The sequence below is a fragment of the Domibacillus indicus genome (assembly GCF_000970685.1).
GTDB lineage: Bacteria > Bacillota > Bacilli > Bacillales > Domibacillaceae > Domibacillus > Domibacillus indicus.
This window is the reverse complement of record NZ_LAJB01000009.1, coordinates 1-57,266: the sequence shown is the minus strand read 5'-3', so window position 1 is coordinate 57,266 and position 57,266 is coordinate 1. Positions and strand designations below refer to the sequence as shown.

General features: G+C 46.3%; 55 protein-coding genes and 1 riboswitch (1 of these 56 running past the window's edge). Of the genes, 45 read left to right on the top strand and 10 right to left on the bottom strand.

Going from position 1 to position 57,266, the window contains the following annotated elements; translation table 11 throughout:
- Positions 1–1,048, top strand: partial view of a Gfo/Idh/MocA family protein gene (locus VP98_RS12120; protein WP_046175687.1) — the 3' portion only. 92 nt of this gene lie to the left of the window's left edge; only the last 1,048 of its 1,140 coding nucleotides appear in the window; the start codon falls outside the window, past its left edge; the stop codon is at positions 1,046–1,048.
- A 137-nt stretch (positions 1,049–1,185) separates the two neighbouring features.
- Here the strand turns inward: VP98_RS12120 and VP98_RS12115 are convergent, their stop codons facing one another.
- A complete protein-coding gene (locus tag VP98_RS12115; RefSeq protein WP_046175686.1) occupies positions 1,186–2,331 on the bottom strand; it encodes an ROK family transcriptional regulator in 1,146 nt (381 codons plus the stop codon).
- 136 nt (positions 2,332–2,467) lie between these two features.
- Here VP98_RS12115 and xylA point away from each other — a divergent pair, with 136 nt between their 5' ends.
- The 6 genes from xylA (at position 2,468) to VP98_RS12085 (ending at position 8,895) form a co-directional block, all read left to right on the top strand.
- Entirely contained in the window at positions 2,468–3,781 is a 1,314-nt protein-coding gene (gene xylA / locus VP98_RS12110) for a xylose isomerase (RefSeq protein WP_046175653.1), read from the top strand.
- A gap of 76 nt (positions 3,782–3,857) precedes the next feature.
- On the top strand, positions 3,858–5,354 hold the full coding sequence (gene xylB, locus VP98_RS12105; RefSeq protein WP_046175652.1) for a xylulokinase: 1,497 nt from the start codon (positions 3,858–3,860) through the stop codon (positions 5,352–5,354).
- Positions 5,355–5,366: 12 nt separating this feature from the next.
- Complete coding sequence (locus tag VP98_RS12100; RefSeq protein WP_046175651.1) at positions 5,367–6,290, top strand: aldose 1-epimerase; 924 nt, start codon at positions 5,367–5,369, stop codon at positions 6,288–6,290.
- 54 nt (positions 6,291–6,344) lie between these two features.
- On the top strand, positions 6,345–6,566 hold the full coding sequence (locus VP98_RS12095; protein ID WP_046175650.1) for a hypothetical protein: 222 nt from the start codon (positions 6,345–6,347) through the stop codon (positions 6,564–6,566).
- A 12-nt stretch (positions 6,567–6,578) separates the two neighbouring features.
- Positions 6,579–7,802 carry an MFS transporter gene (locus VP98_RS12090; RefSeq protein ID WP_046175649.1) on the top strand — a complete coding sequence of 408 codons (1,224 nt, stop codon included), beginning with the start codon at positions 6,579–6,581 and terminating at the stop codon, positions 7,800–7,802.
- Positions 7,803–7,830: 28 nt separating this feature from the next.
- Positions 7,831–8,895 carry a M20 family metallopeptidase gene (locus tag VP98_RS12085; protein WP_046175648.1) on the top strand — a complete coding sequence of 355 codons (1,065 nt, stop codon included), beginning with the start codon at positions 7,831–7,833 and terminating at the stop codon, positions 8,893–8,895.
- 304 nt (positions 8,896–9,199) lie between these two features.
- On the opposite strand, the gene cls is transcribed toward VP98_RS12085, so the two are convergent.
- Positions 9,200–10,726 (bottom strand): cardiolipin synthase, encoded by a 1,527-nt coding sequence (gene cls / locus VP98_RS12080; protein ID WP_046175685.1) that lies wholly within the window; start codon positions 10,724–10,726, stop codon positions 9,200–9,202.
- Between the two features lie 182 nt (positions 10,727–10,908).
- Here cls and VP98_RS12075 point away from each other — a divergent pair, with 182 nt between their 5' ends.
- From VP98_RS12075 to sufB, 16 genes are all read left to right on the top strand, one after another.
- Positions 10,909–13,221 (top strand): 3-hydroxyacyl-CoA dehydrogenase/enoyl-CoA hydratase family protein, encoded by a 2,313-nt coding sequence (locus tag VP98_RS12075; RefSeq protein WP_156151385.1) that lies wholly within the window; start codon positions 10,909–10,911, stop codon positions 13,219–13,221.
- Positions 13,222–13,234: 13 nt separating this feature from the next.
- The gene (locus VP98_RS12070; protein WP_046175646.1) at positions 13,235–14,413 is read left to right on the top strand and encodes an acetyl-CoA C-acetyltransferase; all 1,179 of its coding nucleotides are present in this window, start codon (positions 13,235–13,237) and stop codon (positions 14,411–14,413) included.
- Positions 14,414–14,544: 131 nt separating this feature from the next.
- Entirely contained in the window at positions 14,545–16,317 is a 1,773-nt protein-coding gene (locus tag VP98_RS12065) for an acyl-CoA dehydrogenase family protein (RefSeq protein WP_456236254.1), read from the top strand.
- Between the two features lie 619 nt (positions 16,318–16,936).
- Complete coding sequence (locus VP98_RS12060) at positions 16,937–17,287, top strand: arsenate reductase family protein (RefSeq protein ID WP_046175645.1); 351 nt, start codon at positions 16,937–16,939, stop codon at positions 17,285–17,287.
- 71 nt (positions 17,288–17,358) lie between these two features.
- Positions 17,359–17,742: a glycine cleavage system protein GcvH gene (gene gcvH, locus VP98_RS12055; protein ID WP_046175644.1), complete on the top strand. Its 384-nt coding sequence runs from the start codon at positions 17,359–17,361 to the stop codon at positions 17,740–17,742.
- A gap of 165 nt (positions 17,743–17,907) precedes the next feature.
- A complete protein-coding gene (locus VP98_RS12050) occupies positions 17,908–18,267 on the top strand; it encodes a toprim domain-containing protein (RefSeq protein ID WP_046175643.1) in 360 nt (119 codons plus the stop codon).
- Entirely contained in the window at positions 18,267–18,566 is a 300-nt protein-coding gene (locus VP98_RS12045) for a thioredoxin family protein (RefSeq protein WP_046175642.1), read from the top strand. Before VP98_RS12050 ends, VP98_RS12045 begins: the two co-directional genes overlap by 1 nt.
- 90 nt (positions 18,567–18,656) lie before the next feature.
- A riboswitch (SAM riboswitch) is annotated at positions 18,657–18,762 on the top strand.
- A gap of 74 nt (positions 18,763–18,836) precedes the next feature.
- Positions 18,837–19,862 (top strand): methionine ABC transporter ATP-binding protein, encoded by a 1,026-nt coding sequence (locus tag VP98_RS12040; RefSeq protein ID WP_046175641.1) that lies wholly within the window; start codon positions 18,837–18,839, stop codon positions 19,860–19,862.
- Positions 19,855–20,523, top strand: coding sequence for a methionine ABC transporter permease (locus VP98_RS12035; protein WP_046175640.1), 669 nt, complete (start codon positions 19,855–19,857; stop codon positions 20,521–20,523). The genes VP98_RS12040 and VP98_RS12035 overlap by 8 nt, the downstream gene beginning before the upstream one ends.
- Before the next feature lie 31 nt (positions 20,524–20,554).
- Positions 20,555–21,409, top strand: coding sequence for a MetQ/NlpA family ABC transporter substrate-binding protein (locus VP98_RS12030; RefSeq protein WP_046175639.1), 855 nt, complete (start codon positions 20,555–20,557; stop codon positions 21,407–21,409).
- A gap of 283 nt (positions 21,410–21,692) precedes the next feature.
- Positions 21,693–21,851, top strand: coding sequence for a hypothetical protein (locus tag VP98_RS19115; protein WP_197076593.1), 159 nt, complete (start codon positions 21,693–21,695; stop codon positions 21,849–21,851).
- Positions 21,852–22,029: 178 nt separating this feature from the next.
- Positions 22,030–22,806, top strand: coding sequence for a Fe-S cluster assembly ATPase SufC (sufC, locus tag VP98_RS12025; RefSeq protein ID WP_046175638.1), 777 nt, complete (start codon positions 22,030–22,032; stop codon positions 22,804–22,806).
- Positions 22,807–22,822: 16 nt separating this feature from the next.
- On the top strand, positions 22,823–24,133 hold the full coding sequence (gene sufD / locus VP98_RS12020) for a Fe-S cluster assembly protein SufD (RefSeq protein WP_046175637.1): 1,311 nt from the start codon (positions 22,823–22,825) through the stop codon (positions 24,131–24,133).
- Positions 24,130–25,359, top strand: coding sequence for a cysteine desulfurase (locus VP98_RS12015; RefSeq protein WP_046175636.1), 1,230 nt, complete (start codon positions 24,130–24,132; stop codon positions 25,357–25,359). Before sufD ends, VP98_RS12015 begins: the two co-directional genes overlap by 4 nt.
- Positions 25,349–25,783: a Fe-S cluster assembly sulfur transfer protein SufU gene (sufU, locus tag VP98_RS12010; protein WP_046175635.1), complete on the top strand. Its 435-nt coding sequence runs from the start codon at positions 25,349–25,351 to the stop codon at positions 25,781–25,783. The genes VP98_RS12015 and sufU overlap by 11 nt, the downstream gene beginning before the upstream one ends.
- A gap of 71 nt (positions 25,784–25,854) precedes the next feature.
- The gene (sufB, locus tag VP98_RS12005; RefSeq protein ID WP_046175634.1) at positions 25,855–27,252 is read left to right on the top strand and encodes a Fe-S cluster assembly protein SufB; all 1,398 of its coding nucleotides are present in this window, start codon (positions 25,855–25,857) and stop codon (positions 27,250–27,252) included.
- A gap of 328 nt (positions 27,253–27,580) precedes the next feature.
- Here the strand turns inward: sufB and VP98_RS12000 are convergent, their stop codons facing one another.
- On the bottom strand, positions 27,581–28,735 hold the full coding sequence (locus VP98_RS12000; protein ID WP_046175683.1) for a GerAB/ArcD/ProY family transporter: 1,155 nt from the start codon (positions 28,733–28,735) through the stop codon (positions 27,581–27,583).
- A 178-nt stretch (positions 28,736–28,913) separates the two neighbouring features.
- On the opposite strand from VP98_RS12000, the gene VP98_RS11995 reads away from it, so the two are divergent.
- From VP98_RS11995 to VP98_RS11950, 11 genes are all read left to right on the top strand, one after another.
- Positions 28,914–29,759 carry a DUF72 domain-containing protein gene (locus VP98_RS11995; RefSeq protein WP_046175633.1) on the top strand — a complete coding sequence of 282 codons (846 nt, stop codon included), beginning with the start codon at positions 28,914–28,916 and terminating at the stop codon, positions 29,757–29,759.
- 14 nt (positions 29,760–29,773) lie between these two features.
- Entirely contained in the window at positions 29,774–30,583 is an 810-nt protein-coding gene (locus VP98_RS11990) for a sulfite exporter TauE/SafE family protein (RefSeq protein ID WP_046175632.1), read from the top strand.
- Between the two features lie 13 nt (positions 30,584–30,596).
- Entirely contained in the window at positions 30,597–31,955 is a 1,359-nt protein-coding gene (locus tag VP98_RS11985; protein WP_046175631.1) for a bifunctional metallophosphatase/5'-nucleotidase, read from the top strand.
- A gap of 40 nt (positions 31,956–31,995) precedes the next feature.
- Positions 31,996–32,727: a sporulation protein YunB gene (gene yunB, locus VP98_RS11980; protein ID WP_052712226.1), complete on the top strand. Its 732-nt coding sequence runs from the start codon at positions 31,996–31,998 to the stop codon at positions 32,725–32,727.
- Positions 32,728–32,844: 117 nt separating this feature from the next.
- Positions 32,845–34,422 (top strand): Na+/H+ antiporter NhaC family protein, encoded by a 1,578-nt coding sequence (locus tag VP98_RS11975; RefSeq protein ID WP_046175630.1) that lies wholly within the window; start codon positions 32,845–32,847, stop codon positions 34,420–34,422.
- A gap of 172 nt (positions 34,423–34,594) precedes the next feature.
- Complete coding sequence (locus tag VP98_RS11970; RefSeq protein ID WP_046175629.1) at positions 34,595–36,088, top strand: sodium-dependent transporter; 1,494 nt, start codon at positions 34,595–34,597, stop codon at positions 36,086–36,088.
- Positions 36,085–36,198: a methionine/alanine import family NSS transporter small subunit gene (locus VP98_RS18935; protein ID WP_156151384.1), complete on the top strand. Its 114-nt coding sequence runs from the start codon at positions 36,085–36,087 to the stop codon at positions 36,196–36,198. Before VP98_RS11970 ends, VP98_RS18935 begins: the two co-directional genes overlap by 4 nt.
- Before the next feature lie 109 nt (positions 36,199–36,307).
- Entirely contained in the window at positions 36,308–37,219 is a 912-nt protein-coding gene (locus tag VP98_RS11965; RefSeq protein WP_052712225.1) for a helix-turn-helix transcriptional regulator, read from the top strand.
- A gap of 63 nt (positions 37,220–37,282) precedes the next feature.
- Positions 37,283–37,669, top strand: coding sequence for a GyrI-like domain-containing protein (locus tag VP98_RS11960; RefSeq protein WP_046175628.1), 387 nt, complete (start codon positions 37,283–37,285; stop codon positions 37,667–37,669).
- Positions 37,670–37,780: 111 nt separating this feature from the next.
- Positions 37,781–38,695 (top strand): lipoyl synthase, encoded by a 915-nt coding sequence (gene lipA / locus VP98_RS11955; RefSeq protein WP_046175627.1) that lies wholly within the window; start codon positions 37,781–37,783, stop codon positions 38,693–38,695.
- On the top strand, positions 38,692–38,994 hold the full coding sequence (locus tag VP98_RS11950) for a YutD family protein (RefSeq protein ID WP_046175626.1): 303 nt from the start codon (positions 38,692–38,694) through the stop codon (positions 38,992–38,994). Before lipA ends, VP98_RS11950 begins: the two co-directional genes overlap by 4 nt.
- A gap of 323 nt (positions 38,995–39,317) precedes the next feature.
- Here the strand turns inward: VP98_RS11950 and VP98_RS11940 are convergent, their stop codons facing one another.
- On the bottom strand, positions 39,318–39,584 hold the full coding sequence (locus VP98_RS11940) for a DUF3055 domain-containing protein (protein ID WP_046175624.1): 267 nt from the start codon (positions 39,582–39,584) through the stop codon (positions 39,318–39,320).
- Positions 39,585–39,657: 73 nt separating this feature from the next.
- Here VP98_RS11940 and VP98_RS11935 point away from each other — a divergent pair, with 73 nt between their 5' ends.
- From VP98_RS11935 to VP98_RS11925, 3 genes are all read left to right on the top strand, one after another.
- Positions 39,658–40,113, top strand: a complete 456-nt coding sequence (locus VP98_RS11935; RefSeq protein WP_046175623.1) for a DUF86 domain-containing protein — start codon at positions 39,658–39,660, stop codon at positions 40,111–40,113.
- Positions 40,110–40,877, top strand: coding sequence for a TIGR01457 family HAD-type hydrolase (locus VP98_RS11930; RefSeq protein ID WP_046175622.1), 768 nt, complete (start codon positions 40,110–40,112; stop codon positions 40,875–40,877). Before VP98_RS11935 ends, VP98_RS11930 begins: the two co-directional genes overlap by 4 nt.
- Positions 40,878–40,964: 87 nt before the next feature.
- Positions 40,965–42,470 carry an FAD-dependent oxidoreductase gene (locus tag VP98_RS11925; protein WP_046175621.1) on the top strand — a complete coding sequence of 502 codons (1,506 nt, stop codon included), beginning with the start codon at positions 40,965–40,967 and terminating at the stop codon, positions 42,468–42,470.
- A gap of 179 nt (positions 42,471–42,649) precedes the next feature.
- On the opposite strand, the gene VP98_RS11920 is transcribed toward VP98_RS11925, so the two are convergent.
- Positions 42,650–43,156, bottom strand: coding sequence for a phosphatidylglycerophosphatase A family protein (locus VP98_RS11920; protein ID WP_046175620.1), 507 nt, complete (start codon positions 43,154–43,156; stop codon positions 42,650–42,652).
- Between the two features lie 122 nt (positions 43,157–43,278).
- Here VP98_RS11920 and VP98_RS11915 point away from each other — a divergent pair, with 122 nt between their 5' ends.
- Positions 43,279–44,259 carry a 2-hydroxyacid dehydrogenase gene (locus VP98_RS11915; RefSeq protein ID WP_046175619.1) on the top strand — a complete coding sequence of 327 codons (981 nt, stop codon included), beginning with the start codon at positions 43,279–43,281 and terminating at the stop codon, positions 44,257–44,259.
- Between the two features lie 46 nt (positions 44,260–44,305).
- On the opposite strand, the gene VP98_RS11910 is transcribed toward VP98_RS11915, so the two are convergent.
- Positions 44,306–44,548 (bottom strand): NifU family protein, encoded by a 243-nt coding sequence (locus VP98_RS11910; protein ID WP_046175618.1) that lies wholly within the window; start codon positions 44,546–44,548, stop codon positions 44,306–44,308.
- 207 nt (positions 44,549–44,755) lie between these two features.
- Here VP98_RS11910 and VP98_RS11905 point away from each other — a divergent pair, with 207 nt between their 5' ends.
- On the top strand, positions 44,756–46,153 hold the full coding sequence (locus VP98_RS11905) for an NAD-dependent succinate-semialdehyde dehydrogenase (RefSeq protein WP_046175680.1): 1,398 nt from the start codon (positions 44,756–44,758) through the stop codon (positions 46,151–46,153).
- A 153-nt stretch (positions 46,154–46,306) separates the two neighbouring features.
- Here VP98_RS11905 and VP98_RS11900 read toward each other — a convergent pair whose 3' ends face one another.
- Positions 46,307–47,374, bottom strand: coding sequence for an NAD(P)/FAD-dependent oxidoreductase (locus VP98_RS11900; protein ID WP_046175617.1), 1,068 nt, complete (start codon positions 47,372–47,374; stop codon positions 46,307–46,309).
- A gap of 160 nt (positions 47,375–47,534) precedes the next feature.
- Between VP98_RS11900 and VP98_RS11895 the strand changes: the two genes are divergently transcribed.
- A complete protein-coding gene (locus VP98_RS11895; RefSeq protein WP_046175616.1) occupies positions 47,535–47,771 on the top strand; it encodes a YuzB family protein in 237 nt (78 codons plus the stop codon).
- 38 nt (positions 47,772–47,809) lie between these two features.
- On the opposite strand, the gene VP98_RS11890 is transcribed toward VP98_RS11895, so the two are convergent.
- Positions 47,810–48,508, bottom strand: a complete 699-nt coding sequence (locus VP98_RS11890; protein WP_046175615.1) for a DUF2225 domain-containing protein — start codon at positions 48,506–48,508, stop codon at positions 47,810–47,812.
- Between the two features lie 163 nt (positions 48,509–48,671).
- On the opposite strand from VP98_RS11890, the gene VP98_RS11885 reads away from it, so the two are divergent.
- Positions 48,672–49,040, top strand: a complete 369-nt coding sequence (locus VP98_RS11885; protein ID WP_082087923.1) for a HesB/IscA family protein — start codon at positions 48,672–48,674, stop codon at positions 49,038–49,040.
- A gap of 417 nt (positions 49,041–49,457) precedes the next feature.
- The gene (locus VP98_RS11880; protein ID WP_046175614.1) at positions 49,458–52,694 is read left to right on the top strand and encodes a DUF6359 domain-containing protein; all 3,237 of its coding nucleotides are present in this window, start codon (positions 49,458–49,460) and stop codon (positions 52,692–52,694) included.
- A gap of 55 nt (positions 52,695–52,749) precedes the next feature.
- Here VP98_RS11880 and VP98_RS11875 read toward each other — a convergent pair whose 3' ends face one another.
- Positions 52,750–53,391 (bottom strand): SDR family oxidoreductase, encoded by a 642-nt coding sequence (locus VP98_RS11875; RefSeq protein WP_046175613.1) that lies wholly within the window; start codon positions 53,389–53,391, stop codon positions 52,750–52,752.
- A 44-nt stretch (positions 53,392–53,435) separates the two neighbouring features.
- Positions 53,436–54,389: an NAD(P)/FAD-dependent oxidoreductase gene (locus VP98_RS11870; RefSeq protein WP_156151383.1), complete on the bottom strand. Its 954-nt coding sequence runs from the start codon at positions 54,387–54,389 to the stop codon at positions 53,436–53,438.
- A gap of 283 nt (positions 54,390–54,672) precedes the next feature.
- On the opposite strand from VP98_RS11870, the gene VP98_RS11865 reads away from it, so the two are divergent.
- From VP98_RS11865 to VP98_RS11855, 3 genes are all read left to right on the top strand, one after another.
- Positions 54,673–55,890, top strand: a complete 1,218-nt coding sequence (locus VP98_RS11865; protein ID WP_046175678.1) for an NAD(P)/FAD-dependent oxidoreductase — start codon at positions 54,673–54,675, stop codon at positions 55,888–55,890.
- A 261-nt stretch (positions 55,891–56,151) separates the two neighbouring features.
- Positions 56,152–56,631: an NUDIX domain-containing protein gene (locus VP98_RS11860; protein WP_046175611.1), complete on the top strand. Its 480-nt coding sequence runs from the start codon at positions 56,152–56,154 to the stop codon at positions 56,629–56,631.
- Positions 56,632–56,874: 243 nt separating this feature from the next.
- On the top strand, positions 56,875–57,192 hold the full coding sequence (locus VP98_RS11855; protein ID WP_046175610.1) for a YuiB family protein: 318 nt from the start codon (positions 56,875–56,877) through the stop codon (positions 57,190–57,192).
- Positions 57,193–57,266: the final 74 nt, after the last annotated feature.

The window sequence follows — 57,266 nt, the reverse complement described above, 5'->3', positions numbered from 1 at the left end:
GGCGATTTGCGGCCGGAATGCGGAAGGGGTGAAAGAAGCCGCTGATAAAATGGGCTGGAAAAGCTATGAAACCGACTGGCGAACATTAATAAATCGTGAAGATATCGATTTAATTGATATTGTAACACCGAACAATAACCATGCGGAAATTGCCATTGCGGCCGCAGAAGCGGGAAAGCATGTTTACTGTGAAAAGCCCCTAGCATTAACGATTGAAGAATCGGCTCAAATGCTGGAAGCAGTACAAAAAAACAATGTGATTCATATGGTGAATTTCAATTACCGGTTCGCTCCGGCCATACAGTTTGCGAAAAAGCTGATCAGTGAAGGGAAAATAGGCCGCATTTATCATATGCGTGCTCTTTATTTACAGGACTGGATTATGGACCCGGATTTCCCTTTAGTCTGGCGTCTGGAAAAATCAATCAGCGGTTCAGGAGCCCACGGGGATCTTGCTGCGCACAGCATTGACCTTGCCCGTTTTTTAGTGGGGGAAATTGATGAGGTTTCCGGCATGATGAAAACATTTATTAAAAAACGGCCGGCAGTGGCGGATAGCTCGGGGTTAAGCGGAAAAGCTTCCGCAACAGAATTTCGCGATGTGGAAGTGGACGATGCCAGCATTTTTATCGCTTCCTTTCAAAACGGGGCAGCCGGAACGTTTGAAGCAACAAGATTTGCCGGCGGAAACCGGAATTCAAACCAATTTGAGATTAACGGAGAAAAAGGGTCTATCAAGTGGAATGCTGAGAGTATGAACGAATTAGAGGTTTACTTTGCGGATGACGATCCTTCTCTTCAGGGGTTTAAAAAAATTAATGTAACAGAAGAAGTTCACCCATACGGAGGAGTATACTGGCCCTCCGCCCATATTATTGGCTACGAGCACACTTTTCATAATTTAATTGCAGAGCTTATGAAAGGAATTGAGCAGGGAGTTTCGCTTTCTCCTACTTTTTACGATGGGCATGCAGCCCAGGCGATTTTAACAGCAGTTGAGAAATCAGCCCGGTCACGCCGGTGGGAAAAAGTAGATACTTATTTATAAAAGCAGCTTATAAATCCCGCAGGTTTCAGGTCGGTATCGTTTTGGGCGGGGCGGTATGCCGGGCTGCCGGGGCGGAAAAAGAGTCTTTCCGTCCCTGAACATTCTGTTTCCGCCCTTTTTTTCATAAACCGCCCCTGTTAGGCGGTAATTCCGTTAATAAACTGTTTAATCATCATAGAGCACGCGCCAAGTGCGGGTGCATTTTTGCCGAGGGAAGAAGGCAGGAAGGCGCATTCTGCCTCAAACCGGTTGTTCATTCGGGAAGAAAGCGTATTTTTCACAGCATTCAGCACAAAAGGGTTTGATTCAATCAGCGGGTTTCGCAAAATAATGGCTTCCGGGTCGAATGTATTGGCAATGGTAACAAGGCCGATTCCTAAATAATGGCCGAAGTTTTCAAGTGCTCCCAGCAAACGGGTGTCATTTTGCTGAAAACGGGCATGGATTTCTTCATGATCCCAGTCGGCAGGCAGTGACTGGCGGAAGGCTTTTTCAGACGCGTAAAGCTCCCAGCAGCCGCGGTTGCCGCAGTTGCATTTCGGGCCGTTAAAATCAATCGTCATATGTCCCATTTCACCGGAAAAACCATGGATGCCCCGGTATAATTCATTTCCAAGGACAAGCCCAAGACCGATCCCCGTGCTTATGCTTACATAAATAAAATTATCGTACGCTTTTGCAGCTCCGTATATGTTTTCGCCATAAGCGCCGGCATTTGCTTCATTTTCAATCGTAACAGGCACACCAAATTTATCTTCAATCTGTTTCTTTAAATTAACTCCGTTCCAGTGGGTATTGGGTGTCAGAATGATTTGCCCTGAGCAGTCCACGAGGCCGGGCACACAAATGCCAATTCCAATCAGTCCATAGGGAGAGCCGGGCATCGTATCGATCATATGCTGAATGGTTTCTAAAAGCAGGGCAGTTGTTTCCTCTAATGAAGACTGGTGCAGCTCAAAATACTTTTCGCTTATAATAGAGCCATCAAGATCTGTCATAAGGATCGTCAGGTCATCAACGCCAATATCGATCCCAATGGCGTAGGCGGCCTGCTTATTAAACATCAGCATAACAGGCCGTCGTCCGCCGCTTGACTGGCCCTGTCCGATTTCAAAAATAAATTTCTCATCAACCAGGTCCTGAATTTGTGCGGACACCGTAGACTTATTTAATCCGGTAGTTTTTGATAAGCTGGCCCTTGAGATCGGAGAATGATGAATGACTTCCTGCAAAAGCCGCCTTCTGTTCATTTTTTTCACGAGGTTTTGATCGGCAATCATAATTTTATCCACTCACTTTGTTGTATTTTTAAATAAAGTTTAAGTTTATTATAACGAAACACTTGAAAAATGAAAACGAATTCTGTATTATTTGCATTAAGTTAGTTTATTCAAACAACAAACATTAGGGGGAAAAACAATGACATATTTTGAAAGCGTCAACAAGATCCAATTTGAAGGTGCAGCTTCTAAAAACCCATTCGCATTTAAACACTACAATCCAGAAGAAGTAGTTGGCGGCAAAACGATGGAAGAACAGCTTCGCTTTTCAATTGCCTACTGGCACACATTCACAGCAGACGGCAGTGATCCATTTGGCGCCGGCACAATGCAGCGCCCATGGAACAAATATTCAGAGATGGATCTGGCAAAAGCTCGGGTTGAAGCTTCATTTGAACTGTATGAAAAACTTGGTGCACCGTTCTTTGCTTTCCATGACAGAGATATCGCGCCTGAAGGCAGTACTTTAAAAGAAACAAACGAAAATCTGGATGTTATTATCTCGATGATCCAGGATTATATGAAAACAAGCAATGTAAAACTGCTTTGGAATACGGCGAACATGTTTACAAATCCGCGCTTTGTTCACGGGGCAGCGACAAGCAGCAATGCGGATGTATTCGCTTACGCAGCTGCACAGGTGAAAAAAGGATTGGAAACAGCCAAGCTGCTTGGTTCAGAAAACTATGTATTCTGGGGCGGACGAGAAGGCTACGATACGCTGTTAAATACAGACCTGAAGCTTGAGCTTGATAACCTGGCACGCTTCCTGCAAATGGCTGTTGATTACGCAAAAGAGATCGGCTACGATGGACAGTTTTTAATTGAGCCGAAGCCGAAAGAGCCGACGACTCACCAGTACGATACAGATGCGGCAACAACACTGTCCTTCCTGCGCCAGTATGGACTTGACAGCCATTTTAAATTGAACCTGGAAGCAAACCATGCGACGCTTGCCGGACACACGTTTGAACATGAACTGCGCACGGCACGCATTAACGGCATGCTTGGTTCGGTTGACGCCAACCAGGGTGATCCGCTTCTTGGCTGGGATACAGATGAATTCCCAACTGACCTTTATTCAACAACACTTGCTATGTATGAAATTCTGCAAAACGGCGGGCTTGGCAGAGGCGGCTTAAACTTCGATGCGAAAGTACGCCGCGCTTCCTTTGAAGCGGACGATTTATTCCTGTCACACATCGCGGGAATGGATGCATTTGCTGTCGGCTTGAAAACAGCTCAACGGTTAATTGAAGATAAAGTATTTGAAAATGCCATTGCAGACCGTTACAGCAGCTATGCGTCAGGCATCGGCCTTGATATTGTGGAAGGGCGTGCTGATTTCCGTTCACTTGAAAAATATGCCCTTGAAAACAGCAAGATTCAAAACCGTTCAGGCCGCCAGGAAGCACTGAAAGCTGTCTTGAACCAGTACTTAATCGGAAACTAAACTAAGGAAAAAAAAAGCGGACCGGCAAATCACCCAGGAGGGAGAGGCCGGTCCCTTTTTCAAAGGAGAGGAAAAAATGAAGTACGTAATCGGAATTGATCTGGGTACAAGTGCAGTTAAAACGATTTTAGTAGATGAGTCAGGCACTATTTGTGCAGAAGCGTCCAAAAGCTATCCGCTGTTTCATGAACGGGCAGGCTGGAGTGAGCAAAATCCGGACGACTGGGTACAGGGAACCATTGAAGCGCTGAAAGAAATGATGAGCGAGGCCGGGGTGCCCGCAGAAAATGTTACCGGCATCAGCTATTCGGGGCAGATGCACGGGCTTGTTCTTGTAGACGAGCAGCAGGAAGTGCTCCGGAGAGCGATTTTGTGGAATGATACCCGGACCACGCAGCAGTGCGAGGAAATGACAGCTGCGCTTGGAGAGCAAATGCTTTCTATTACAAGAAACCGTGTGCTGGAAGGCTTTACACTGCCGAAAATCCGCTGGGTACAGCAAAATGAGCCGGAGCTTTTTCAAAAAGCGGCCCTCTTTTTACTCCCAAAAGATTATGTCCGCTTAAAAATGACCGGACAGGCACATATGGATTATTCGGATGCGGCGGGGACACTGCTGCTCGACGTGGCAGAGAAAAAATGGAGCGAAGCCATTTGTGAAGCGTTTGAAATTCCGCTTTCTCTTTGTCCGCCGCTTGTCGAGTCAACGGCACAAACAGGAACGCTTCTGCCGGAAATTGCGGAACAAACCGGCCTGAGAGCGGAAACACCGGTTTTTGCGGGCGGTGCGGATAATGCATGCGGAGCGATTGGAGCTGGGATTTTAACATCAGGAAAAACGATGTGCAGCATCGGGACATCCGGGGTTATTTTGGCGCATGAGGAAGATTCAACCCGCGATTTTGCAGGGAAGGTTCACTTTTTTAATCATGGCAAGGAAAACGCGTTCTACACGATGGGAGTTACGCTTTCCGCGGGGCACAGCCTGCAGTGGTTCAAAGAAACCTTCGCGGAAAAGGAAACATTTGAAGAGATGCTTGAAGAGGTTGGCAGTATTCCGGCAGGATCGGGCGGACTGCTATACACGCCGTATTTAGTAGGGGAGCGGACACCTCATGCTGATTCTGTTATTCGGGCGAGCTTCATTGGCATTGATGGCAGCCATACGCGGTCCCATTTTGCGCGCGCTGTTATGGAAGGGATTACTTTTTCGTTAAACGAATCTATTGAGCTGTTCCGGAATGAAGGAAAACGTGTTGATACCGTGATCTCAATCGGCGGTGGAGCGAAAAATGACGTCTGGCTGCAAATGCAGGCGGATATTTTCAATACAGAAGTGGTCAAGCTGCAGAACGAGCAGGGTCCGGCGATGGGAGCCGCGATGATTGCAGCGGCCGGAAGCGGCATGTTTGAATCTCTTGAACAATGTGCCTCCCTTTTCATTAAAGAAGGCGAGAGGTTTTCACCTGATAAAGAACGGGCAAAGCGATATAAAGAGCTGTTTTCGATTTATCAAACAGTGTATGATCAAACAAAGTCGATAAACCAGCAGCTGCAGTCATTTCGCGTGTAAAGGGGTTTTAACATGATAAAACGAGTGTTATTTGACGGGAAAGAAGCGATTCGGGCATCGAATGGCGAGCTGGAAATCCTGCTTATTCCCGGCTTCGGCAGCAATGTAATTTCACTGATGGACCTGAAAACAGGCCAGGAGCTGCTTGTTAGGCCGGATTCTTTCGCGGCTCTCAAGGAAAGCCCGATTCTGCATGGTATTCCGGTCCTGTTTCCGCCGAACCGGATTGAAGGGGGAGCCTTTACCTTTAACGGCGAAACGCACCAATTCCCAATTAATGAAATAGGCAAACACCATATCCATGGTTTTGTATACAACCAGCCATGGGAGGTCGTCAGCCAAAAAGAGGAAAACGGGATCGTTGCCATTGAAACAGCCATTCAGCTCCAGGAGCCGGCCATTTATAAAGATGCATCTATTCATCTAACATACGAACTTGAAGGAACGGTTTTACGCCAGAAGGCCGTTGTAAAAAACAATGGCAGCCATGCTTTCCCATGGGGATTAGGCTATCACACTGCTTTTCAATTTGATGAAAAGGTGTCTCACTTTTCTTTAACAGCAGAAAGCCAGTGGACATTAAGTGAGGAAGCGATTCCGACAGGCGAGCAGGTGCCCGTTGAGCCGGTGAAGCAAAAAAATCTGCAGGGCACCCCGCTGGATGACGCGTTTGCCGCTGCCGGGCAGGGAAATGAAGCAGTGCTGCACAATCAGGAAACGGGCTGTACAGTTGCATACCGGACCGATTCGGCATTTAAGCACTGGGTCGTTTACAACGGAAGCGGACGTGAAGGCTTTCTTTGTCCGGAGCCGTATACCGCTATTACCAATGCTTTTAACCTTGACCTGCCAGATGAGGTGACCGGCCTCCGGATATTGCAGCCTGGCGAAGAGGATACCGTAAAGGCGCATATCGAAGTAGCTCATCCACAGTGAAATCACTGTGGATTTTTTGGTATAATAAGAAAAAAGCGGAAAGAAGAGGAGTCAATGAAACGATCACTCATCGATATGCTTTTACATGAAACGCCGCCGGAGGATTATTTAAAAAGGGAAGCGGACGAGCTGCGAAATAATCAACAAGATAACAGCACGCCAGCCGGCCGCAGGAACGGGACCGGGAAGCGAATGAGACCCGAGCTTGAACTGCTGCTTACCATGGCCGGTTTAATCGCTGGAATAATGAGTGTCGGATACGTACTGATCTTTTAAGGGGATAAAAACATGAAATGGAATTACTTTTTTATGCTGGCGACAGTGTTCGTCGGCTTTCTTATTTTTGGATTTTCAGAAAATGTAAAAGGGCCGGCCATGCCGCGCATTCAAGCGGATTTTGAGCTGGACGCGTTTCAAATCGGCACCTTGCTTTCGTTTAATTCCATTGCTTATTTGCTTGCCTGTACATTTACAGCATATTTAACAAGAAAATTTGGCATCAAAATAATGAGTGCCGCCTCATTTGGGTTTATGGCACTGTCAGGCGTGTTTATTTATTTATCTACTACATACAGCGGCCTTGCCGGAGCGTATTTTTTTATGTATGTTGGCAACGGCATGCTCGAAATTGTGCTGGCGATTTTAAGTGCGCGCCTTTTTGTGAAAAACACTGGCATGATGATGAATCTGGCTCACTTTTTCTATGGGCTCAGCTCGATTGCGGCCCCCATGCTGGCGTCAGGCTTGATGAATTTGTCAGTTGGTGGGATTCTGCTGGACTGGCGCGGCATGTATTTAATTATCATGCTGCTTTCGCTTGTCCCGATGATTCCAGCCCTCGCAAGCCGTTTTCCGGCGTACGATCATCAGGCTGAAAACCGGCTGCCGCTCCGGACACTTATGCGTGATCCGGTTATCTGGCTGATTGTTCTTATTTTGTCATTCGGTGTTATATCAGAAATGTCGGTCGGCGGCTGGCTTGTTAACTTTTTGGAAAAAGCATATGGCTGGAGCAATGCAGATGCGTCTCAAATGCTGTCTGTTTTCTTTTTGTTTTTTACGTTTTCACGGCTGTTTCTAGGACCGGTGACAGACCGGATTGGTTTTACCATGTCACTCATTATCTTTGGCGGTTTATCTGCTGCTTTGACATTCATCGCACTCTTAATTGGCGAGTCCGGTGCGATTTTGCTTGCAGCAGCCGGAATTGGAATTGCGCCTGTCTACCCGACTGTCATGGCGATGATTGCCCGCCGCTACAAGGAAAATAGTGATATCGCTATCACATTTGTAGTGACGCTGATGGGAGTTGGCACAGTGGCAGGCAATTTTATCATCGGTGCCATTATTGCCGGCATCAGCCGAATGGTGGTACAGCAGGCGGGAGCAGAAACCGGAATTGTGCGGGGCATGCAGGCAGGATATGCGTTTATTGGTTTCTGTGCACTCGTGTGTGCGCTGTTCAGCTTTGTTCTGTATGTTTATTTGCGTAGACAAAAGGAAGTAATATAACATACGCAAAAGGAGTTGGTTGGCAGCAATGAAAGAAGCAATTGTGTCTTTAACACGGAAGTTAATTGAATTTCGGACGGTAGAAAAAGGCCGGATTAACGCAGCCGCCGACTATTGTGCAGAATGGCTCGCGGCCAATGGCGTTCATGCAAGAGTCATTGATAACGAAGGATTGAAAAGCGTTGTCGCCCTGATCGGAACAGAAGGGCCGACGGTCATTTTAAATGGCCATTTGGATGTAGTCCCGGCTGGCCCGGATCAATTCATTCCTTATGTAGCGGAAGGAAGGCTGTACGGACGCGGCAGCTTTGACATGCTTGGCTCAGTTGCGGTCATGATGCATGTGATGGCGGAGCTTGCACAGGAGGAAATCCCATGCAGAGTAATGCTCGCTCTTGTGCCGGATGAAGAAAAAGGCGGACAAAAAGGAACAAAATATTTAGTCGAGCATGGGTTAGTGGGGGATGTGGTTATATGCGGAGAAACAACAAACCTTGATATTGCGGTCCAGGCAAAAGGCATATTGCAGCTGGAAATCGAAATTGAAGGTGTTTCCGCCCACGGCAGCCGGCCCTGGCTTGGGGATAATGCCATTTTAAATGCAGTGGAAACATATAAAAAAATCGAAGCGCTGCCTATTTTTAGTGTAAGCACTCCGTATTTTGAGCATCCATCGCTTAATCTCGCCCGCATCCAGGCCGGACAGGCGATTAACCAGGTGCCGGACCGCTGCATTATGGATCTTGATATCCGTTATTTGCCGGGGCAGAACCCGGCGGTGCTGCTCAATGAAATAAAAGCCGTGGTCAATGGGACGGTCCGGGTTTTAAGTGAAGGAGAGCCGGTTCAGACAAATCCGGATCATCCGTTAATTGTCCGGCTTCAAAAAGCAGCTGAGCGCGTAAGCGGCCGCAGCGTCCAGCTGTTTGGCCAGCACGGCACAGCCGATACCCGCTTTTATGCGGCCCGCGGCATTCCGGCGGTTGAATTCGGCCCGTGCGGCGCTAACCACCACGGAAAAAATGAGTACGTCGAAACAGCGTCACTCGTTGCTTTTAAAGAAATTTTAACCGAATATATTTATGAATTTTAATTGAACAGAAGGACATGCTTGGGAGTATAAAAAACTAATGATCCGCTGGAATACCTGTTTATCTCTTTTATGCGCAAGCAATACGGGCAGTATCTATGAGACGGGGCACCGATGAACCTCGCTTCATCGCTTTGCGGCTTCTACCGGCATGCCGCAGCCCCTGACCCTGCTTTTAAAAAGAAAATAGCTCATTTCTAGCCCATAAAGAGAAGACGATTTTATCTTGAAAAACAGCATATCTTCTTGACGGCTCTATTTTTTTCAACAGAATGAAAGCGGACACTTCGCGAAAGTGTCCGCTTTTTTAAAGGATCGGCGACAGAAGCCGGGCAAGGGACTCGCCTATGCGCTTTAGAAAAGTACGATGTTCATAGCGCTCGCGGCTGACTGGAACCGACTCGGCGAAATCCTGCAGAAAATCAATTTCTATTTTTTCAACAGCAGGCGTCCGGTTGTATAAAAAAGTCATCAGTTCGTGGTTAAGCCGAAAACTGCGGACGTCAAAGTTGGCAGTGCCGACAATGGCATGGACATTGTCGATTAATAAAACTTTGGCATGGATAAATGAATCATTGCGGTATGCAAACACTTTTACGCCTGCGCTGAGCAGGTCCTGGAAATAAGAATTGGTTCCATAAAAAGAAATCGACCGGTCGCCTTTGCCGGGAACGATTACCCGTACATCTTTGCCGCTCCGGGCCGCGACTCTGATGGCAGCGAGCGCTTCATCATCCGGTACAAAATAAGGCGACGCAATCCAAATAGACTTTTCCGCTGACTGAATCATTTCGAGCATCGCATCCCGCACATCACGCTCTTCATTATAAGGACCGCCGTAAACGGTTTGTACCATCTGATCCGCTTCATGTGCCCTGGAAGGAAAATACAAACCGAAGCGGAACGGTTCCTTTAGTTCATCCAGCAGGGACGTTTTTGCCCCTGTGGCATGAATCCAATCCGTAACAAATGCTTCCTGCAGCTGCCGGACGGCCGGTCCTTCTACCCGGATATGCGTATCGCGCCAGATTTTAAAGTGCGGTGTATTGCTTAAATACTCTTCTCCAACATTCAAGCCCCCGGTAAAGCCAGTGTGGCCATCAACGACAACCATTTTTCGGTGATTGCGCAAATTGGCTGTGCGTGTCAGCCAGGGAGAAACAATCGAATCAAACGCATACGCCTCGCCGCCTGCTTCACGGAGCGGCTTTAAAAACGATGCAGGGAGGCTGGAGCAGCCGAGACCGTCCACTAAAAAGCGGACGTGCACATTGGCTTTGGCCCGTTCAATCAGCGCATCCCGGATTTGAGTGGAAATTTCATCATCCCTGAAAATATAGTATTGAATGTGAATATGATGCTCGGCATGGCGGATGGCTTCCAATATAGCAGGAAAGGTTTCTTCTCCATTGGTTAACACATCCACTTTGTTTCCGCCGATTGCTTCAAAGCCGGTCATATTCCGAATGTTTTTTGCTTCTGAAAGCTGGTCGGAGATATCGAACTCTTTACCAAGGTGGCGCATGGTCGTAATAAACTTAATCGTTTCCGATACGACCTGTTTTGGCAGCAGCCGTCTTCGCGGATCGCGGCCGAATACAGCGTATACAAAAGCTCCTGCAAGAGGGAATGCAAGAATGACTGCGCTCCAGGCCACTTTTGAATTGGTCCCTCGTGAGTCAAATAGAAGCAAATTCAAGACAACCAGCACGGAAATAGCACCGGCCAAATACGTAAATACTATTGATAATTGATTAGAATAAAAACGAATAGAGAAATAAACAAGGCTCACAACTATGATCAGTGTAAATAATTGTACAATTTTTTCCCGCATGGCCGACACACCCTTTCCCAGCGCTTGTCCCCGGCCAGCAGGCAGAAGAACAGGCGCTTTCACGACTTTTCATTAGTTTACCCAATAATTTCATTCATGTGACAGTTGAAATTTAAAAAAAGGTGCGGTATATTGAAAGTATAGTAAATGAATGAGTATTCATTCAAGAGGGGGACATGAACGTGGCTCAGCCTATTCGCAAAGCAGCCGTTATTGGATCAGGAGTGATGGGCTCCGGCATTGCAGCGCATCTGGCCAATATTGGCATCCCGTCTATTTTGCTCGATATTGTTTTAGAAGGGGAAGAAAACCGCAGCCGCCTTTCTGAAAATGCTGTTCAAAAGCTGTTTAAGCAAAAGCCGGCACCGCTTGCGGCCAAGCAAAACGCGGCGCTTATTACACCTGGAAACCTTGAAGACGATCTGGATCAATTAGCGCAGGCAGACTGGATCATTGAAGCAGTTGTTGAGCAGCTTGATGTGAAAAAGTCCATTTTTGAACTTATTGATGTTCATCGCAAAAAGAGCAGTATTGTGTCATCCAACACATCCGGTATTTCCATCTGTGCCATGAAGGAAGGGAGAAGCGAGGATTTTAAGCGCCATTTTTTAGGAACGCATTTTTTTAATCCGCCCCGCTATTTAAAGCTGCTGGAAATCATTCCGACCAATGAAACGGATCCGGCCGTTACGGCATATATGCAGTCATTTGGGGAGAATGTGCTCGGCAAAGGAGTTGTGCGGGCAAAAGACACGCCGAATTTTATTGCCAACCGGGTTGGTACGTTCGGGCTGCTGAAAACAATGCATGTGATGAAAGAGATGAATTTGTCGCCTGGAGAAGCAGACTCTGTTACCGGTCCGCTGATTGGCCGGCCGAAAAGCGCTACTTTTCGAACGCTCGATGTGGTAGGGCTTGATACATTTATTCATGTGGCCGGCAATGTATACGGCCAGACAACCGGTGAGGAGCGGGAGGTCTTCCGTATTCCAGAGGAATTAAAGCAGATGAAGGAAAAGGGCTGGATCGGCGCAAAAGCAGGCCAGGGGTTCTTCAAAAAAGAAGGAAAAACCATTTTGGAGTTAAATCTTAAAACAATGGAATATGAAGAGCGTAAAAAAATGAAAGCGGCTTCAATAGAGGCGGCAAAGCAGCAAAAAGGTGCAGCCAGGTGGCAGGCCCTTCTGTACGCAGATGATAAAGCAGGCCGGTTTTTATGGAATATTATAGCGCCTGTACTCCTTTATTCAGCCGAGCTTGCCGGTGAAATTGCCGATGATATTGTTTCCATTGATCAGGCGATGAAGTGGGGCTTTGGCTGGAAAGAAGGCCCTTTTGAAATATGGGATAAAATCGGAGTGAAACGATCAATTGAGAGAATGGAGGCGGAAGGACGGGCGGTGCCGGGCTGGGTGAAGCAGCTGGACGGCGCATTTTATCAGGATGGGCGCTGCTATGACCGGTTATCGGAATCTTATAAGCCGCTACCCCAAAGGGAAAAAGTGATTGAACTGAATAAACACACTTCCATCATTAAAGAAAACAGCGGTGCCCGGCTGCACGATATGGGAGACGGAGTGGCCCTGCTTGAATTTGCATCGCCCAACAATGCGATTGGACTCGATATTATTCAAATGATTACGGCTTCTATTGACGAAGTAGAAAAAAACTACAAAGCTCTTGTGATTGGAAACCGGGGCAAAAACTTCTGCGTCGGTGCAAATTTAGCCATGATCTTAATGGCGGCGCAGGATGATGATCTGTGGGAAATTGATATGACCGTCAAGCAGTTTCAGCAGGCGATGATGAAAATCAAATACAGTTCAAAGCCCGTGGTGGCGGCGCCGTTTGGAATGACGCTTGGGGGCGGAACCGAGGTATGCCTGCCGGCAGCGCATATTCAGGCGGCCCATGAAACGTATATGGGCCTTGTAGAAACCGGCGTTGGGCTTATTCCAGGCGGCGGCGGGAACAAAGAGCTTTATATCCGCTATTTAAATCAAATGGCAGATGGCGTGAATTATGATTTGCAGGCGGTCGCCAATAAAGTATTCGAGACAATTGCGATGGCAAAGGTATCAGCCTCCGCCGCGGAAGCCAGGGGCAGCCACTTTTTATACCAGTCAGACGGCATTAGTGTAAATGAAGACCATCTTTTGTATGACGCGAAACAGGCGGCTCTTTATTTAGCCGAAGCCGGCTACACGGCGCCAATCCGCAGAAAAATTCCGGTCACGGGAGAAACCGGCTATGCGGCATTGCTTGTAGGCGCACAGTCAATGCACGCCTCGGGTTTTATCTCCGAACATGATCTGGCCATTGCTAAAAAGCTGGCCTGGGTGATTGCCGGCGGAAATGTGCCATTTGGAACGGAGGTTGAGGAAGAGTATTTGTTAGAGCTTGAGCGGGAAGCATTTCTGCAGCTTGCGTCCATGCCGAAAACACAGCAGCGTATGCAGTATATGCTTATGAAAGGAAAACCACTTCGCAATTAAAGGGGAGAGAAAAATGAAAGAAGCGGTTATTGTCACGGGGGCACGGACACCGGTCGGCAAGGCGAAAAAAGGGACACTTCGTTATACGCGCCCCGATGATCTTGGTGCACTCGTTATCAAAGAAACACTCAGGCGGGCGGGAAGCTACGACGGAGAAATTGACGATGTCATTATTGGCTGTGCGATGCCGGAAGCGGAACAGGGGTTAAACGTTGCGCGGAATATTGGCGCGCTTGCCGGGCTGTCCCATGACGTGCCGGCCATTACGATCAACCGGTACTGCTCTTCAGGCCTTCAGTCAATCGCCAGTGCAGCGGAGCGGATTATGCTCGGCCATGCCAGTACTGTGATCGCAGGCGGAGTGGAATCGATGAGCCTGGTGCCGATGATGGGCCATGTTGCCCGGCCGAATGTCAAAATTGCAGAGGAGATGCCGGGCTATTATATGTCAATGGGCCATACCGCAGAAGAAGTAGCCAAAAAGTATGGAATTTTACGCGAGGACCAGGATGCATTTGCCGTTCAAAGCCACAGAAAAGCAGCCCGCGCCATTTCAGAAGGAAAGTTTACGGACGAAATTGTGCCGGTGGATGTTACATTCCGGCAAGTGGGTGATGACTTTAAAATACAGGAAGAACACATAACCTTTTCAATGGATGAAGGAGTGCGCCATGAAACATCGATGGAAGGGCTGGCGAAGCTTCGGCCTGCTTTTTCGGCAGAAGGGTCTGTTACTGCCGGAAATGCGTCACAGACATCGGATGGAGCAGCAGCAGTGCTCGTAATGGAACGGGAGCAGGCGGAAGCGCTTGGCCTGCAGCCGCTCGCCAGGTTCCGTTCCTTTGCGGTGGCAGGGGTACCGCCGGAAATTATGGGAATCGGGCCGGTCGCCGCTGTGCCAAAAGCACTTAAGCTCGCGGGGCTGGAACTGGCGGATATTGATTTATTTGAATTGAATGAAGCATTTGCTTCTCAGGCAATCCAGGTTATTAGGGAACTGGGACTCGATGAAGAGAAAGTAAATGTAAACGGCGGCGCCATCGCGCTCGGCCATCCTCTTGGCTGTACGGGAACGAAGCTGACTTTGACGCTTCTTCATGAATTAAAACGCCGCGGCCAGCAATTTGGGGTAGTCACCATGTGCATTGGAGGCGGAATGGGAGCCGCCGGAGTATTCGAGCTGATCAACTGATTTGAACCTTTCATCAGCGGCGTGTTAAGGCTTTGCAGGCAGCAGGATCTTCCGCCGGTCCTTTCTGCTCTTCCGATGAGCCAGGGCGGAAAATCTATGCCCGTCACTATATGGCGGAATACAAGGGGGAAATGATCATGGCAGCAAAAGGCGGTTCCTTTTTAATTGAAGATGTAGAGGCAGGTGCTGTTTTTACACCGGAAGACTTTACGGATGAACAAAAAATGATTGCCAGAACAACCGAAGAGTATGTAATGGGCAGTGTGATGCCGGAAGTGCCTTATCTTGAAAAGCATGAATTTGACCGCTCCGTCAGGCTGCTGCAGGAAGCGGGTGAGCTTGGCCTTTTGGCGGCTGATGTGCCGGAAGAGTACGGGGGGCTGAGTCTTGATAAAATCAGCTCGGCACTGATTGCAGAAAAAATGGCGGCCGCCGGGGGATTTTCAATTTCACATGGAGCTCATGTAGGGATTGGCTCACTTCCCATTGTCCTGTTTGGCAATGAAGGACAGAAAAAAGCGTACCTGCCGGACCTTGCCGCCGGCACACGTTTTGCAGCCTATGCTTTAACGGAGCCGGGGTCCGGTTCGGATGCTCTTGGCGCCAAAACAACTGCCCGGCTGAATGATGCGGGAACCCATTATATTTTAAACGGAGAAAAACAGTGGATTACCAATTCCGCTTTCGCGGATATATTTATTGTTTATGCAAAGATTGATGGTGAGCAGTTTTCAGCATTTATCGTGGAAAAAGGCTATCCAGGGGTGTCAACTGGTGCCGAAGAAGAAAAGATGGGCATTAAAAGCTCTTCTACACGCACTCTTATTTTATCCGATGCGGAGGTGCCGGCAGAAAACCTGCTCGGTGAAGCGGGGCGCGGCCACGTGATTGCATTCAATATACTGAATATCGGCCGTTATAAGCTTGGAGTCGGCGCGGTCGGCAGCGCCAAACGGGCACTGGATATTTCACTCAAATATGCGGCGGACCGCAAGCAGTTTCAAACATCCATCGCTAATTTTAACTTGATTAAAGAAAAATTCGGCACGATGTCTTCCAAATTATATGCAGCGGAAAGCGCCATTTACCGGACAGTCGGCTGCTTTGAAGAACGGATGGGCGCCCTGTCGGAAGAAGAACAAAAAGACGGCAAAGCCATTGCCGCCTCTATTGCCGAATACGCTATTGAATGCTCGCTCGGCAAGTTTTTCGGCTCGGAAGTGCTTGATTATGTGGTTGATGAAGGAGTTCAGATCCACGGCGGCTATGGTTTTATGGAAGAGTACGAAATCGCCCGCATGTACCGCGACTCCCGAATTAACCGGATTTTTGAAGGCACCAATGAAATTAACCGGCTGCTTGTGCCGGGTACATTTGTGAAAAAAGCGATAAAGGGCGAGCTGCCGTTATTTGAGAAAGCAAAAGAGCTGCAGAACGAGCTGATGACACTGATGCCGGAAGAACCCGGGGATGCGGCGCTGGCACAGGAGAAAATGCTGGTGAAAAATGCAAAGAAAATTACACTCCTCGCCGCAGGTCTTGCCGTGCAGAAATACGGTAAAGCGCTTCAGGAAGAACAGGAGGTGCTGGCGAACATTGCTGACCTCGTAAATCTCGTGTATGCAATGGAATCAGCTGTGCTGCGAACTCAAAAAGCGATTGATGCGGCGGGTGAAGAAAAACATAAGCAGAAAGTGCTGTATACACAAATTTTCTGCCAGGAAGCATTTAATGAAATGGAGCAGCATGCCAGAGAAACACTCGTGGCGATTGAATCAGGCGATACTTTGCGTATGATGATGTCCGTGCTCCGCAAGCTCAGCCGCCATACGCCGACAAATGTGATTGCCAAAAAACGCGAAGCTGCCGAGCGGTTGAACACATCCTTGAAATATGTTGTGTAAACCCGTGCGTTCCTTTAAGAAGGATGTACGTCACAATGTTGAGAAACAAGCTTATCAAGAGCGCCGTTTCATTCGTTTTTGGATGATTTCTGTCCGGAAAACTCATAAATGGATTATTTAATAAAAAGTGGAACAGGCGATGTTGTATATTCTTTTAAAAATAGCGCAGAAGAACAGCGCTTAGTCCAGGCAGGAAAACAGCAGGATTTGTTTCCTTCTCTTTTTAAAAGAAAGACAGCCTGATTATTCATTTATAGCTGTTTTTTTCTGAAATGGACGGGCGGAGGGCTGGCGGCGAAAACTCCCGCAGGACGAGCGGACGGGCTGGTTCAGCGTTCGCCCTGCAGGAAAGCGCAGCTGCCAGCCCGGAGCCCATTGTGCATGGCTGTATGAATCGGAAACGGCGGAGGAAAAGCGTTATGCCTCTTCTGTCATTCAGAGAATAGTGGTGTTTGCCGGTCTATTGTTACGTTCTTAAGGCCGACGTGTTTTTTTTATCAGCATGCCGTCCTCTTAAAATGGGCGGTTTTTTTCGCGAATAAAGCAGAAATTCCGCCGTCAATTTAAAAAAGGATTTTTAAGGGTTGTGTCGAACTGCTTGTGTATGAGGTGATAAGAAATGAAGTTTTACTGGTATCCAAAGTGCGGGACGTGCCGCAATGCAAAAAAGTGGCTGGATGAGCATAATATATCATATGAACCCATCCATATTGTCGAGTCTCCGCCATCAAAGGCCGAGTTGAAGGAAGCGTATGAAAAAAGCGGCCTGCCGCTGAAAAAGTTCTTTAACACAAGCGGGCAAAAATACCGCGAGCTTGGGTTGAAAGATAAAGTGGCCACAGCTTCAGAAGATGAATTGCTTGAGCTTCTTTCATCAGACGGCATGCTGATCAAGCGGCCGCTTGCCATTCAGGACAATACAGTTGCTGTCGGCTTTAAAGAGGAAGAGTACAGCCAGAAGTGGCAGTGATTTTCTTGCTTTCTGTTTCAATAATCAGTAAAGTGTAAAGTGTAATTATTCCAATCTGGAGGTACATACACATGAACTTGCCTAAAGAGCTTCGCTATTCTGAAGAACACGAATGGGTAAAACAAGAAGGCGGGAAAGTACGTATCGGCATCACTGATTTTGCTCAGGCAGAACTTGGCGACATTGTATTCGTCGAGCTTCCATCTGTTGGTGATACTGTAACAGCAGACGAGCCATTTGGCAGTGTTGAGTCTGTTAAAACCGTTTCTGAATTGTATGCGCCGGTCAGTGGGACTGTTGTGGAAATCAATGAAGAATTGGATGACAGCCCTGAATTCGTTAATGAATCTCCATATGAAAAAGCATGGATGATTGTGGTGGAGCCTTCTGACGCTTCACAAATTGATGACTTGATGACAGCGGAGCAATATGCAGAAATGACAAAAGAAGATTAAACAGGAGACCGGCTTTTTGCCGGTCTTTTTTCCTTTTTTAAGAAAGCAGGATGCCTGCCAGGCCTGCCAGGTGTTAAACCACTGTGCTGTTTGAAGGCTGTGCCTTGCGCTTTTCATAATAACCACGTAACATAAAAGACATAACGTGCAGCGGGGTGATTGGTGATGATGGTAGAAAAAACGATTATCGTCGAAGGGTCATCTGATCGGAAACGGGTGGCTGAAATTGTCAAGGAGCCGGTAGACATCATTTGTACGAATGGAACAATTGGCGTATCGCGCCTTGATGAACTAGTCGAGGAATTGTTTGAGCGCGACGTTTACATTTTGGTTGATGCGGATGCATCAGGCGAAAAGCTGCGCCGCCAGTTTAAGCGCGAGCTTCCTCATGCCTGCCACCTTTATATCGACCGCGGCTACAAAGAAGTAGCATCAGCGCCGCATCGGCATTTAGCCGGAATTCTAATGAGTGCCAATATCGATGTGCGCGGTGAGTTTTTGCAAAAAGAAGGGATTCAGGGGTAATGAAAACAGCGCAAGCAATCGAAAAATTAATGGCAATGCCAAAAGCTGCCCTTTACTTGTATACACCAATGTGCGGGACTTGCCAGGTAGCGGGAAAAATGCTGGATGTAGTTGAGGCAACGGATTTACATATTCCGCTTCAGCGAATCAATTTAAATTATCATGAAGAGCTGTCCCGCCAATTTGAAGTGGAAAGTGTCCCATGTTTACTTTTTCTTCAAAAAGGGAAGCTTAAAAAGAAAATTTACGCTTTTCAGTCAGTTCCATATATATATGAAGAAATGCGGTCGTTTTTGTAGGCCGATCGAGTTTTGTCAGGATTAAACATTGAAATGTTGACACGGCTGTTATGGCGGTGGTAAAATCCATTTCGTACGTAAATAAAGAAACTCTTATCAAGAGCGGCAGAGGGAATGTGCCCGATGAAGCCCGGCAACCGTCTTTTCAAGAAAAGGTGCCAAATCACACGAAGCAGTATGCTACGGGAGATGAGAGAAAGGAATTTTGAACGCAAAGCCTTTCTGTCGCTATGGGCAGACAGGCTTTTTTCGTGGAAAGGAAGTGATCCCGTGATTTTTATTGAGCAGGCAAAAAAAGTATTTCAAACAAAAAACGGCCCGGTGAAGGCTGTTGACAATATAAATCTTTCCGTGCAGGAAGGCGAAATTTTTGGCATGATCGGCTACAGCGGCGCCGGAAAAAGTACACTGATCCGCATGCTGAATGGGCTTGAAACGCCAACTGAAGGATCCGTAACCGTTGCGGGACGGAAAATCTCAACCATTAAAGGGACGGAACTTCGGAAAGCGCGCCAGGAGATCGGCATGATCTTCCAGCATTTTAATTTGTTATGGTCGCGGACAGTACGTGAAAATATCGCATTTCCGCTTGAAATTGCCGGTGTAGCAAAAGCGGAACGGGATAAGCGCGTAGCGGAATTGATCGAGCTTGTCGGCCTTGAAGGGCGGGGTGACTCTTATCCTTCACAGCTTTCCGGCGGCCAGAAGCAGCGTGTCGGCATTGCCCGGGCGCTTGCAAACAATCCAAAGGTGCTGCTTTGCGATGAAGCGACATCTGCCCTCGATCCGCAGACAACGGATTCTATTTTAGATCTGCTTGTCGATATTAATGAGCGGCTCGGATTGACGATTGTCCTTATTACGCACGAAATGCACGTAATCCGGAAAATCTGCCATCGGGTAGCGGTAATGGAAAACGGCCAGATTGTGGAGCTTGGCCCGGTTCTTGATGTATTCCGCCGTCCAGAGCAGCCGATTACCAAGCGGTTTGTACAGCAGGTGACCGAGCCGGAAGAGTCAAAAGAAACGATTCAGCATCTTCTGACTGAACATCCAGATGGGAAAATTGTCAAATTGACCTTTGTTGGTGTATCAGCTGAACAGCCGGTTGTGACAGAATTGATTCGGTCGTTTCAAGTGGGAGTAAATATTCTCCAGGGGAAAATTTCGCAAACGCAAAACGGCGCGTATGGGACACTATTTGTGCAAATAACAGGTGATCCTGCTGAAGTAGCCAGAGCCGTAGCGTTTTTAGATGCCCAGCAAGTCGATTCGGAGGTGATTACCTATGAGTGAGCAGTGGTTCCCGAACGTCGACTGGGAGAAAATGTGGGAAGCAACCTATGAAACACTTTATATGACAGGTATTTCAGTGGTCATTACCTTTATTATCGGTATGCTCCTTGGTCTTCTGCTGTTTTTAACATCCAAAGGCCAGCTCTGGCAAAATAGGGCGGTATACAGCGTGACAGCTATTATTGTGAACGTGTTCCGGTCTATTCCTTTTATTATTTTAATTGTTTTATTAATTCCATTTACAAAAACAATTATGGGTACCATTATCGGTGAAAATGCAGCCTTGCCGGCGCTTATTATTGGAGCAGCGCCATTTTATGCGCGCATGGTGGAAATTGCCCTCCGCGAAATTGATAAAGGCGTTGTTGAAGCGGCCCGGGCAATGGGAGCTTCTACATGGACGATTATCCGAAAAGTGCTCATTCCGGAATCCATGCCGGCTCTTGTTTCAGGCTTAACGGTTACGGCTATTGCGCTTGTCGGCTATACGGCAATGGCCGGTGTTATCGGGGCTGGAGGTCTTGGAAACCTGGCTTTCTTAGACGGGTTCCAGCGCAGCCGTAACGATGTTACCGTGATGGCGACGATTGTCATACTCATTATTGTGTTTATTATCCAGTTTATCGGCGATACGGCTGTCCGCAAGCTTGATAAACGTTAATAAAAATATAACTTCAAGGAGGATTATCAGCATGAAAAAATGGCTTTTAGGCTTTTTAACAGCCGCTATTGTACTTGTTCTTGCAGCATGCGGCGGCGGAGAGGAAGCGTCAGATACAGGAGCTGATTCAGATTCAGGCTCGTCAAAAGAGGATAAAACAATTGTGGTCGGTGCATCGAATACACCGCACGCAGTCATTTTGGAAGAAGCAAAACCGCTATTGGAAGAAAAAGGATATGATTTGCAAATTGAAACATTCCAGGATTATGTTTTGCCAAATACCGCGCTTGAAGAAGGGGATCTGGACGCAAACTACTTCCAGCACCTTCCGTATCTTGAGCTTCAAGAAAAAGAGCAGGGCTACGATTTTGAAAGCGCAGGAGCTATCCACATTGAACCAATGGCTGTTTACTCAAAAGAATACAAAAGCCTTGATGAGCTTCCGGACGGCGCAACAATTATTTTAAGCAACTCGGTTGCCGAGCATGGCCGTATTTTGATGATTTTGGAAAAAGAAGGGCTGATTACAATCAAGGAGGGAGTCGAAAAAACGCAGGCTACTCTTGATGATATTGGCGAAAATCCGAAAAACATCAAGTTTGACTATGATTATGAGCCGGCTTTGCTTCCGCAAATCTATAATAACGGTGAAGGCGATGCAGTCGTCATCAATTCAAACTATGCAATTGACGCGGGCATCAGCCCGACAGAAGATTCTATTGCCATTGAAAGCACAGATTCACCGTATGCGAACTTGATCGTCACACGTGCCGGCGATGAAGATTCCGAAAAAATCAAGGCACTGGTTGATGTGCTGAAATCGCAAGAAGTTCAAGACTTTATTACAAATGAATGGGACGGAGCAGTCGTTCCGGTAACTGAATAAACATAGAGAGCGCCTGGGCCTGTACCAGGCGTTTTTCTTTCCGGGTATTTTTCGGACAATTGCGAATTCGGGAGAATAAGGTTTATATTTTGAGGCAGCGGCTATATATAAGAGTAGATTGGAGCTCACCCGGTGTGAGAGGGCCTGAAGAAGCTATACTGCTTTTGCACGTCCTGCCTGAATCCTGCTATCATAAACAGCGGAAGACAGGTCTTCCAAAAAAAAAAACGAAAAGGATTGATTCCCCATTAGTAACTCACTGAATATGAAGCACACAGAAGGTATGGAAAAAGCGATGCATGCTAATTACGGCATCGGCTATGCAGAGTACAGCCAGAAGCATGAAGTGAGAATGGAAGTTGAGCAGCAGCGTGAGAAGGACCACCAGCAGTCAATGCGCATGGTTGCTGACATGAATCGTAATTTTACAAACCATTTATAATAAAAACAGTAAGAAAAAACCGGCTTAAAAGCCGGTTTTTTCTCTTTTATTTGAGAATGCTTAATGTAATCGGTTTCCGCGGTTGAATATAAATTTCATTTGTTATAAGATTGTAATGAGAATAAACTGAGAATAGACACAATCGGCCGTCTCAGCCGATGAATACGGAGGGTAAAACATGTCACAATCTACGTTAACAATTAAAGATCTCCACGTCTCTATTGACGGGAAGGAAATTTTAAAAGGAGTCAACCTTGAAATTAAAGGCGGCGAGTTCCATGCGATCATGGGACCGAACGGAACAGGTAAATCTACTCTTTCTTCCGCTATTATGGGGCACCCTAAATATGAAGTTACACAAGGTTCTATTACACTCGACGGAGAAGACGTGCTTGAAATGGAAGTAGACGAACGCGCACGCGCCGGTCTTTTCCTTGCTATGCAGTATCCAAGTGAAATTACTGGAGTAACAAACGCTGAATTCCTTCGTTCAGCTGTGAATTCCCGCCGTGAAGAAGGCGATGAGATCTCACTAATGAAATTTATCCGCCAGATGGACAATAATATGGACCTTCTTGAAATGGATCAGGATATGGCCCAGCGTTACTTAAACGAAGGTTTCTCGGGCGGTGAGAAAAAACGGAATGAAATCTTGCAATTGATGACCATTGAACCGAAAATTGCTATTTTGGATGAAATTGACTCCGGTCTTGATATCGACGCCCTAAAGGTCGTTTCAAAAGGAATCAACAAAATGCGCAGTGAGGATTTCGGCTGCCTGATGATTACTCACTACCAGCGTCTATTGAATTACATTACGCCTGACTTTGTCCATGTTATGATGCAGGGCAAAATCGTCAAGTCCGGCGGTGCGGAACTGGCGGAACGCCTGGAAGCGGAAGGCTACGACTGGATCAAGCAGGAACTTGGCATCGAAGACGAAACGGTACAGTAATCGAGGAGGAACAAACATGACGGAAACAAAATGGTCAGTTGATGAAGCGGCGATCCGCGAATTTTCAGCTGCAAATAATGAACCAGCATGGCTGTTGAACGCTCGTCTGGATGCGTTCAGCAAAGCGGAAGATCTGCCGCTGCCAAAACCGGATAAAACAAAGATCGATAAATGGAACTTCACGGAATTTGGAGCACATCATGTTCAAAGTGCACCATTTAAATCATTTTCTGAGCTTCCTGAAGCTGCGCAGGCAGTAATTGGTGAAGAAAGCAGTACACAAAACGTATATGTACAGCGTAACAATACACCGTCTATTTTAAATATATCAGACGAATTAAAAGAAGCAGGCGTCATTTTCACTGATTTTGCGACAGCCGCAAAAGAGCACAGCGAAGTATTTCAAAAATTCTTTATGCAGCAAGTTGTAAAAGCAGATGAGCATAAATTAACGGCTCTTCATGCGGCACTTGTAAACGGAGGCGTTTTCCTTTACGTGCCGAAAAATGTTGAAATTACAGAGCCGATTCAAGCGGTATTTATTCATGATGATGCACAGGCAGCGCTGTTTAACCATGTTGTTGTAGCGGCTGACGCAAACAGCAAAATTACGTATGTGGAAAACTACATTTCTACAGTGAAAACAGAGCAGGGTGTAGCGAATATCGTGACCGAAGTGATCGCCGGGGATAATGCCCAGGTGTCATACGGAGCGGTTGACACGCTTGCCGAAAACGTGACAACATACGTAAACCGCCGCGGCATTACCTCGCCAAATGCGCGGATTGACTGGTCACTTGGCATTATGAACGATGGCAACACCGTTTCTGAAAACGTCACTAACTTAATCGGCGACGGTTCTTTTGCAGATACGAAAATGGTGGTTGTCGGCCGCGGCAAGCAGTCGATGAACTTTACAACAAAAGTGGTTCATTTTGGCAAACACACAGAAGGCTACATTTTAAAACACGGCGTTATGAAGGACGAAGCAAAGTCAATCTTTAATGGAATCGGCAAAATCGAACACGGTGCTTCAAAATCAAATGCGGAGCAGGAATCCCGGGTTCTTATGCTGAGTGAAAAAGCGCGCGGCGACGCGAATCCGATTCTTCTTATTGACGAAGATGATGTAACAGCCGGCCACGCAGCTTCTGTCGGCCGTGTTGATCCGCTTCAGCTTTATTACTTAATGAGCCGCGGAATCACAAAGCAGGAAGCAGAACGCCTCGTTATCCACGGATTCCTGGCGCCTGTTGTAAACAACCTGCCGATTGAAAACGTGAAAAAACAATTAACAGGGGTTATTGAAAGGAAAGTTCGCCAATGAACGCGAAAGAACTGAAAAAGTACTTTCCGATTCTCGACCAGGAAGTGAACGGCCATCCGCTTGTTTACCTTGACAGTGCGGCAACTTCCCAAAAACCTGTTCAGGTGATTGAAGCACTTAATGATTATTACCGCCTTTCAAACTCAAACGTGCACCGCGGCGTTCACACACTGGGCAACCGCGCAACCGATTTATATGAAGGAGCGCGCGACAAAGTGCGCAAGTTCATCAATGCAGCGTCTACAAAGGAAATTGTATTTGTCCGCGGTACAACGACCGCGCTGAATCTTGTAGCGCAAAGCTATGGGCGTGCAAATGTAAAAGAAGGCGATGAAATTGTTATTACGCTGATGGAGCATCACTCGAATATTATTCCGTGGCAGCAGCTTGCCAAAGCAACAGGTGCCACATTAAAATATGTTCCTTTGCAGGAAGACGGAACTCTTTCGTTGGAAGATGTGCGTAAAACCGTTACACCGAACACCAAAATTGTTTCCGTGATGATGGTGTCAAATGTACTAGGCACCATCAATCCGATTGCCGACATAACGAAAATTGCCCATGAAAACGGAGCCGTAATGGTAGTCGATGCTGCACAGGCGGCTCCTCATATGAAAGTAGATGTACAGCAGCTTGATTGCGATTTTCTCGCTTTCTCAGGTCATAAAATGTGCGGGCCTACCGGCATTGGCGTTCTGTACGGAAAGCAGCATTTACTTGAAGACATGGAGCCGGTTGAATTCGGCGGGGAAATGATTGACTTTGTTGATTTATATGACTCAACGTGGAAAGAGCTTCCCTGGAAATTTGAAGGCGGCACGCCGATTATCGCCGGAGCGGTTGGGCTTGGCGCTGCAATCGACTTTTTAACGGAAATCGGTATGGACGCCATCGAACAGCATGAACACAAGCTCGCTGCGTATGCGATGGATACAGTGACTGAGATTCCTGGCATTTCCGTTTTCGGGCCGAAAAGAGGAAAAGATCGGGCAAGTGTGGTAACATTTAATTTGGAGGATGTGCATCCTCATGATGTGGCAACGGTGCTCGATGCAGATGGAATTGCTGTTCGTGCCGGACATCACTGTGCCCAGACACTGATGAAATGGTGCCAGGTGTCCGCTACAGCACGTGCAAGCTTTTATTTGTATAACACAGAAGAAGATATCGACAGACTTGCCGCCAGTTTGTTAAAAACAAAGGAGTATTTCTCAGATGTCTTTTAATAATTTAGACCAGCTGTACCGTCAGGTCATTATGGACCATTATAAAAACCCGCGCAATAAAGGCGCGATTGAAGATGGCAGCGTGACAGTCGATATGAATAACCCGACCTGCGGCGACCGCATTCACTTAACTATGAAGGTGGAAGACGGCCTTGTCACAGATGCGAAGTTCGACGGTGAAGGCTGTTCGATTTCTATGGCTTCCGCTTCGATGATGACGCAGGCGATTAAAGGAAAAAACATGGATGACGCACTGAAGCTGTCACAGGCTTTTTCCGAAATGATGCTTGGCAATGATTATCCGGACGATTTAGACCTTGATGATATTGAAGCGCTGCAGGGTGTCGCCAAATTCCCGGCCCGCATTAAATGTGCGACGCTGTCGTGGAAAGCGATGGAAAAAGGACTGCAGAGCGAGAAGTAAAATTTACAAAGCAGGCTGGGGAAAAATGTTTCGCTTTTCGTGCCAGCCTGCCACAACAGGAGGAATGCAACATGGCCAAAAAAGCCCCTGAAATTGGCGATTACAAATATGGCTTCCATGACCGCGACGTTTCGATTTTCCGTTCTGAACGCGGATTGACGCCTGACATTGTAAAAGAAATTTCAAAAATGAAGGAAGAACCGCAATGGATGCTTGACTTCCGTTTAAAATCATTGGAGCATTTTTATAAAATGCCAATGCCGCAATGGGGAGGCGATATGTCGTCTCTTAACTTTGATGAAATTACGTATTACGTAAAGCCATCCGAGCGTTCTGAGAAATCCTGGGACGAGGTGCCGGAGGAAATCAAGCAGACGTTTGATAAGCTTGGTATCCCGGAAGCGGAGCAAAAGTATCTGGCCGGCGTATCTGCGCAGTACGAATCTGAAGTTGTTTACCACAACATGAAAGAAGATTTGGAAGAGCTCGGTATCGTCTTTAAAGACACGGATTCTGCATTGAAAGAAAACGAAGAAATTTTCAAAAAGCACTGGGCGACTGTGATTCCGCCGACAGACAACAAGTTTGCGGCACTTAACTCGGCTGTATGGTCCGGCGGATCGTTTATCTACGTGCCGCCAGGTGTGAAAGTGGATACGCCGCTTCAAGCGTATTTCCGTATCAACTCGGAAAACATGGGACAATTTGAGCGTACACTGATCATCGTGGACAAGGATGCAAGTGTCCACTATGTAGAAGGCTGCACAGCGCCTGTTTACACAACAAATTCCCTTCACTCTGCGGTTGTTGAAATTTACATTGCAGAAGGTGCGTATTGCCGTTACACAACCATCCAAAACTGGGCGAACAACGTCTTTAACCTGGTTACAAAGCGTGCTGTGTGTGAAGCAAACGCTACGATGGAATGGGTCGATGGCAACATCGGTTCGAAGCTGACAATGAAATATCCAGCTGTTATTTTAAAAGGCGAAGGCGCGCGCGGCATGACACTGTCAATCGCTCTTGCCGGCAAAGGACAGCATCAGGATGCAGGGGCAAAAATGATTCACCTTGCACCAAACACATCATCAACGATTGTATCAAAATCGATTTCAAAACAGGGCGGAAAAGTAACATACCGCGGTATCGTTCATTTTGGACGCAAAGCGGAAGGCGCCCGTTCTAATATTGAGTGCGATACACTCATTATGGACAACAAATCAACATCAGATACGATTCCATACAACGAAATTCTAAATGACAATATCTCTCTTGAGCACGAAGCAAAAGTATCAAAAGTGTCTGAAGAGCAATTGTTCTACTTGATGAGCCGCGGTATTTCAGAAGAAGAAGCAACTGAAATGATCGTTATGGGCTTTATCGAGCCATTTACAAAAGAACTGCCAATGGAATATGCCGTTGAAATGAACCGTTTAATCAAGTTCGAAATGGAAGGTTCAATTGGCTAATCCATAAAAGCATGCTTGTTTAAAAAACCCGGGCCACCGATTGGTCCGGGTTTTTTACGTGTTGAAATTTATCTCTTTTTCGTGGTATTCAGCGTGCCAGGACCGGATGAACTTTTCAATTAGGGCGGTATTTCGTCATTCGGGGCGATATATCCTATGCCAGGGGCGGAAAAGTAGCTTACCGCCCCTAAGGAAAACCACCCCGAATTTTGTCATACCGCCCCAAATAAAATATAAAAATGGGATTGAACGGATGAAACCTGTAAATATACTTCAAGAAGAAACCGATGAAAGAGATACAGGAGAAAGTCAAGGAAATGCTGGATCGCTACTTTAACTTGCTTGATGCGGAACTGGTGGATTTTCCGGAACCTTCCTTTTTTGCTTTCTTCTGCTTTCGGTTTTTCCAGATGGCTATCATCAGAAGAAGGATCGGGATAACAAATTGCAGTGGAACCTGAATGAATAAGGGAGCCACTTTATGTCCTTCTTGTATATGCTCGGAAAAGTTGCTGGCAATCGCGATCGACAGAATCAAAGCAACAACGCCGACTGGATAGGCAATTTTTGAGGGCTTTCTTATGTTAAATAAGCTGGAAATGCCAATAACGGCTGCATAAAAATAAATACATAGCTTAAAAAAGCCGCCAATGATCAGAAAAAGAATAAAGTAAATATCGAGCCGCTCAAAAAAATCAGCAAGCTGAATGCTTTGAATAGTGGACAGCAGCGGAAAAGGAGCCCGGGCTGCCAGCTGGGGACCAAGGACGCTGATATTGATCATCATGGTAAGCGCAAGCATGATTCCGCTTGCGATAATGGCGTAAAGAACAGCGCGTCCGGCTTTTTTTACATTTTTTACGTATGGAAGAATCATGGCAACAGCAAAAATTTCTCCAAAAGGAATAAACAACGTTTCTGTATAGAAGGTACGAAAAACAGGGCGGAAGCCGTCTGGCAAAACAGGCTTTAAATTATTAACGTCGATCAAGCCGGAGAAAGCAATCAGCAGAAACCCGCTTACACTGATGGCTAAAAATATGTAAAAGAGTACTTCCGCTGAACGGGCAAGAACTTCAATGCCTTTCGACAGTCCATAAATGGCGGTTAAAATAAACAAAGCATTTAACACAAAAAGGGGTGTTTCTACGTAAAAAGTGGAAGTAAGAATTTCTCCAAAATCGCGAAGGTTTCTTGATGTCCGGTAAATAAAATCTAAAATGTATATAAAGCCTATTATTTTTCCTGCTGTGCTTCCTAAAAGAACCTGCATATATTCAACAGGAAGCATGCGGGGATAAAAACGATATAACAGATAATAAATAAAAAACAGGACAATCCCGGCTGACGCACCCATCAAAATCGATATCCAGGCGGCCTGCTTTGCGCCTCCAATTGAAAGGGCGACAAGGAGCGAGCTTCCGATCTCGAATAAAAAAGCCAGAATAAATAATTGAAACGCACTGATTGAAGCTTTTTCCATCAAACCGACACATCCATTCTCCGCAAAGTTTTCATGAATCATCAATAAGTTTCTTACATAGCTTTGCCAGATTTAACGGGAGATACACATAAAAAAGCTCCTTGCGTCAGCGTGCCTCCTCTCATCTTTCACAACAAATTAAAAAGTGTGCTACACTCTTACTACGAGGTGATGCGAAATGATTTACACAGGTGTTACTGGATGGGGAGATCACGATACACTCTACAGGCAGGGAATAGCGTCACGTGATAAATTAAAAGAGTATGCCGCACACTTCCCAACCGTGGAAGTAGATTCGAGCTTTTACGCGGTACAGCCCGAGCGGAATATGCGCAAGTGGACGGATGAGACGCCGGAAGGCTTCCGGTTCGTCGTCAAAGCGTACCAGGGCATGACCGGACATGAGCGCGGCGAAATTCCGTTTCAATCAAAGGAAGAGATGTTTCACGCTTTTAACTTATCATTGACGCCGATGATGGAAGCCGGAAAGCTTGCGATGGTGCTGTTTCAATTTCCACCCTGGTTTGACTGTACGCGTGAAAACGTGACCTATATCCGTTATTGCCGTGAGATGATGGGAGCGGTGCCGCTCGCTATTGAATTTCGAAACCAATCGTGGTACGAAGCGAAATACTTTGATAAAACCATTGCTTTTCTAGAACATGAAAACTGGATTCATACGGTGTGTGACGAACCGCAGGCGGGTGAAGGGTCTATTCCGATTGTTCTTCAGGCAACGAATAAAGAAAAAACACTGGTCCGGCTGCACGGACGCAATCGGGCGGGCTGGCGAAAAAACGGGCAGAAAAACTGGCGTGAAGTCCGCTACCTGTACCGCTACAATGCAAACGAACTGCGTCAATGGGCAGACTTTACAGCTGAACTGCATCAGCAGTCAAAAGATGTCTACGTTTTATTTAATAACAATTCCGGCGGAGATGCGGCGGATAACGCCAAACAGTATTTGGATTTAGCCGGCATTCATTATGAGAATTTAGCTTCACGCCAGCTGGATTTATTTTAGGAGGCTTTGGCGGGATGGAATGGATCATTTTGCTTGGAGTGGGCCTGATTGCGGCTGTTACCGGATCACTTGTCGGTCTCGGCGGCGGTATCATTATTGTGCCGTCCCTGCTTTTTTTGGGCGGAACGGGAATGGTAAACGAAGTTTCGCCGCAGGCGGTGGTCGGCACATCATCATTGATTTTGATTGTAACCGGATTGTCGTCCACTCTTGCATATATGAAGCAGAAAAAGGTTGATTATAAACTGGGCCTTATTTTATTTATCGGAAGTGCGCCCGGGAGCGTCCTGGGCGCCTGGGCCAATAAAGGATTAAACGCAGAACAGTTCAGCTTGTATTTCGGTTTGTTTATGATAGGAATGTCCGTTGTCCTGATGTTTAAAAATCGTGCAAAACCGCTGTTTGGAGCACGTGGTATAAAGCGGGAGTTTAAGGACAATGAAGGGCTGCACACCTATTCGATAGAGCCGGTTACCGGAACCGCTGCTTCTTTTATTGTCGGCTTTTTTGGAGGCCTGTTCGGTATCGGAGGAGGCTCGCTTATGGTGCCGGCTATGATTATGCTGTTTGCGGTGCCGCCGCATGTGGCGGTTGCAACGTCCATGCTGCTGATTTTTTTATCTGCCTGTGTCTCAAGCACAGCACATATAACACTGGGGAATGTAAACTGGCTTTATGCGGCGGCACTTGTGCCCGGCGCCTGGTTCGGAGCAAAGATCGGCGCCTGGCTGAATGCGCGGATTGCCTCTAAAACGGTTGTAATGCTGCTCCGTCTCGTATTGATTTTGGTCGGTGTCCGCCTGATCTGGCAGGGCATTTATTAAAGGTGGAGTGAACATGAAAAAAACGATACATATTTATCACACAAATGATTTGCACAGCCATTTTGAAAATTGGCCGAGAATTGCCCGGTTTTTGGAAGAACGCCGTGCGTTACATGAACAGGCGGGCGAGTATTCGTTTGCTTTTGACATTGGGGACCATGTGGACCGTGCTCATCCGCTTACCGAAGGCACACTCGGCACTTTTAATATTGAACTGCTGAACAAATCGCGGTTCGATGCAGCAGCGATCGGGAATAATGAAGGAATTACACTGCCGAGAGAAGCGTTAAATAATTTATACGAGCAGGCTGCTTTTCCGGTTGTATGTGCAAATTTATTCGAAAAAAATGGGGAAACCCGTCCCGACTGGCTTGTGCCGCATGCTTTTTTTCAAGCTGGCGGCATCACCATTGCAGTTACATCGGCAACAGCCCAGTATACGGCATTTTATGAGCTGCTGGACTGGTGTGTAACCCTGCCGATTGATGAGCTGAAAAAACAAATTGCCATGCTGAGAAAACGGGCAGACATTGTGATTGTTTTGTCACACCTTGGCATGTACGATGATGAAAAGTTAGCTGAAGAAACAGAAGCAGACGTGATTCTCGGCGGGCATACCCACCATGTGTTTCATGAAGGGAAGATGGTAAACGGAACGCTTCTTGCAGCGGCCGGAAAATATGGATATTTTGCCGGACACGTAGAAATTGAAGTGGATTCAGAAAGCGGCCAAATCACGGCCAAGCGTGCTTATGCGGCAGAAACAAACCGGGAGCTGAAACCGCCTTCTGATGAGCGGGAGCAGCAGGCCGCCTTTGAGGAATGGGGGAAAAAAGCGCTGTCTGTTCCGGCAGTCCATCTTGACAGGGAGCTTTCCGGTGACTGGTTTCAACCGTCTATTTTGCCGCAGCTGCTTGCAGAAGCGCTGACCGAATGGTGCCACGCAGACTGCTCGTTTTTAAACGCGGGAGTTGTGCTGGGAAGCCTGCCGGCGGGAGAGATAACAAAGTATGATCTTCATAAACTGCTGCCGCATCCAATAAACCCCTGCTTGATTGAACTGACCGGTGCGGAGCTCGCAGAAGTGCTGCGCCAGACCTGCGATGAAAAGTGGCCGCACCTGCAAATAAAAGGGCTTGGCTTTCGCGGCAGTGTCATGGGGAGGTTTATATATGACCGGATTGAAATCAGGGAGCCGTATTTTTTGATTAACGGGCAGCCAATTGAAATGAAAAAAACGTACAAAGTTGCAACACTGGATATGTTTACGTATGGCCATTATTTTGTGGAGCTTCATAGAGCACCGTCGAAGCGGTACTTTATGCCGGAGTTTTTACGCGACATTATGGAATGGAAGCTTTTGCAACTATAAGCCTTCTTTCCCGCATACAATGCGGAAAGGAGGTTTTTTCATGCGCAGGCGCAGAAAATGGAGAAATGGTTCTGCTTTTTCCGCACGCCGCCGTTTTATGACTGCGGTATTCCTCTTTTTGGCGGGAGTCCTTTTTGTTCTATGGTTTATTAACCGGAATATTCAGCCGGTGCTTTTGAACTTTGCCGATGCCCAGACAAACAAAATCGCTTCTATGGTTTTGCAAAAAGCAATCAGCGAGGAAATTACCAAAAATCTTCAAATAAAAGATATTATGATTACCGAAGAAGGAGAAGGAGGAGCCACCGTTTTTAATGCAGAAGTAATCAATAAAGTGCTTGCGGAAGTAACGGATCTTGCCGAGGAAAATTTAAATGAAGCAGAAGCAGGGAACTTAAAGGAACTGGAAGGATTCACAGGCGTAGATATTGACGAAGAGGCGACAGAGCAGGCAGAAGGAATTGCTTATACTATCCCGCTCGGACAAATTACCAATAACGTTATTCTGGGGAATTTGGGACCGCGGGTGCCCATTCGTTTTCACGCGATCGGGGATGTATCTTCCAATGTTGAAACAAAGGTGGAGCCGTTCGGAATAAACTCCGCTTATGTAGAAGTATTTGTTGAACTTGAAGTACAGGTGCAGGTCATTGTACCATTTGCCACTGATACAACCGTTGTGAAGCAGACTCTTCCAGTAGCGATGGGGCTCGTACATGGAAAGGTGCCAAACTACTACAATCCGGATTCCATCGGTGTGCCGGCAAAATAAAAAAGAGAGTAGCAAATATTCGGGTTTTTTGATACGATGATATCGAATGGAGCACATGGGCAATGAACATGGTTTGTCATTGCTTTTTTTGTGCAATTAAATGGAGGAGAGACAATTTTGGAAAACACAATTTTTTCACTGTTGCCGCCTGTCCTGGCGATCGTAATGGTGATTTTAACGCGCCGTGTGCTGTTATCTTTAGGCGTGGGTATAATAGCGGCCGCATTTTTGCTGGCCGATTTCAGCATCTTAAAAACAGCCTCAATTATATGGGATGCTTTATCCGGCAATGTTTACTTTATAGAAGACGGTGCACTTAAATGGAGCATGTGGAATTTATACATTATTTTCTTCCTGCTTATTCTTGGCATTATTACGGCATTCATTACCATTTCAGGGGGCAGCCGCGCGTTTGGCGAGTGGGCTGTGACCCGGGTAAAGTCGCGTACAGGCGCGCAGATTATGGCTGCCCTGCTTGGCATCCTGATTTTTATTGATGATTACTTTAACGCGCTCGCCGTTGGACAGGTATCCCGTCCGATCACAGACCGCCACCGTATTTCCCGTGCGAAGCTTGCGTATATTATTGACTCCACATCAGCCCCTGTTTGCGTGGTCGCTCCAGTGTCAAGCTGGGGAGCTTATATTATCGGGCTGATCGGTACCATCCTGACTGCTCACCAGGTAACAGACACCACGGCATTTTCAGCGTTTATTCAAATGATTCCGATGAATTACTACGTATGGGCCGCTCTGGGAATGGTGTTTTTAATTGCTTTCTTAAACCGTGATTTCGGTGCAATGAAAAAGCACGAAGATCATGCGATTCAAACAGGGGAAGTAGTCTTTTCCGGCCGCGAAATCCCTGGAGAACTGAAAGAAGATTTGCCGGTCAGCGACCGCGGAACCATAGGCGGGCTTGTCTGGCCGATAGTCGTACTTATTATTGGAACCGTAGCAGCCATGCTTTTCACAGGTTATAAGGCAGCGGGTGCCGGAGCGGATATTATGGCGATTTTTGAAAATACGGATGTTGCCAAATCCTTATTCTGGGGCGGGTTAATAGGTTTTGCCGCTTCGGTTGTCGTCTTCGCACGCCAGGCATCTGTTTTTCCTGAAGGAGCCGGCTCCGTATTTGGAAAAGGCCTTATTGAAGGTGTAAAGTCAATGCTTCCGGCTGTTTATATTTTGTTTTTTGCATGGACAATTGTTACACTGATTGGCGACCTTGGCACAGGCACGTATTTAGCCGGCCTGGTGGAGCAGTCCAATATGAATATTGGCTTCCTGCCAGCCATCCTGTTTATCGTAGCGGGGATTATGGCTTTTTCAACCGGCACAAGCTGGGGCTCCTTTGGAATTCTGCTCCCGATTGCCGGAGAAATTGCCGCTGCAACGGATATCTCGCTTCTGCTGCCGGCGCTTGCTTCTGTTCTGGCCGGTGCTGTTTTTGGAGATCACTGCTCACCGATTTCCGATACAACGATTCTTTCGTCGACCGGGGCGGGAAGCAATCACATCGATCACGTATTGACCCAAATTCCGTATGCACTTGTTTCCGCTGTAATTGCGACAGCCGGCTATCTTGTGCTTGGCTTTACCGGCAGCACGTGGGCAGGGCTGATTGTCACGATTCTTCTTTTGCTGGCGGCGGCACTTCTTTTAAAACGTCAAAAAACAAGCCTGTCTGTTTAATCAGACGGGCTTGTCCCATTTTTTATACAATCTTGCATATATTATTCTTATAAAATAATAAAAAAAGATATTTACGAATTTTTCAAAGAATATTATAATGAAGATGGTCTTCAGAAATTATCTGAAAATACAAAACTTTGGCACATCGTGCATTTAAGGAGGTCCATTATATATGGAACAAAATCGTCCACAGTGGGGAACCCGCGCCGGCTTTATTATGGCAGCGGTTGGTTCAGCCATTGGGTTAGGGAATATTTGGAGGTTTCCGGCGGTTGCTTATGAAAACGGCGGAGGAGCATTTTTCCTTCCATATCTATTCGCATTGCTGACAGCGGGTATTCCCATTCTTATCATGGAATTTACAATGGGACATAAATACCGTGGTTCCGCGCCATTGACTATGGCACGGATGAATAGAAAAGGAGAATGGCTCGGCTGGTGGCAGCTGGCAATTTCTTTTGTTATTGCCACATATTATTCCGTTATTATTGCATGGGCAATCTCGTATTCTTTCTTCTCATTTAAATTAACATGGGGTGACACTCCGCAGGAATTCCTGCTTGGTGATTATCTGCAAGTAATTGATGCCGGCCAATTTGGCGGATTTGCAAACGGCGTTTTACTGCCGCTTTTAATCGTCTGGATTGTGGCTCTCGGCATTTTAGTATCAGGAGTTAAAAAAGGAATTGAAGCAGCAACAAAAATCATGCTTCCTGTTCTTGTTGTTTTATTTTTAATTGTTGTTATTCGGGCGTTGACTTTGCCTGGCGCAATGGATGGGCTGAATGCTTTCTTCCAGCCGGACTGGTCTAAAATCGCTGATGGAAAAGTATGGGTGGCCGCGTACGGACAGATTTTCTTCAGTTTGTCTATTGGTTTTGCCATTATGATCACGTATTCTAGTTATCTTCCAAAAAAATCGGATATTACCAATAACGCATTTATCACGGCATTTTCGAATTCATCTTTTGAATTATTAGCTGGTTTTGGTGTATTTGCGGCACTTGGGTTTATGGCCCAGCAGCAGGGTGTTCCCGTTCAAGAAGTAGTATCAAGCGGCGTTATTCTTGCCTTCGCTGTTTTCCCGCAAATTATTAATGAGTTTCCGGTTGCCAATGGATTTTTCGGATTTCTGTTTTTCGCATCCCTAACACTAGCGGGATTAACATCGCTTATCTCGATTGTTGAAACATTTGTTGCGGGCCTTCAGGAAAAATTCAATGTTTCCCGTACAGCCTCTGTTTTGATTGGCGGCGGACTGGCGGCAGTTATTTCCCTTGTTTTCGCGACAAAAGGCGGACTAAACTTCCTTGATTCAGCGGATTACTTTATTAATCAATTCGGTGTTGCCTTTGCTGGTCTTGTAGAAGTCATTCTCGTTGCTTGGGTCTTTAAAGAATTAAATGCTTTAAAAAGCCACGCGGATGAAGTATCGGATATTAAACTCGGCGCCTGGTGGAAAATCTGTATCAGCGTTATTACGCCAATCGTGCTTGGTTACATGATGTTTGATAACATTCGTCAGAACCTGGCTGAGCCATACGGCGGTTATCCTCAAGAATTCATTAACATGTACGGCTGGCCGGTTGCGATTGGAGCACTCATTATCGGGTTCGTGTTTATGTACATTAAGCCATTCAGCAAAAACAAAGGAGGCTTATCATGACCGGAAGTGCTGTTACAATGATGATTGTCGGTGTTGTTATCATCTGGGGAGGGCTTGGCGCAAGCATTGCACATGCCGTTAAAAAATCAAAAGAAGCAAAAAAAGCATAATGATAAAAGCCGGGTTTGCCAGTAGGCAGCCCGGTTCTTTTGTACCAGCAGAACGATTTGCTGAAGTTCAATAGGCACTACCGGTGGGGAAAAGGAGGATAAGCAGGACTTGAAAACCGAAAGAATGCTTTCTATACTTATTTATTTGTTAAAAAGGAATATTGTGCCGGCAGAAGAATTAGCAGAGGTATTTGAAGTCAGTACAAGAACGATATACCGGGATATGGATGCATTGTCCTCTATTGGGATTCCGGTCATTTCCTATCTGGGGAAGAACGGCGGCTTTGGATTAATTGACACGTACCGCCTTGACAAGTTTACCTTTAGTGATGAAGAAAAAACCTTTTTATTAGAGGGCTTAGCCCTGCAAAACGAGTTGTTTGACCGGGACCAGCTGGCTGTTCTGCAAAGGAAATTAGAGCTGCTGAAAGGAAATCAGGAGGAGCATCATTCGGCTGTGACTGTTTTCTCCTCTACGCTGCACCGTGAAGCGATCGAAAAAGAAACAAAAGAGAAAGTAAATAAAATTCTTTCTGTCATAACGGAAGAAGCAAGAATGCGGATTTATTACGTGTCACAAGCAGGCAGCCCCTCCTCTCGGATCGTGCAGCCTTTTAAATTAAATTTTCTGAATGGCAGCTGGTATGTGGAAGCTTTTTGTGAATGGCGGGAAGCGGTCCGGTCCTTTAAGCTGACCAGGATAAGGAAAATTGAAATCATCCGTGGTCCATTTGAAGCAGTGTATGTAAAAAAGCAAACGTACCCGGCGGAACAGCCGGCTGAAAAAGAAGAAATCGCGCTCGTATTTTCAAAAAGCGAGCTTGGGAAGCTGTATGATTTTTTTACAGACGACGAAATCAAAGTGCTCGAAGACGAAAGGGTCAAAGTTGTTTTTCAGCACCGCCGTGACAGCAACTTGCTGCCGTTTCTTTTAATGTTCGGCAGGCATGTGAGCATTCTGTATCCTGCATGGCTAGAGAAGAAATATAAAGAAGAAATTGGATTTATTTATAAAAGCTGACAGGCTGTTGTCATCATTTGAATGGTATATTTTCTTTCGTAATCAAAAGGAGGAAATACGGATATGAAAACAGCGGTAACGGAGAAACACATTTATGGGAAAAAAATTCGAACAAACAATCAGAATCCTGGTGCAATCAGCCGGCTGTGGGAAGAATTTCTTCAGCTGAAAGCAAAAGGGACTGTCTACGGAGTGTACAGCAATTACGCCAGTGACTTTACAGGGGATTATGATCTGCATATTGGCATTGAAGAAACTATTCCAGGAGAAAGCCGTCTCGTTATTCCAGCTGGCAGTTATCATGTTGTAGAGGTGGACCATAGGGACCCAAACGGTGTGTTTCACGCATGGACGGATATATGGAACAGCGACATAAAGAGAGCCTATCAAACAGACTTTGAATGCTATGGTGAGGATGGAACCATCCGCATCTTTTTATCTGTTGAATAGTCAAGCAGAAGGGCCGATTAAGTTCCTTCCGAAAAAAACTCTCCTTTTGCGGCTCTATGATAATTATGATAAAGTAGCGGTATATAGGAAGTTTTGATTGGAGATGGAAAAATGAGCACGAAAGAAGAATATTTGCGTAAGCCGGAATGGTTAAAAATAAAGCTGAATACCAATGAGAATTACACAGGATTAAAAAAAATGATGCGCGAAAAGCAGCTTCATACGGTTTGTGAAGAAGCGAAATGCCCGAATATTCATGAATGCTGGGCAGTCCGCCGTACGGCTACCTTTATGATTCTTGGCAGCGTCTGCACACGTGCCTGCCGCTTCTGCGCGGTTAAAACAGGACTTCCGACGGAGCTTGATCTTCAGGAGCCGGAACGCGTAGCAGATTCCGTTGTGCAAATGAATTTAAAGCATGTTGTCGTAACAGCTGTTGCACGCGACGATTTGAAAGATGGCGGTGCTTATGTGTTTGCGGAAACGGTCCGGGCCATCCGCCGCAAAAACCCGTTCACGTCTATCGAAGTGCTTCCATCCGATATGGGCGGCATTGAGGAAAACTTAAAAATGCTGATGGATGCCAAGCCGGACATTTTAAATCACAATATTGAAACCGTACGCCGCTTAACGCCGAGAGTCCGTGCACGCGCAAAATATGACCGGTCGCTTGAATTTTTGCGCCGGGCAAAAGAAATGCAGCCGGAAATCCCGACAAAATCGAGCCTGATGATCGGTCTTGGGGAAACAAAAGAAGAAATTATTGAGGTAATGGATGACCTTCGTGCCAACAATGTGGACATTATGACGATCGGCCAATATTTGCAGCCATCGAAAAAACATTTAAAAGTACAAAAATATTATCATCCGGACGAGTTTGCCGAGCTTCGTGAAATTGCCATGTCCAAAGGGTTCAGCCATTGTGAAGCAGGCCCGATGGTTCGCTCTTCCTACCATGCGGACGAGCAGGTAAATGCTGCTGCAAAAGCAAAGCATGAGCAGGGCGAGGCGCAGGCAGCCAAATGATCATCATGGGGAACGACTGCTATGAACTGATGGAGGAGCGGACAGAGGGCTTCAATGAAGAAGCGTTTCGGGCCCGCTACAGTGATATTTTAGCAAAGTACGATTACATCGTCGGCGACTGGGGATATGGACAGCTTCGATTAAAAGGCTTTTTCGATGATGGAAATAAAAAGTCGTCTTATGACAACAAATTTTCTACTGTGCGTGATTACCTGCTTGAATACTGCAATTTTGGCTGCGGCTATTTTGTATTAAAAAAGCTTCCCATAAATACAGCACCACAAAAACCGGCTGAGTAAGCCGGTTTTTATCATAGGATTGAAAAAGTGAGTCGTCAGTCAAGAAGACATTCCGTTTTTGAGCTGAAACCGTCTTCTTTTTATAAGCTGGAAATGAGCTGTGTTCTTCTGAAAGCAGTGCCAGAGGCTGCAGTCTGCCGGCTTCGCTTTCCTGCAGGGCGAACGCTGAACAGCCATCGCTTCGCATTGCCTGTTTCAGCTCGTCCGCTTCCGCTCGTCCTGCGGGAGTCTTCGCCGCCAGCCCTCCGCCCGTTCCGTTTCAAGAAAAAACAAATTCTGTTGTTTTTCAACACTGCTTTGTTTAAAACAAAGCAGTGTTTTCATTAAATCACTTCATATAAAAATTCTTTAAGCTCTGCGGCTTCTTTTTCGCTCATATTAAAGGCGTATTCAATGTAACCGGGTTCGTCTAAATCGTCGCGCCCGATAATCGCATATGTATTGCCCTGCAGGTTTATAACGATTTGTTTTCCGTAATAGCGGTCTGTCTGCATTAAAGCAAAATCATACCGTGCATGCTCGCCGGCAAAGCTGACAAACCTCGTGATTGTATGATCCTTTTCATCATATAGAAAAAAACGTTCGCTCATGTATTGTCCTCCGCTGTCCATTTTCAACCATTGTATCACATGATACAATAAGAGCGGAAAGGAAGGATGTCCTGTGTACTTTATTGACCGTAAAAAGATGGAAGCAACACTCCGTTTCATGGAGCAGCAGCTGGACCTTTTTCACTCGCAGCCTGCCTGGGGCACAGCTATTGAAAAAGCGGCACTTGAACGGATTGCCCACACAGTAGTGGAATCCATTATTGATGTTGGCAATGCAATGATCGACGGCTTTATTATGCGCGATCCGGGAAGTTATGAGGATATCATCGATATTATGGATGACGAAAAAGTCATTTTGCCCGAACAATCGGCTCCTTTAAAAGATGTAATCCGCCTGCGGAAAATGCTGGTGCGCGATTATGTATCCATTTCACATGATGAACTAACAGCGGTCCTGGTAGCCAATAAAAAAGAGGTGGCGGACTTTCCAGATCGTGTCCGCACGTATTTGGAAAACGAACTTGGACCGGTTTCAGCATTTTTACCAGAAGAAGGAGAAGGAAAATGACACGGTATAAAGGTTATTTAATTGACTTAGACGGCACGATGTATGCCGGTACGCAAGTAATTCCGGGAGCGGCTGAATTTATTGACCGGCTGAATGCAGCAGGTCTTCCCTATTTATTTGTCACAAACAATTCATCCCGGACGCCCGAGCAGGTGGCCGATAAGCTTGTGAAAATGGGAATCCATACAACACCGGAAAATGTATTTACGACATCACGCGCGACTGCCCAGTTTATTCGTGAAGAAAAGCCGGGGGCATCTATTTATGTGATTGGAGAAGACGGTATTTTAAATGCGCTCACAGAATATGGGATGGAAGTGGTCACACATGAGCATCCGGATTATGTGGTGACCGGAATCGACCGCGGCATTACATACGAAAAGCTTGCGGGCGCCTGCCTGGCTGTGCGGAACGGCGCCCGTTTTATCTCGACAAACGGTGACATTGCCATCCCGTCAGAACGGGGTCTCCTGCCGGGGAATGGCTCCCTTACGTCTGTTGTATCTGTTTCAACGGAAACGCAGCCGCTCTTTATCGGCAAACCGGAGCCGATTATTATGGAACAGGCGCTTGAAGTGCTGGGAACGTCGAAAGAAGAAACAGTGATGATTGGGGACTACTACGATACAGATATCCGGGCGGGGATAAACATTGGGATCGATACGCTGCTTGTGTTCACAGGCGTAACCCGGCCGGAATTTTTGGAGCGGTATGAAATCCAGCCGACACATACAAGAAACAATTTAAACGAGTGGGAGCTTTAAGAAACAGCACATTGCTGTTTCTTTTTTTGGGTAAAAATGGCCGGACCCGGGTATATAAAAGTTATGACTACTTATAGGGAGGCCATTATGCGAATTCCAAATGAATCAATATCCTACTGGAAAGATCATGAAGCACCACTTGCGTTTCCGCCCCTGCAAGAAAACATAACAGCAGACGCTGTTATTGTCGGCGGAGGGATTACCGGAATTTTAACCGCCTGGAAACTGTCGAAAGAAGGAAAGCAGGTTGCCCTTATTGAGGCAGGCCGTTTAACGGATGGGACAACCGGTTTTACAACGGCCAAGGTGACCGCCCAGCACAGCTTAATTTATGACAAGCTCATTCGGACTTTTGGGGAAGAAAAAGCGAGGCTTTATTATGAAGCCAATGAAGAAGCGATTGCCTTTTTAAAACAAACGGTGGATGAACTGAACATTGAATGTGATTTTACTCCGCAGGATGCTTATGTGTATATTACGACCGGTGAAATGAGACCGATGCTTGAAAAAGAGCTTAAGGCGTATGAAAAGCTCGGCATCAACGGCGGCCTGGCCGGAGATGCCGCTCAAATGAATTTGCCGTTTCAGGTAGAGGAAGCACTGGTGATGCGAAACCAGGCGCAATTCCACCCGGTGAAATTTTTAGAGGCGCTTGTGCAGGATATGGCAGGCCGCGTGCAGATTTTTGAAGGAACGAGAGCAGAAGCGGTTGATGGGAATGCTGTGAAAACAACAGACGGATATAAATTGATCGGCGAACATATTGTGGTTGCTTCGCATTTTCCATTTAACGATTTTGATGGGGCTTACTTCGCCAAACTTCACCCTGAACGATCCTATGCAATTGGCGTTAAAAGCGAACATCCGCTGAAAGCAGGTATGTATATAAGTGAGGATAAGCCTTCCCGGTCTGTCCGCTATGCAACAATGGAAAACGGCGAACAGCTTCTTATTATTGGCGGTGAAAATCATCCGGCCGGCAACAGCAAGCAGGAAACAATCCGCCATTTTGAGGAGCTGGCTGAATTTGCGGAACAATATTTCGGTGCGAAAGAAATTCGTTACCGGTGGTCGGCGCAGGATTTGATCACCCTTGACCGTGTCCCGTATATCGGGCGAAATCATGACAATTTATATGTAGCAACCGGCTATGCGAAATGGGGCATGACGGGCGGAACCGTTGCTGCGAATCTGATTACCGATTTGATTGTAAAAGGAGACAGCCGGTATAAAGAGCTGTATGATCCAAAGCGGGAGAAGATGAAACCGGCAGATATAAAAACATTTGTGGCCCAAAACGCAAAAGTCGCCAAAGATCTGGTCAGCGGAAAATTAAAAAGACCGTCGATTACTGTAGATGCTTTGCTGCCCGGAGAAGGCGGCGTTGTAGAGGTTGATGGAAAGAAAACAGGGGCTTATAAAGATGAAACAGGGCACTGCCACCTGGTTGATATTACCTGCACGCATATGGGCTGCGAAACAACCTGGAATGACGCGGAACGGTCGTGGGACTGCCCATGCCACGGCTCAAGATTTTCGTATGATGGAAAAGTGCTTGAAGGCCCGGCCATTAAGCCGCTTGAGAAGCGATAACAAAACAGGCTGCATCAAGCTTATTGGTGAATCAGCCCCGGCCAGAGAAAAAACTGTCCATTTGGGGCGGTATTTCGAAATTTAGGGCGGTTTTCTGTACGTTAGGGGCGGCCGACCCTGGCATTGGATATACCGCCCTAAATAAAAAACAGGCTGCCTTTACAAAGCAGCCTGTTTTGTTATTCTGTATGCGCGGCGCGGTGGGCAAGACGGCTTGCAGCCGCTGCGGCAATAGCGCCGACAATATCATCTAAAAAAGTATGGACCTGGCCGGTGGATTTGTCATTTAAGAACTGCAGAATACCCGGCTTTTGTTTATCGATATAGCCGTAGCTTGTAAGCCCGATTGTTCCGTAAACGTTTATAATCGCTGTTGCAATGGTTTCATCGAGCCCATAAAGCCCTTCATCTGTTTGAATAATGGACAGCAGCGGTTCTTCAAGCTGTTTTTTTTCCGCCAGCATATCGAGCTGGATACCGGTTAAAACCGCATTTTGCACTTCCCGCTTGCGAAGCACTGCTTCAACATGCTCCATGGCATCCTCAAGCTTTAAATCGGGATGATAGGGCTTTTGCAGATAAACAACAAGTTCGGCAATGTCCTCTACTTTTACGCCGCGCTCACCGATCCAGCGGCGCGCTGTTTTTTCAGACATACTCATGACAGGTTTTTCTTCAATGGTCATCGTCAACACACCTTTTTTATCAGTATATGTATTTCCACTTTTCTCATACCCTTTTTCATTGTGACATACTCATGTCGAAAATGATACAATAAGACGGAATAATCTGAAACGGGGTGCACTGTGTGAAGCCATTTGTGTATATAACAAGAAAAGTACCGGACGCTATTGTGTCAAGGCTTTCTGCGTCTTATCAGGTTGAAGCCTGGACTGAAGAAGATAAAGCGGTTCCAAGAGAAATACTGCTTGAGAAAGCTGCTGTGGCCGATGCGCTGTTAACGGTTATTTCTGATGTAATTGATAACGAATTGCTTTCACGAGCCGGCCGGCTGAAGGTCGTGGCCAATATGGCTGTCGGGTTTGATAATATTGATCTCGAGGCTGCCAGCCGCCATGGAGTGGCCATTTGCAATACACCCGATGTTTTAACCGATACAACAGCAGACCTGGCTTTTGCCCTTCTTTTAGCCACGGCCCGCCGCATGACAGAAGCATCTGAATTCGTAAAAGAGGGGAAATGGACAAGCTGGGCGCCTATGATGCTTGTTGGAACAGATGTGCATCATAAAAAAATCGGCATTGTTGGAATGGGCAAAATCGGAACAGCTGTAGCAAAACGGGCAGCGGGCTTTGATATGGAAATTCTTTATCACAACCGAAAGCGGCATGAAGTGGCGGAAGAAATGCTTGGAGCCCAATACCGAAGCTTTGATGCGCTGCTGCAGGAATCAGATTTCGTGATCTGCCTGGCTCCTTTAAATGACGATACACGTGGAATGTTTCAGCGGAAGCACTTTCAAAAAATGAAAAAAGAAGCGATTTTTATTAACGCAAGCCGCGGACCGATCATTAACGAGCAGGCGCTGATTGACGCGCTTGAAGCCGGTGATATTGCGGCGGCGGGTCTTGATGTGTTCGATAAAGAGCCTATTGGGGCGGATCATCCATTTTTAACAATGAAAAATGTAGTGGCACTTCCGCATATCGGCAGTGCATCCAGAGAAACAAGGCTGGCCATGATGGAAACGTGCTGTGATAATATTGAGGCCGTATTCGATCAGCGACCGCCTAAAACGCTCGTCAATAAAGACGTTCTGCAGTTTTAAATATGAAAAAAGAGCCGATCCTGTCAGCAGGATCAGCTCTTTTTCATTAAAATACCTGTTCCACTTCAACAACGCCAGGAACTTCTTCGAGCAATGCGCGCTCAATTCCTGCTTTTAGTGTAATCGTCGAACTAGGGCAGCTGCCGCACGCGCCGAGCAGGCGAAGTTTTACAATCCCGTCTTCAACATCAACGAGTTCACAGTCGCCGCCGTCACGAAGCAGGAATGGGCGTAATTTATCAAGTACTTCCTGGACGTCACTGAACATTTCTTGTTCTTGTGTTTGCATGAATCATCGGCTCCTTTCGATTCCATACATATATTATAATGATTTTAAATTGAAAATGCAATTTCTCCTGTTACGAAAGGCAAAATCAAGCGTATTATTCTCAGCACAAGAACGAGAAATGAAAAGAATTGTGTTTAAAAACAAAAGCGGAGGCAATAAAATACTGAGTGGATTAAAAAGGAGAGGATTTCTTTGAAAGAATGGAAAATGTACATAAACGGCCAGTGGGTTGCAGGAGATGAAAAAATAACCATTGTAAATCCGGCAACTGATGAAGCATTCGCTACTGTCCCAAAAGGCGGCGCAAATGAAGCAAAGCAAGCTGTAGACGCTGCTTATGAAGCGTTTAAAACATGGGCAAAAAAAACAGCAGGCGAGCGGTCCGGACTCCTGATGAAATGGCATTCCCTTATTGAAGAAAACAAAGAAGAAATAGGGCGCATTATGACGGAAGAACAGGGCAAGCCGCTTCAGGAAGCAATTGGTGAAGTCAACTATGCAAACAGCTTTATTTCCTGGTATGCAGAAGAGGGCAAGCGAATTTACGGTGAAACCATCCCTGCCTCCGATCCGAAAAAACGTTTGTTTGTCTCGCGCCAGCCGGTCGGCGTTGTGGCGGCCATTACACCCTGGAATTTTCCAGCGGCGATGATTACACGAAAAGTCGGCCCAGCCCTCGCATCGGGCTGTACAGCTGTTGTAAAACCAGCTTCATCTACACCGCTTACTGCTTTGAAGCTCGTTGAACTCGCGCATGAAGCGGGAATTCCAAAAGGCGTTTTAAATATAGTCACGGGAGATTCAAAAGCTGTGGCAGGCGCCTGGATGGACGACAGCCGTGTACGGAAGCTGACATTTACCGGTTCAACGGAAATTGGCAAAGTGCTTATGAAGCAGGCAGCCGATACAATGAAAAAAGTATCGCTTGAGCTTGGCGGGCATGCACCGTTTATTGTGACGGAGAATGCCGACATTCAAAAAGCCGCAAAAGGACTGATCGGATCGAAATTCCGCAATGCCGGTCAGACCTGTGTTTGTGCAAACCGTGTTTATGTGCATGAATCTCTTCAAAAAGAATTTACGGAAGCCTTCAAAGCGGAAGTAGCTCAGCTGCGTGTCGGCAACGGACTGGAAGAAGGAGTAAACATCGGGCCGCTTGTTGATGCGGATGCAGTTGAAAAAGTAAAGAGCCAGCTTGAAGACGCCAAAAAGAAAGGCGCTGTCATCGAGATGGGCGGAGAGGCAAGCGGGAATTTTATTACGCCTGCCGTCTTAACAAATGTTACGGATGATATGGACTGCATGGTAGAAGAGACGTTTGGCCCTCTGGCGCCAATTGCCGTCTACAAAACAGTAGATGAAGTGATCGAGCGGGCAAACAATACGCCATTCGGCCTTGCTGCTTATGTTTTTTCCAATGATATTACAGAAGCGATTGAAATCAGTGAAGGGCTTGAATATGGAATTGTCGGTTTAAACGACGGCCTGCCGTCTGTAGCCCAGGCGCCATTTGGCGGCTTTAAAGAAAGCGGGCTCGGCCGTGAAGGCGGGCACCATGGCATGGAGGAATTTCTGGAAGTGAAATATATTTCGCTCGGTCTTTAAACACAATAAGCAGAGGAAAAAGCAGAAATGTTCAGATACAGAACATTTCTGCTTTTTAGTATGGCGCCATTGCTGTAATGGCCGGCATTTATTCGTTTAGGGCGATACCGCCTTAAGAGACACTATTTCTTGTCTGGAGTAGGATAGGTCTGTTTATCCATTATGGTATTTGTACATCCAGAGGACGCCTGATTTTAAAAAGCGGGCAACCCGTCCAGTAATGGCACGGTCGGCTACAAAGCCGAAGCCCTGCTTTTTGCCGAGTGAGCCGAGAACGCCTTTTAGCTTCATTTCCGGCATTGTTTCCGGCAGCGGCTCATTTCTCCAGCGTTTTTGAAGAACTTCTACAATCTGCTCTGCCTGTTCCTCTGCAAGCTGTGCACTTGGCGCGTGAGGCAGGCTTGCGCAGTCTCCCACTACATATACATGTTCGTTGCCCGGCAGGTTATGATGCGGAGTCAGTACAACTCGATCGGAACGGTCTTTTTCAACCTTCATTTCACGAACAACCTGGCTCGGCTGAATTCCTGCCGTCCATACAACCGCGTCCATTTCATAAACGTCTTCATGGTTATAAATCCGGTCCGGTTCAACACGGGTAATATTTGCGTCACTCACTACTTTGACTCCATGATCGGTGAACCATTTTTCAATATACCGGCTCAAGCGCTGAGGGAAGTCCTTTAAGATACGCGGCCCGCGGTCAAACAGCTTGATATCAAGATCAGGACGGCTCTCGCGAAGTTCGCTTGCCAGCTCAATACCCGAAAGGCCGGCGCCTACAATGCCGACTTTTGAACCAGCAGGCATATTGTTCAGTTTTTCGTAGGTAGCCCGGGATTTTTGGATAGATTGGATGCTGTATGTATATTCAGCAGCACCCGGAACCCCATGGTACTTATCTTCACAGCCAAGCCCGATGACAAGATCGTCATAGGCGAGCGCGCCGCCTGCTTTCAGTTCTATTTCTTTTTGTTCCAAATTAATGGAGGTAATTTCGTCATAAACAATGTTTAACTTTTCATGCTCGGGAAAGGAAACACGAACTTCATGATCGGAAGCGGTTCCAGCTGCCAGAGCGTAATATTCTGTTTTCAAGCAGTGATAAGGGACTTTATCCACTAGTGTGATTTGTACATCATCCGGCAGATGATTGGGCAGCAGCCTTAGCAGAATGCGCATATTGCCATAGCCGCCTCCAAGCAAAACTAAATGTTTCATATGTATAACTCCTCTGCTTCATATTCTTATGTACGTTAAGCTGTTTATTCATATCCGAGTATAGCGAAAATGCCCTTATTATACAACACGGATCAGGAAAACTTCCCGCTTTTTTCTGTGCTGGATTGGTAGTACAATAAACGGGTGAGGTGAAAAAGAAATGAAGCCGATTATAGAATTTTGTGTCAGTAATTTAGCCAGCGGATCACAATCAGCATTTGAAAAGCTTGAACAGGACCCTAACCTTGATGTTATCGAATACGGCTGCCTCAGCTACTGCACGCGCTGTTCCGATTCGCCGTTTGCTCTTGTAAATGGTGAAGTTGTCAGCGGAGCAACGCCGGAAGAGCTTGTGTCTAATATATATACTTTTATAGACGAAACATGGCTGTTTTAAACCACTAAAACCGGGCGCCCTGCAGGACACCCGGTTTTTTAAACGGATTCTTCTTCTATTCCAGCCCCGTCCCGCAGTTCATGCCAGCGGTCGCGGGCCATTTCAATTATTTGCTTTTCATTTGAATTTCGCTGGCGCTCAATTACTTTTGAAAAATAGGAAACCGCTTTATCGTTTCTTCCCAGTTTACGGTTTAACTCCCCAAGCAAATAAAGTACTTTAATTTCTGACATTTTTTCGGCTACATCTTCCAGCGAGAATGCTTCCTCATATTCACGAACCGCGATGGATAAAAAACGCTTTTCTTCTTTTTTGCGGCCCAGGTCTCTGTAAATCCATGCCGTCCGCAGAGCAAGCCCGGCCAGTGTTAAATGTTTTTCTTTTTTTAACACACCTGAATAAAGAGCCAGCTTGTAGCTTTTTATGGCCTGCGAAGGCGAACGTTCTCCGCTGAAATCCTGATTAACCCAGTGATCGGAAACAGACGCTTTAAGCACTTCTGCTGTTCCGGGCGCAAAATAAGGGGTAAAATCCTCTGTAAACGAATATCCGCAATGAAAGCAGACATGAACATTGTAAAAAAGGGGATTAACCTGTCCGGCTTCATAAATGGGCTTTAAATCCGTATCCTGTCCGGCTGTTTTGATCGTACTCTTTCGAACTTTTGTCGTATTGAAGGATTGCTGGCAATGAGAGCATTTCATTGTTTTATTGTAAATAAGTGGGACGTTTGACATTGTTTAAACCTCCTTGATTTCATTTAAAGGTCTTTTTGCTTATTTTATTATACAGAAAATCAGGTTAAAAAGAATTATTTTTGCTGAAAATGAAGTGAGCGGTTCAGTTGAGGATTTTTTTAGTTCCACGTATACTAAAAGAAAATGAAAGGAGAGATTTCATTTGTCTGAACAACAAGTTGTGACAATTACGGAAGCTGCGGCTTTTCAAATAAAAGATATGATGAAGCAAAACGAAGAAGAAGAGTCGTTTCTTCGTGTAGCCGTCCATGGCGGAGGCTGCAGCGGGCTGTCATACGGCATGGGCTTTACCCCGGATGCTGAAGAAGGCGATATCCAGCTAAACCAGTATGGCATTCCGATCGTGGTCGCCAAAAATGATGCGCCTATCTTAAAGGGAACCGTTGTGGATTACAAGCAGTCTCTTATGGGAGGCGGCTTTACGATTGACAATCCAAATGCGATTGCTTCATGCGGCTGTGGATCTTCCTTCAGAACAAAAACGAATGAAGGAACGCCGGAAAACTGCTGATGCTTTTCATTAAGTTCAAAAAAAGCTTCTGCTTGTAGATAAATACAAGCAGAAGCTTTTTTGTTAGCCTGATTTTCTTTTTCGAGTAATCCAGAAGGCAGCCAGTGGAACGACAATGAAGAAAGTGACGAAAAAAATCAATACAAACTGCAGCATAAACCAATCTTGATACAGGCTGATTCTCTCCCTTCATGGTTCTTTCCCTTTACTATACACCATAAAAAATCTCCCATTCCCAAAGCGGAGAAGGGACTGAAATGAATTTATACCTATAATATTACAAAGGAAAAATTACCCGTTTTTTATATTTATTAAACTTTTTTAAATTATATGTAAAGTTTTTAGCTTACAATAAAAAATAGATTACAATAAAAATAGTTTTAAAACAGCCAGTATATTTCGGAGAGGAGTTTTTGAATGAGAAAGTTAGGACAGAGTTTATTTGCTCTTGTACTTGTCATTGGCACACTGCTTCCATTTCAAGCGCCGGCAAGCGCAGCTTCTATCACAGTAGCGGATGCGATCGCTAATAATTCAGGGACCGCGGCTGTAGAAGGATATATTGTCGGCTATACACTAGCTAAAAATAGCTATACAGCGGACCCTAATCGGTTTGGAGACTATAATATCGCGATTGCAGACGAAGCGGGGGAAACCGATCCGGCCAAAATTTTGCCGGTGCAGCTGACAGCTTCTTTCCGCGCTGAATTCAGCCTGGCAAATCACCCGGAAAACCTGGGCAAAAAAATTCAAGTAACGGGCTCTTTAGAACCGTACTTCACTGTGCCAGGCCTTAGAAGCCCGACATCTATTACTCTAGCAGATGACAGCACAGAAGAGCCGGAAGAACCAGCGGAGCCTGCGAAAGAATCCATTTCAGCTGTCCGTCAAAAAGCGGAAGGCACCGATGTATCAACGTCCGGTACGGTGACGGCTGTTTTTGGAAACACAGTTTATATCCAGGATGAAACAGCCGGCATAGTTTTATACGGGTCGGGCATAAATGCTGTGCCTGGCGATGTGGTGGATGTAAAAGGAAAAATCGACGATTACAATTCCCTTCTGGAAATTGCTGTTCAGCCGGGCGGCGTAACCGTAACAGGCAAAGACAGCGTGCCGGCGCCGCAGGAAATAAAAGCGTCTGGCTTAAGCGAGTCATATGAAGGAACTCTTGTTAAAATAAACAATGTTTCCGTCTCCGGCTTTTCGGGAGGCAATTACACGGCAGCAGATAAGGAAGGAAACGAATTTCAAATCCGTCCGCAGGATGCTGCACTGCTTGCTGTGGATACAAGCTATGATTCTATCACAGGTGTTTTGGGTTCCTACAATAACGTCTATCAATTAATTCCGCGCAGTGCAGGGGATATCGCAGCCGATTCATCAGCCGTCGGGGCTGTCACAGCAAATCCGGCTGCCGGTGCCGTACAGGCGGGAACAAAGGTAGTGCTTTCATCGCCGACAGAAGGCGCGGCCATACACTATACATTGGATGGCTCTGAACCGACAAAGGAAAGTCCGCTTTTTTCAGAACCGATTGTGATTGAGTCAAATAAAACAATTAAAGCGAAAGCCTTTAAAAACGGCCTGTCGGACAGTGCTGTGTCTCAATTTACGTATGTCATTCAAAAAGATACTGTCCGTATTCATGATATTCAAGGAGCGGGACACACCTCGCCGTATAACAATGCAGCTGTCCAAAATGTAGAAGGTGTTGTAACGCACATCGTGGATGGGAATAACTTTTATATGCAAAGCATTGAAGCAGATAAAGACGAAAACACTTCGGAAGGGATTCTTGTTTATAAAAAAGCACACAGCCTGACGCAGGGCGATCTTGTCAGCGTAAACGGCACAGTAAAAGAATGGGTGCTTGACGGATATGCCGAAAAGCTGCAGACTGACCTTCCTGTGACAGAAATTAATGCTTCTGCCGTAGCGAAAAAAAGCTCGGGCTATCCCCTGCCGGAACCTGTTGTAATCAATGAAAACAGAATGCTTCCGACAGAAGTAATCGACAACGACCAGTTCGGTGCATTTGACCCGGCAGAAGACGGAATTGACTTTTGGGAAAGCGTGGAAGGCATGCGTATCCAGGTAAATAATCCAAAAGTAGTCGCCCCGCAAAATTATGGGGAAGTGGTGGTTGTGCCGGAAAGCGTTGAAACCAATACAGCAGCCGGCGCCCTGCGCATTACAGAAACAGATTACAACCCCGAGCGCATCCATCTTGACTTGGATGATGAAGAGTTTGCAGCCAAAACGGGAGATTCGTTTGCCGGCAATGTAACAGGCGTAGTCAGCTACGGCTACAGCAATTTTAAAGTGCTTGTTGATAATGCGCCGGAGCTTATTGATGGCGGCTTAACAGGTGAAGAAACAACGCTTGCTGCAACGGAAGACGGATTGACAATCGCTTCTTATAATCTGGAAAACTTCTCGGCCGCCTCCGGTCCAGATAAAACAAACCGGCTGGCTGCCGGCATTGTGAACGGAATGAAGTCGCCGGATATTATCGGGGTAACGGAAGTGCAGGATAACGATGGACCGGCTGATTCCGGAACAACCGATGCGGCAGAAAGCGCTGCAGTCCTTATTAAAGCAATTGAAGATCTTGGCGGCCCATCTTATGTTTACACCGATGTGGCTCCAGAAAATAAAATGGACGGAGGACAGCCAGGCGGAAACATCCGCGTAGGCTTCTTATATAATCCTGAGCGCGTTTCATTGGCTGCAGGAACGGCAGGTACTCCAACAGAAGCGGTCGCATACGCAGATGGCCGGCTGACTGTGAACCCTGGCCGGATTGACCCGGAAAACGCTGCTTTTGCAAACAGCCGGAAGCCAGTTGCCGCGCAGTTCACATTTAATGGTGAAAGCGTCATTGTTGTGGCAAATCATTTTAACTCAAAAGGCGGGGACGAGCCGTTATTTGGAAAAAACCAGCCGCCGTATTTGGGAAGTGAAGTGCAGCGCAGGCAAATTGCCGCTGTAGTGAACAATTTTGTGGAAAGCGTAAAAACCGCTGATCCAGATGCCAATATCGTTCTTGTCGGTGATTTTAATGATTTTGAATTTACCGAGTCACTGTCTATTTTAAAGGGAGACGACCTGATTAATATGATTGAAAAAGTGCCGGCAGAAGAACGGTATACGTATTCCTACCAGGGGAACGCACAGGTGCTTGATCATATCCTGGTTACAAATAACATGGCGCCTTCAACGGAAGTAGATATTGTCCATACAAATTCGCAGTTTATGGAAGAGCATGGACGCGCCAGTGACCATGACCCGGTTGTCATTCGAACAGCTTTTAAAGAGGACAGCACCGAAGAAGCTATTGTTTATGTGCCTGCCTTGAAAAAGAAACAATTTATTGTGGCAAAGCCGGGAATTCATTTAGAATTTGATAAAGGAGCGCGCTTTAGTAAAGGCATTGTTGTAAAGCATTCCGCTGTTCTTCAGGGAGAAGGGCTGAAGTATAATACTGTTGTTATCTCCACGCCTCAAAAAGGACAGGTAATTGACCTGCGCGGAGAAGAAGTAAAAGAAGTCCGGATTGACACAAAACAGCCAGTTGAACTTAAGGGTGCTGAAAACGTGAAAAAATGGACGGACTCGAAGGGCAAAAAAGTGAAAAAGCCTGCTGCGTAACCGCAGCAGGCTTTTTTCATGATAAAAGAAAGGTAAGGCAGACTGGTTTTTTTATTTATATTCCGCTTAATGCTTCACTGATCGGCACATGGCCGCCTGTAATCTCAAAAATCCGGCTTTCTGTTTTTTCAGCAAGCAGGCTTTGGACAAGAACTTCGGCAACATCGGCTCTTGAAATAGAATTGGTCCGGTTTTCCACCCGGGCGGCAGCTTCAATTTTGCCAGAGCCAGGCTCGTTGGTAAGAGCTCCGGGCCGGATAATCGTGTAGCTTAAGCCGCTCTTCATTAAATGAAGGTCCGCGTCATGTTTTGCCTGCAGATAGTGCCTTAGAGATTCCGGGCCTGCATCCGGCTGATCGGCTCCCATTGAACTGAGCATGACAAATCGTTCAATGCCATGAGAGACGGCGAGATCGATCGCTTTGACCGCTCCGTCACGATCCACTGCTGTTGTTTTCTCCGGGCCGGTTGAAGAACCGGAGCCGGCCGCAAAAATAACGGCATTTACATCATTCATTGCATAGCTGAAATCCTGTTCTAAATCTGCCAGGACCGGCCTTGCTCCGAGCTTTTCCATTTCCGCCATCTGATCCGTTCTGCGCACCATGGCTTTTACAAGATGCTGAATGTTTTCCGCAAGGCTCCGGACAACGAGCCGTCCTGTTGTACCGGCTGCGCCTATAACAAGTACATGCATAGTTGACCACCCTTTTTCCTTATTCTTTACCCGCAGCAAAGAAATTAAAACAAGGATGTGCTGTGGAGCGGCTGCACTTTTGCATCAGGGTCAATGTAAGACTTGGCGTTATTCACAGCGGTGGGCGCTTCGCCAAATCCTGTCGCAATCAGCTTCACTTTGCCCTCATAAGCAGCTACATCGCCTGCTGCATATACGCCTTCAATGTTGGTTTCCATCCTTGAATTGACGACAATCGAATTTTTTTCAATGGTAAGTCCCCAATTTTTCATTGGACCGAGAGAAGAAATAAACCCGTAATTTACGATAAGGTCATCAATTTCAAGCGTTTCTTTCCGGTCGCCTTTTACTTCCTCCAGATGAAGCGTTTGTCCGTCAAATGAAGCAGGCACGAAAGGCGTCATCACATGAACACGTGATTCATGCAAAAGCTCCACGCTGTGTTCGTGGGCGCGGAACTTATCGCGCCGGTGAATAATTGTTACATCTTTTGCCGTGTTTTCAAGCATCATGGCCCAGTCCACGGCCGAATCGCCGCCGCCAAGCACAGCAACACGCCGTCCGGCAAAGGAGGATAGATCATTAATAAAATAGTGGACATTCGGAAGGGAATCCACACCTTCCATTTCCAGCCGTCGCGGCTGAAAGGCGCCGTTGCCCGCGGTAATGATGACGGCTTTTGTTTCGTGTGTTCCTTTGTCTGTTTGAAGAAGAATCGTTCCATCCGGCTGTTTTTGAAGATTTTCAACGGCTTCTTCAAGACAAAGCTCAACGGGAAAGCGGTTCATTTGCTCGACGAGCCGATCAACAAGCTCCTGGGCACGCACAGCAGGAAAAGCAGCCACGTCATAAATAAATTTTTCCGGGTACAGGGCAGACAGCTGGCCGCCCGGCTGCGGCAGGCTTTCAATAATTTTGACGGAAGCGCCGCGCATCCCGGCATAAAAAGCAGCAAATAACCCGGTTGGCCCTGCTCCAATGATTGTAATATCTGTCATTCCAATTCCCCCTTTTTTTAAACGCATACAAAATGGGCTGCAAACATACATTTATGCTGGCTCCCCTTTATGATTTCCTATTTTACAGAAATTTTCTCATGAAGTCTCATCTGAAATTTCTTGTTGAAATAACTTGAAAAAAGCCGGTAAAACGTCTATGATAAAACTAGTTATGCATATTGTTAACATTTTGTGACAAAGTAAAGATGTTTTTTTGCAACCATACGTGAAGAATCTCACATTCTTTGCGGGAATATATTAATAGAGGTGGATAAAGATGACAGTGAGAAAGCCGAAAATCGTAGTACTGGGCGCTGGTTATGGCGGTCTTGTTACCGTAACACGTCTTCAAAAAGCATTATCTGTAGATGAAGCTAACATTGTGCTGATCAACAAAAATGATTACCATTATGAAACAACCTGGCTTCATGAAGCATCAGCAGGCACAATGCACCACGATCGTGTCCGTTACGATGTGGATGCAGTCATCAACCGCAGCAAAGTAGAATTTATCCGTGCAGAAGTACAGGATATTAAACCAGAAGAAAAGAAAGTTATTTTAAATACAGGTGAAGTGGAGTACGATTACCTGGTTGTTGGGCTTGGCGGAGAATCCGAAACATTTGGTATCGAAGGACTGAAGGAATACGCTTTCACTATTTCTAACGTAAACACTTCACGCCAGCTTCGTGATCATATTGAATTCCAATTTGCTACATATGCAAATGAAGAAGAGAAAAATGATGAACGTTTAACTTTTGTAGTCGGCGGTGCCGGGTTTACAGGAATCGAATTTCTGGGTGAACTGACCAACCGTATCCCTGAGCTTTGCAAAGAATATGATGTTGATTATTCGAAAGTTCGTATCTATTGCGTAGAAGCAGCACCAATGGTTCTTCCAGGCTTCGATCCTGAGCTTGTTAAATATGCTGTTGCCCAGCTTGAGAAAAAAGGTGTTGAGTTTAAAATCGGCACGCCAATTAAAGGTGCGACTGCCGACGGCATCATCGTGGCAAAAGGCGAAGATGAAACAGAAGAAATCAAAGCAGGAACAGTTGTATGGGCAGCAGGTGTCCGCGGAAGCAGTGTAATTGAAAAATCAGGCATTGAAAATATGCGTGCCCGCGTAAAAGTTGATCCGGATCTTCGTGCTCCGGGACATGAAGACATTTTCGTACTTGGTGACTGCTCACTGGTCATTAATGAAGAAATTAACCGTCCATACCCGCCAACAGCGCAGATTGCGATGCAGCAGGGTGAGACAGTAGCGCGCAATCTTGTGAAACTTGTAAAAGGCCAGTCAGACCTTGAAACATTTGTTCCAAACATTAAAGGGACAGTCTGCTCTCTTGGTGATGACGATGCAATCGGTGTTGTATTTGATAAAAAATTAACAGGCACAAAAGCATCATTCATGAAAAAAATGATCGACAACCGTGCTCTTTTCATGATTGGCGGCCCTTCACTTGTCTTGAAAAAAGGGAAATTCAACATTTTATAATATTCATCAGGCTGATCAAAACGTTTATCCGGCAGCCTGGAGCCTCTTTTAAAGAGGCTCTGAGAGTGTAGACAAAGTTAGAAATCAGGCTGATTGAAAACGTTTGGCTTTCCCGGAACGCCGCCGGCTGGGAAGCGGAGTGACCTTTTGGGGGTCATGAGCATTCACAGCCGGCAAGTGACACCGAAAGCAAGCGTTTGTCAACAGCCTGGGAGCCTCTTTTAAAGAGGCTCTTTTTTATTTCCAGAAAGGAAGCGTTTTATGAAAAGAGGAAAAGTATGGCTTGCTGCAGCAGGTGTCGTAACAGATAAAAAAGGGCGCTGGCTGGTCGTGAAAAAATCCTACGGAGGATTAAAGGGACAGTGGTCTTTGCCAGCCGGGTTTGTGGATGCGGGGGAGACAGCGGATGAAGCGGCTGTGCGGGAGGTAAAAGAAGAAACAGGCATTGAAGCAGCTGTTTGCGGTGTAGCCGGAATCCGGTCGGGTGTGATTCAAAATGATATAAGTGATACAATGATTATCTTTCATATGTCACTTACGGAGGAAAAAGAACCGAAAGCAAATGAAGGTGAACTGCTGGATGCCTGCTGGATGCCGCCATCTGAATTGGAAGAAAGCCCGGAAACCTCCGTACTTTTGCGCAGTATGATTCAGCTTTTCAAAGAAGCAGGCCTTTCGTGCCGTGAAATTCCGGATCCAGGAGAGCAGTTTGGCTATACGGCCTACCGCTTTTTTATTTAAGGTTTGCAAAATTATAATAAAATTTGCTATAACTGGCTATACTAGGACGGGAAAGTTTATTTCCTTCCCAAAAGGAAATACTTTTACAAAGCACCGGATATGACTCCCCCTCGTATCCGGTGCTTTTTTCTGCCTGCAGGACGCTGTGGAGCCTTTTAACCCGCTTTTGTCACATTTTCGCTCATTGACCTTTTAAAGCGCATTCAGTACACTTATTAATATACAAATAGGGGGAATCACTTCATGCACATCGCAACTGTACTCGTGTCGGCGCTGCTGTTTTTTGTGCTGTTTTTCGGCATCGGGTTTATTTTAAACATGCTGCTGCGGATGACGTGGATTATGGCATTTATTTATCCGCTTGTTACCATCGCTATTGTGGACAACATCAGCTCGTTTGATTACGTATTCAGCGCAGGAGAATCATTTCGGATTCTGGGTGAACGGATCATAGGCCTGCAGCCAGTGGATATTACTATTTTGTTATGCGGCTTTCTAGGAGCTGTCGGAAGCGGATTTGTCATGCGTCTTTTGCGGGCGAAAGGCTACCAAATGTTTTAAGAGCGAAGTAGTAGGGTATCCGGCTTTTAAAAAATATAAGCAAAAGTGAATAAGATAAAAAGAGCAAAAGCCTA

What these genes read in the sequence shown, in the direction of transcription:
- sufB (WP_046175634.1), top strand. Translation starts at nt 25,855, where the DNA reads ATGGCCAAAAAAGCCCCTGAAATTGGCGATTACAAATATGGCTTCCAT.
- VP98_RS11895 (WP_046175616.1), top strand. Translation starts at nt 47,535, where the DNA reads ATGAAGCCGATTATAGAATTTTGTGTCAGTAATTTAGCCAGCGGATCA.
- VP98_RS11855 (WP_046175610.1), top strand. Translation starts at nt 56,875, where the DNA reads ATGCACATCGCAACTGTACTCGTGTCGGCGCTGCTGTTTTTTGTGCTG.
- sufC (WP_046175638.1), top strand. Translation starts at nt 22,030, where the DNA reads ATGTCACAATCTACGTTAACAATTAAAGATCTCCACGTCTCTATTGAC.
- VP98_RS11900 (WP_046175617.1), bottom strand. Translation starts at nt 47,374, where the DNA reads ATGAAACATTTAGTTTTGCTTGGAGGCGGCTATGGCAATATGCGCATT.
- VP98_RS11930 (WP_046175622.1), top strand. Translation starts at nt 40,110, where the DNA reads ATGACACGGTATAAAGGTTATTTAATTGACTTAGACGGCACGATGTAT.
- VP98_RS11995 (WP_046175633.1), top strand. Translation starts at nt 28,914, where the DNA reads ATGATTTACACAGGTGTTACTGGATGGGGAGATCACGATACACTCTAC.
- VP98_RS12100 (WP_046175651.1), top strand. Translation starts at nt 5,367, where the DNA reads ATGATAAAACGAGTGTTATTTGACGGGAAAGAAGCGATTCGGGCATCG.
- VP98_RS12000 (WP_046175683.1), bottom strand. Translation starts at nt 28,735, where the DNA reads ATGGAAAAAGCTTCAATCAGTGCGTTTCAATTATTTATTCTGGCTTTT.
- cls (WP_046175685.1), bottom strand. Translation starts at nt 10,726, where the DNA reads ATGCGGGAAAAAATTGTACAATTATTTACACTGATCATAGTTGTGAGC.
- VP98_RS12035 (WP_046175640.1), top strand. Translation starts at nt 19,855, where the DNA reads ATGAGTGAGCAGTGGTTCCCGAACGTCGACTGGGAGAAAATGTGGGAA.
- VP98_RS12030 (WP_046175639.1), top strand. Translation starts at nt 20,555, where the DNA reads ATGAAAAAATGGCTTTTAGGCTTTTTAACAGCCGCTATTGTACTTGTT.
- VP98_RS11890 (WP_046175615.1), bottom strand. Translation starts at nt 48,508, where the DNA reads ATGTCAAACGTCCCACTTATTTACAATAAAACAATGAAATGCTCTCAT.
- VP98_RS11910 (WP_046175618.1), bottom strand. Translation starts at nt 44,548, where the DNA reads ATGCAAACACAAGAACAAGAAATGTTCAGTGACGTCCAGGAAGTACTT.
- VP98_RS11985 (WP_046175631.1), top strand. Translation starts at nt 30,597, where the DNA reads ATGAAAAAAACGATACATATTTATCACACAAATGATTTGCACAGCCAT.
- VP98_RS11970 (WP_046175629.1), top strand. Translation starts at nt 34,595, where the DNA reads ATGGAACAAAATCGTCCACAGTGGGGAACCCGCGCCGGCTTTATTATG.
- VP98_RS11870 (WP_156151383.1), bottom strand. Translation starts at nt 54,389, where the DNA reads ATGACAGATATTACAATCATTGGAGCAGGGCCAACCGGGTTATTTGCT.
- lipA (WP_046175627.1), top strand. Translation starts at nt 37,781, where the DNA reads ATGAGCACGAAAGAAGAATATTTGCGTAAGCCGGAATGGTTAAAAATA.
- VP98_RS12065 (WP_456236254.1), top strand. Translation starts at nt 14,545, where the DNA reads ATGATCATGGCAGCAAAAGGCGGTTCCTTTTTAATTGAAGATGTAGAG.
- VP98_RS11960 (WP_046175628.1), top strand. Translation starts at nt 37,283, where the DNA reads ATGAAAACAGCGGTAACGGAGAAACACATTTATGGGAAAAAAATTCGA.
- VP98_RS12050 (WP_046175643.1), top strand. Translation starts at nt 17,908, where the DNA reads ATGATGGTAGAAAAAACGATTATCGTCGAAGGGTCATCTGATCGGAAA.
- VP98_RS12070 (WP_046175646.1), top strand. Translation starts at nt 13,235, where the DNA reads ATGAAAGAAGCGGTTATTGTCACGGGGGCACGGACACCGGTCGGCAAG.
- VP98_RS11880 (WP_046175614.1), top strand. Translation starts at nt 49,458, where the DNA reads ATGAGAAAGTTAGGACAGAGTTTATTTGCTCTTGTACTTGTCATTGGC.
- VP98_RS18935 (WP_156151384.1), top strand. Translation starts at nt 36,085, where the DNA reads ATGACCGGAAGTGCTGTTACAATGATGATTGTCGGTGTTGTTATCATC.
- yunB (WP_052712226.1), top strand. Translation starts at nt 31,996, where the DNA reads ATGCGCAGGCGCAGAAAATGGAGAAATGGTTCTGCTTTTTCCGCACGC.
- VP98_RS19115 (WP_197076593.1), top strand. Translation starts at nt 21,693, where the DNA reads ATGGAAAAAGCGATGCATGCTAATTACGGCATCGGCTATGCAGAGTAC.
- VP98_RS11990 (WP_046175632.1), top strand. Translation starts at nt 29,774, where the DNA reads ATGGAATGGATCATTTTGCTTGGAGTGGGCCTGATTGCGGCTGTTACC.
- VP98_RS12085 (WP_046175648.1), top strand. Translation starts at nt 7,831, where the DNA reads ATGAAAGAAGCAATTGTGTCTTTAACACGGAAGTTAATTGAATTTCGG.
- gcvH (WP_046175644.1), top strand. Translation starts at nt 17,359, where the DNA reads ATGAACTTGCCTAAAGAGCTTCGCTATTCTGAAGAACACGAATGGGTA.
- VP98_RS12060 (WP_046175645.1), top strand. Translation starts at nt 16,937, where the DNA reads ATGAAGTTTTACTGGTATCCAAAGTGCGGGACGTGCCGCAATGCAAAA.
- VP98_RS11875 (WP_046175613.1), bottom strand. Translation starts at nt 53,391, where the DNA reads ATGCATGTACTTGTTATAGGCGCAGCCGGTACAACAGGACGGCTCGTT.
- sufU (WP_046175635.1), top strand. Translation starts at nt 25,349, where the DNA reads ATGTCTTTTAATAATTTAGACCAGCTGTACCGTCAGGTCATTATGGAC.
- VP98_RS12045 (WP_046175642.1), top strand. Translation starts at nt 18,267, where the DNA reads ATGAAAACAGCGCAAGCAATCGAAAAATTAATGGCAATGCCAAAAGCT.
- VP98_RS11950 (WP_046175626.1), top strand. Translation starts at nt 38,692, where the DNA reads ATGATCATCATGGGGAACGACTGCTATGAACTGATGGAGGAGCGGACA.
- VP98_RS11940 (WP_046175624.1), bottom strand. Translation starts at nt 39,584, where the DNA reads ATGAGCGAACGTTTTTTTCTATATGATGAAAAGGATCATACAATCACG.
- sufD (WP_046175637.1), top strand. Translation starts at nt 22,823, where the DNA reads ATGACGGAAACAAAATGGTCAGTTGATGAAGCGGCGATCCGCGAATTT.
- VP98_RS12090 (WP_046175649.1), top strand. Translation starts at nt 6,579, where the DNA reads ATGAAATGGAATTACTTTTTTATGCTGGCGACAGTGTTCGTCGGCTTT.
- VP98_RS12015 (WP_046175636.1), top strand. Translation starts at nt 24,130, where the DNA reads ATGAACGCGAAAGAACTGAAAAAGTACTTTCCGATTCTCGACCAGGAA.
- xylB (WP_046175652.1), top strand. Translation starts at nt 3,858, where the DNA reads ATGAAGTACGTAATCGGAATTGATCTGGGTACAAGTGCAGTTAAAACG.
- xylA (WP_046175653.1), top strand. Translation starts at nt 2,468, where the DNA reads ATGACATATTTTGAAAGCGTCAACAAGATCCAATTTGAAGGTGCAGCT.
- VP98_RS11905 (WP_046175680.1), top strand. Translation starts at nt 44,756, where the DNA reads ATGTACATAAACGGCCAGTGGGTTGCAGGAGATGAAAAAATAACCATT.
- VP98_RS11920 (WP_046175620.1), bottom strand. Translation starts at nt 43,156, where the DNA reads ATGACCATTGAAGAAAAACCTGTCATGAGTATGTCTGAAAAAACAGCG.
- VP98_RS11925 (WP_046175621.1), top strand. Translation starts at nt 40,965, where the DNA reads ATGCGAATTCCAAATGAATCAATATCCTACTGGAAAGATCATGAAGCA.
- VP98_RS12095 (WP_046175650.1), top strand. Translation starts at nt 6,345, where the DNA reads ATGAAACGATCACTCATCGATATGCTTTTACATGAAACGCCGCCGGAG.
- VP98_RS11860 (WP_046175611.1), top strand. Translation starts at nt 56,152, where the DNA reads ATGAAAAGAGGAAAAGTATGGCTTGCTGCAGCAGGTGTCGTAACAGAT.